Below are 57,022 nucleotides of genomic sequence, written 5' to 3' on the forward strand. Positions count from 1 at the left end.
CTTTTTTGTAACGTCTGAAAGCTGTTCGCAGCTAACCGTTCAAAGTCACGTTACAAAATAATGTTCATCAAGAACATTGCACCTAACGCATTCAATACCGAAATCGCGATCATCACCGGGATGTAGCGACCTTCAGTACCAATTGGTCCCATAATACGGCCCATGTATTGCACCTGAGAGCCCATCAAGTAGATAGCTGGCGCCAAGATAGCTATATGGTTGCCGTTCAGAATACCTTGGTCAAACAGCGTGATAACCACGCCCACCGCGCCACCCATCGACATCCACGCACCGATCAATACCGCTGCCGCTTCGCCAGGTAAACCAAATACCGCCATAATTGGAGCAAATACACTGCCCATCAAATCCAGCGCACCCGTTATCTGCAATGCCTTGATGATCACAAACGCCATCAGAACATTCGGTACCGTAGAGGTAGTCGCAATAACCCAGCCTTTCTTAGCACCTTCAACGAAAATATCAGTAACCAATGGTTTCTTTGCTTTAACTTCGCTCATTATGCTACTTCCTCTTCCTCTTCCAGTTTTTGTTCTTTGTCTGATTTTGGTTTGTCTTCTTTGCCTTCAGTAATGTTGAGGTAAATACGGAACAGATTCGCGCCGACAAACTTAAAGATAAACATCACAGCGACAGCCAAACCAATTGACGATGTCACCGCTAAAGAGCCGTCCATCGCGGTTAGAGTGAACAGCACCGCACCTGAAGAGAAAAAGTTAACGATCGCCGCACCCGCCGTAAACTGGAACATGGTGAACACATCGGTTTCACGCTTAGTCAGATGTCCTTCGTCTTTCAGCTGACGTGTCATCGCTGCGCCAGCATCGGTACTTTGCAAAGAAGCGATCAGTGCCAAGCCTGAGTTACCCGGAATACCCATCAGAGGGCGAAGCAGAGGTGTCAGTAGTTTACGAGCCGCATCCAGTGCACCGTAGTGCTCAAGTACGTTGATCATACCCAGTGCAAACATCACGGTCGGAATAAGTGTCAAAGCAAAAATGAAACCGTCGCGAGCACCACTACCGCCTTTACCACGCAGTGACGTCGTTGCCGCTTGAATACCATCGGCCGTTTCACTCACATCGTAAGCGACCTTACCGAATGAACCGTTGAGCGTTGTAAAATCGAACACTCCATACCATTCATTGGACTGCATTAAGCCTGAAAAGAACACAATCGCGAACGCGAGTGCGATATAGCTGCCGATCGTGACTTTACGATCGGTTTTGGTTGGATTAGTCATAAGGACCTCTATACATCTCGTTTATGTGGAACAGAACACGTATAGATAGTGCAAACTAATGAGCGAAAGGTTAATGACCAAAATCAAATAGCGTATCGGTTTAAATAAAAGAAGCACAGCAACATATAAAACTGTGATTTGGATTTAAAAGCAGGACCATACGCTAAATAAATTAGAATATTTCACATACAAAACTAAAAAATCTTGCTTCAACAGCGCAACCAAAAACGCACACAATCGCCACACAAGTCTGGCTTCTAGTGAGAAGTTTTTACCTAGTGCGATCTCTGATAATGCTGTAAGAGATCTCTTACATTGTTTTTCTGGTCAATTTTAATTCGATTATAATACAGAGACTTAAAAAGTGATTTTGCTTCCAGAACGCAACCGTTTTCCCTTAGTTGATTGAGTTTTGAGCCAAGCGCAAACAGTGAGCCATTTTATAAAGAATTTGAGCTTAATTCGAAATTTCAGCCCTCAGAGGTGCTATAGACTTCGCGCAGCCAATATAGAAGGAGAACGGTGATGACTATGGAAATGAGAACGCTTAAATATCAAGTAATGGGCAAAGGCATGTGGATCACTGCAACAGTATCTCGCGTAGTAGCGGACAAACTTGCGCTTGAATACCAATCCTATGGCTGGCCTGTTGAAGTATGTGCAGCAGAACAAACACTGACGTTTGATCTCAATGCTGCATAATGTTGGCAATTTCGAATAAGCTCTATCGGCACTGAGTCCGGTAGGGCTTTTTCTTTGGTCTTTAGTCTTTAGTCTTTAACTTAAGTGTGGAAGACAGTAATTTTGAGTATGTAAGACCGTATTCCGTTCACATCACAGTCTATTCCTTTCATTATAATCTATTGAATTATTAAGATATCTATCACACTGCACATGGTTATTTAGGTCTACTCTTTTACCCGTGTTAATAACTTATTAACTTCGGAGCGTAATCCATGTTAGGTATCCAGCTTTCTGCTGTTCTCTCTTTGTTACTCTTTTCTTCGGTAGCAGGTGCTGCCACTTCTCAGTTGGGAGAACCACTCAAGCTCACCAACTCATTCGCTGGCTACCTATCCCTGACCATTTTCGTTGTCGCCTACATCGTGGTGATGATGGAAGAGTACCTAAAGCTCCGAAAATCTAAGCCAGTGTTACTTGCAGCAGGACTGATCTGGATAATCATTGGTTTTATCTACCAAGAACACAACCTTGTTGAAGTCGCTAAGCAAGCACTCGAACACAACTTACTGGAATACGCTGAGCTGTTACTTTTCCTACTCGTCGCCATGACCTACATCAGCGCCATGGAAGAGAGAAGACTGTTTGATGCGCTGCAAGCGTGGATGGTGGGCAAAGGCTTTAATTTCCGCTCTCTGTTCTGGCTAACCGGTATTCTGGCCTTCTTTATCTCACCGATCGCCGACAACCTCACCACAGCTCTATTGATGTGCGCCGTGGTTCTGAAAGTCGCAGGATCTAACCCTAAATTCGTTAACCTAGCCTGTGTGAATATCGTGATAGCCGCTAACGCTGGCGGCGCGTTCAGCCCATTCGGTGACATCACAACGTTGATGGTGTGGCAGGCTGGTTATGTGAGCTTCAGTGAATTCATTCCCTTATTTATTCCTTCAGTGATGAATTACCTCGTCCCTGCAATGATCATGTCTTACTTTGTTCCCACAACCCAACCCGACACGGTGCATCAGCACGTTGAATTAAAACGCGGTGCAAGACGCATCGTGTTGTTGTTCATCATGACCATCAGCACTGCGGTTGCTTTCCATGCCGTACTCCACTTCCCTCCAGTAATGGGCATGATGATGGGGCTGGCGTATCTACAGTTCTTTGGTTATTTCTTGCGTAAGACCTTACCAAATTCACTGGCGAAGAAAAAAGCGGTGGCGATTGCCAACAATGATGGGGGGGCATTGAAGCGACTCGGTTCAGTCGTGCCCTTTGATGTATTTCGAAGAGTGTCCCATGCCGAATGGGACACTCTGCTGTTCTTCTACGGCGTGGTAATGTGTGTAGGTGGCTTGAGTCTACTGGGATACTTGGAGCTTGCCTCTGGCGTGATGTATAGCCAATGGGATCCAATTTGGGCCAACATCATGGTGGGGATCTTATCTGCGATTGTCGATAACATTCCGGTGATGTTTGCCGTGTTATCGATGGAACCTCAAATGTCGATGGGTAACTGGCTACTGATCACCTTAACCGCAGGCGTTGGCGGCAGCTTGTTATCTATTGGTAGTGCGGCAGGTGTGGCGTTAATGGGCGCGGCGCATGGCAAATACACCTTCTTTGGCCACTTGAAATGGATGCCAGTGATCATGATTGGCTATGCCGTCAGTATCGCTGCACACCTATGGCTTAATGGCGATCTTTTCTAATTCGGAGATCTTTTCTAGTTCGAACTGTCTTTCACAGGCTTATCTACAAGTGTCCAGACGTTACTCAATTGTATCGCTGGACATTGGTTGCAAGTTAGCATCTCGCCCTTCTGTTGAATGCGCATCACTAGTCTAGAGTCAGTTCGGCTGCTTCCAGAATTGAATTCAATGGTGATCAAGTCATCATCAACACGATAGGTTCGAGTCACGGAATTATCCGTTGTTTGATAAGTCACTTGCCCGGATTCAAAAAGTAGATAACTGTCATTATCTGCGTTCTCATACATACCTTTGAACAGAGCAAGCTGTGGAACCTCGAAAGGTCGGCTGGTATCAGTTAAACAACCTGTCAGCAATAATGCAGAGCTGCAGCCAGATATTAGTAAGGGGAATCTATTCATTTGGGCATCCTTGCCTAGAGAACATAGTCAAAGAATATGCAACCAAATCGATATTTCCCAGAAAGCGTTGATTTTAATGCAAAGTCATATTTTAAGAACCACTCGCCTTCACCATTAAGTAGTACGAGATATTCAGCCAGCATCTCGACAGGCTCATGGCTAAATCGCTTGCTAGTCTTGCTCTCTTCCCTCTATCACCAATAAGTGCTGTTTACGTTCTACGCCACCTGCATAACCCGTCAGTTTGCCGTTTTTACCAATCACACGGTGACACGGCACAATCACTGAAACCGGATTTTTGCCATTCGCCAAACCCACAGCACGAACGGCTTTCGGATTGCCTATCGCATCGGCCAGTTGTGCATAGCTCCAAGTCTCTCCATAAGGAATGGTCGTCAGCGCCTGCCAAACCGACTGCTGAAATGGCGTGCCCTTGGCTGCAATCGGCACAGAAAACTGAATAGCTTCGCCCGAGAAATAGCGATTAAGCTGCTCGATAGCCAATGCAAAGATCGGAAAGCTATCATCTTGAACACCCAACGGTTCCGGCTTGGTGGTATGTGTCTCGAACCAAAGGCCGAGCAAGCCTTCATCGTTCGCCTGTAACGTCACGGTTCCCAATGGGCTCTCATAGTAAGTAAAACGGTTGTCCATGATATCTCCTAGCTTAGTATTCCGATTAAGACTGATTCCAACAGTGGAACGTGGCGTAACTACCCCAAGGCGAAACACTCTCCGTGTTGATGGCGGGGCGATGCTCAATAAACTTCTTCACCACCAAGTCACCAACCAACAGATGATTAGGTTCGCTTAACCCGCGAAGCAGTGCATATTGAATAGTCCAAGGCCCAATCCCTTTTAGCTCAATCCATTTGGAAGGATGCTCAGCTTCATTGTCGACCATGTATTCGGCAAAACGCTTTAGGGTCTCTTTGCGGCTTCCCGGCATTCTCAAGAAGCTAACATCAGCGTCCGCTATCTGTTTTGGTGTTGGGAAGCTGGCTTTCTCATGTTCATCAGAAAGCTCTTTGACCAATAAGTTAAGCTGACCAATCGCCGCGGTTACCGAAACTTGCTGTCCTAGAATCGCTCTCACGCCTGCCTCCCAAGCACTCCACACGCCAGGAATACGGATACCACTCTTAGCCACCAAGTTAGGATCGATAGTCGTAAAGAACGTCTCAACCTTGGCAATATCGACATCAAGATCAAACATACGGCGGATATTCGCAATCAAGCTTCTTAATTGGCTTATATCATCCAACTCGAATTCAATATCCAAGCGGTTATCTTTGGCTAAAGTCGCCTTGAACCAACCCTTTGACCCGTTCACATTTACCGTGCGCTTATAATAATCTTCGCCAACGCCTTCTAAGCCCTCAATCATTCTTCGTCGATAAAACCTCAACAAGTGGTTCCAATCTAAGGGTCCATGAAAACCAAGCTGAATATGATTACTCTGAGTGTCACTTGGCTTCGCTCGCCTAATTTGGCTTGGCGAAAGCTGCAGCTCTTTTTGAAAGGCATCATTAAAACGGCGCGTACTATTGAAGCCACTAGCAAAGCCGACATCAGTAATGCTCATGCTACTGGTGTGCAGCAACTGCTTGGCAAACATCAATTGACTGTACAGACTATATTGCTTGGGTGACACGCCGATGTAATTGTCGAATAAGGTTCGTAAATAACGATCTGAAATACCTAACCGCGTTGCAAGGTCGACGATAGATCCTGAATTCAGAGCGCCATTATCAATCAACTGCATCGCACGTAAGAAAGTGGTTTCGACGCCCTTCCAAGCCGGCGAAAAAGGTGCGCTGTCTGGTCGACAACGTAAACAAGGACGATATCCCGCTTTCAATGCTTGAGCTTGATGGGAAAAATATTCGACGTTTTCTTCTTTGGGTGGTGTGGCTGGGCAAATCGGGCGACAAAAAATTCCTGTCGTTTTCACCGCTGTAAAAAACATCCCATCAAAGCGAGCATCTCGTGCATATCGAGCCAAATGGCACTGCTCACTGGTTAAGCTGCTGTTGTGATTGATCTTTTTCGACATGCCGTACTCTTCCCACTTACCATAGCGTTTGATCCGATACCTAAAAGTTTACCGTGAACCACCATTGTCGCTAGCCACTTTCGGAAGCGAAGGTCAGATAAATCACAAAAAAGGGTTTTAATTTTATTCAATTCGACTAAATTTAACCTAGAGAGGGCATTCTTCTCACAACGTCAACGATCGGTACTTAGCACGCCAAGATGCAGAGACCTATCGAATATAAAAAGGAAAAGGCTATGGTTCTACACACATGTCGTATTGTTTTATCAAATCAACAGGTTCTCACCAGTCAATCAGTCGAGCAGTCTCTAAGCTTTCTTGAAGACAAAGCGGACAACGGGATTTCTATGATCGAGATTGACGCAACGGATGGCAATCAAATCCATTCGTACATGTCACACTCTCTTGAAGAGTCTATTGAGAATCTAATGAACCTATAGGGCTTTTAATAAAGGCTACACATACCAGGCCTAAACGATATTTATGGAATTAGAAACGATCTCTAGTTCCGAAAAGAAGTACATTTCTGGTTTAAAACAAAAATGGCTCCCAACTATACAATTAGTTGGGAGCCATTTTTTATTGAATCTAATCAGCAAAGCCACTGCTTACCGCGAATGCCGTTACTCAGGTGCTTGTTCAGCGGCTTGCTGCAATGTGTAAGCCGTCGATGGGTCAATCTCATTAACCAACTTCTCAACCTGCATGATCGCATCAACCGAGGTACTGCTTTTACGGTAGCTCAGATAAATTGGGAGATACCAGTCTTCAACCCCTTTCACCTTGTGCAGCTGACCCGAATCGATAAAAGGTTCGACTAGAGACACCGGAAGATACGCACTGCCGCCTTTCTCTAAAATGAAATCGAGGGCGATACGGGCTGTAGAGGTACGTAGGTACGGTGCTGGCACTTTAGGGTGACGTTCTGCGTGTTCAGAACCAAAGCGCGTTCCCCAATCCACATAAACATACTTATGTTGAAATACAGATTCCAGATCATCTTGCTGCGTTGATACCAACACCAAAACCAAGTCAGCGACTTTTTTACAGTTCAGCTCTTCTGCTTTGATCTGATCGAACGCGAAAGCCATATCTAAGGTTCGTTCTAACAAATTACGGTTCAGTTGCTCGCGCCCCATCACCTCTGCCATAAAGCCGTAACCACCAAAAGAGTCGGTTACCACACTTAAACAGTTTTGCAGATACGCATCCCAAATATTCGGCGTGCCGCCCAGCGTTAACTGCAAGGCTTTACCACTCTCTAACGACAGCTCAAATTTGGCTTGTTGTAGGGTGGACACCATCACTTCGGCATAACCAATCAAACGTTCACCGGAAGATGTGAGTTTGATGTTATTGCGGTCACGAATGAAGAGCTGAGTATCAAAATAGCCTTCAAGCTGTTTGATCCGCGCACTCACCGCCGCTTGTGTTAAATACAAGTTTTCAGCTGCACGCCCAAAATGGCGCACCCTTGCAACCTCAAGAAAGGTTCTAAATACTTTCACATCCATCAAATACATCTCTGTAATAAATCTGCTAACTAGCCGATCTAGGATTGTTTATCGTAAAGGCAAAAACATTTTGTTTCCTATTTTAGCCTTTTAACAATATTTTCGCGTGAGCAATAAACACTAATTTCTATCTAACCACATTACTGAGGCTGATATGTCTGAGACCGAATTCCGACACGGAAAAAAACGTTTTTATGACACCATTAAATTCCCGAGAGGGTTCGCTAAGTCGGGTGATTTTACTCTTTCAGAAGAGGAAATCCTAACCTTGTTTGGTGACACTATGCTTGCACTTGAAACTGGTGAACTAGCACCAATCAATGCAGAAGAAAAACACTTCATTAAAGTGTTGTCTCACCCTCATAAGGCAAAGTCCAAGTTAGAGCGTGTTTGGTTGAAGTACATTCAACTGGCTCGTGGACGCCGTCGCTTTCACACCCTAAACGGCTGCAAACGCGGCGACGTATCTAGGGAAGAATACGAAAGTGAGTTAGTGTTAGAAGATTAGTAAAATCGCTCAAAGTGATACCTCATCACTTTGGGCTTTTTTTTGCCTTCAAACACACATCTTCTTTGTAATTGGTAAGTTTAGCCAACCTATCCATTCTTACCAATATTTATATACAATTCATAGCGATAGCGTGACTAAAACACAGCTCTCGTTCAATCTTATGGGTATTCATCCCACTGAGATTCATCGTTCTTCATCCTGCCCCTGTCTTTTATCACGATAGCGCTCCATTGCCATCATTATTTTTCTAGTTTCAACTATACGCTCAACGCTTGTTTATACTCGAAACACGTTAATGCACCAAAATTCGTCAATGGTTCGAGCGATGCCATTATTGCAATAATCGTATCAAGGCATAGAAACACACCAACCCTTTCAGGTGCTGAATTAGATCAACATTGCTGTATATGACAAACGTATTAATCTTGTTTAACGCCACCAAATATCCATACAATAATTGTGCAATTTTGAGAGTTCCAGTCACAGTTACGACGAAAAAAGCAAAAACTTGACCTAAAACAATAGCGGAACTGGATAACTTATTTTATAATGCGAATTAATGTTTCAGAACACTATAAAATTTTATTTCTAGGGGCAAAATCAATGAGACTTATTCCATTAAGCAACAAAGCTAAAGTAGGTAAATGGGCTGCTCGTCATATCGCAGATTCAATCAACAAGTTCGCTCCAACGGCTGAGCGTCCATTTGTACTAGGTCTTCCTACTGGTAGCACACCTCTAACTACTTACGCTGAGCTAATTGAACTTTACAAAGCTGGCGAAGTTAGCTTCAAGCACGTTGTAACATTCAACATGGATGAGTACGTTGGCATCGACCCTAACCACCCAGAGTCTTACCGCACATTCATGCACGAGAACTTCTTCAACCACGTTGATATCCAAGCAGAAAACATCAACCTGCTAGACGGCAAAGCTGAAGATATCGATGCTCACTGTGCAGCATACGAAGAGACAATCCGTTCATACGGCAAAATCAACCTGTTCATGGGCGGCGTAGGCATCGACGGTCACATCGCATTCAACGAACCAGGTTCTTCTCTATCTTCACGCACTCGTATCAAAACGTTGACTGAAGACACTCGTATCGCGAACTCTCGTTTCTTCGATGGCGACATCAACCAAGTTCCTAAATACGCACTAACTATCGGTGTTGCGACTCTTCTAGATGCAGAAGAAGTGATGATCCTTTCTCTAGGCCACAACAAAGCTCAAGCGCTTCAAATGGCTATCGAAGGTTCTGTAAACCACATGTGGACTGTTACAGCTCTACAGATGCACCGTAAAGCTATCATCGTTGCTGATGAGCCAGCTCAACAAGAGCTAAAAGTTAAGACTCTACGCTACTTCCAAGAGCTAGAAGCTGAGAACATCCAAGACCTATAATTCCTATAGTCTTGAATAGCAGGGCGTTTTTATAAAGAGAGCGTCTTGAATAGAAAAAGCCACTGAATGTGGCTTTTTTTGTGCCTGCTGCTTTTGTATTTAATGGGAAGATATTTCGGATATTTTTTAGAAGCACAAAAACAACAAAGCGATTTCTCCAACGAGAGAAACCGCCATCATTTTAATCTTTGTATTGAAACGAACGAACAGCTACAAGTTATGTAGGATGTGAAACAAGATAAGCAGAGCTGCAAACTAGAGCTAAGAGCTCAGCGCGTTATCTCGGCATAGGGTAGTGATAATGTCAGTGATAGCTAATACGATCGTCGACTTCACCTTTTGATTATGTCGCCCCAAGAACATTTCAAGCATTGGGCCAGACATCGTTTCCACCATCTCCGCGTCATATTCGATAGGCATAATACGCTGAATCGCGTGCACCTTGTTGAGCTCAAATATCACATCAACTTCTGTAAAGCTGGTGTCTTCACCCTGTATTTTCGCCCACTCTTTCAAGGTAACGAAAACCTCTAGATCGTCGTAGAGTTCTTTACTGATCACGCCAAGTCCGAGTAGCAACTTAGCACGAATCATGATCTCGCCTAACGGCCCACCACTGTTGAGAAGTGGCTCGACAACGAACTTAATTGCAGTGTCGTCTTTCTTAAAGATGTTTTTTAATACGGCATCTACCGTGTCGTCCAATGCATCATAAGCAGCCATTAGGCAGGCGCTAGCACTCTCAGCTTCCGAAAGGGCTTCGAGTAATTCAGTTTCATGGCTTGTTTGTATTGGCATAACGGCTCGACAATAAGAAAGTGCCACTGGTGTGGCACTTTGATGGTTTATCATTTCAATGCTAGATAAGCTTCTTCCGCTAGTTTAACAACTTCTGAGTCACTATTCAGCTCAGAATAATGCGCTAATGTCTCAGCAAAGCCTTTTTCTGCGAACATTGCTTGAAGTTCAACCGCTTGTGGGTCGTCTTCGTTCTTGTAATGGAACGCAGCAGCGATTGCTTTTACTAGGTGAGCATTCGGTAGGCCGTACTCTAATGTACCGTTTAGAGGCTTAACTAGGCGGTCTTGCGGGCTCAGTTTACGAATTGGCTGACGACCAACGCGGTCTACTTCATCACGTAGGAACGGGTTAGCAAAACGACCTAGAATCTTTTGGATGTAAGCAGCGTGTGCTTCTGGATCAAAGCCGTAACGCTTAATCAGAACCGCACCACTCTCTTCCATCGTCGCTGTTACTTCAGCGCGGATTACGTCATCTTCGATAGAGTCTTTAATAGTCTCATGACCTGCAAGCACACCAAGGTATGCCGTTACCAAGTGACCTGTGTTTAGCGTGAACAGTTTACGCTCAACGAAAGCCATTAGGTTATCAGTGCATTCCATTCCTGGGATGTTTGGAATCTCACCTTTGAATTGTGTTTGATCTACGATCCACTCGCTGAACGTTTCAACCGTTACCGCTAGAGGATCTGTTTCGCCCGCTTCTGCCGGTGGAACAATACGGTCAACCGCAGAATCAACAAAGCCAATGTGCTCTTCAGTGAACGCTTTCATTTCATCAGAAAGGTGCTCTAACACGGCTGCTTTTAATTGGCTAGTACCGCGAACCATGTTCTCTGCCGCGATGATGTTCATTGGTGCAGTGTTGTTTGCTGCTGCACGCTTTTCAATGCCTTGAGCGATAGACTTAGAGATGATTTTAAGAACCGTAGGGCCCACTGCAGTCGTCACAAGATCAGACTCAGCAATGCAATCTACTACTGCGCTTGTCGCTGAGTTTACTGCTGTCACGTTCTTAACAACTTCGACAACACACTCTTCGCCAACAATCTTAACTGGGTATTCTTGGCGTTCAATTAACGCATTTACAACCGTTTCATTTACGTCAGCAAACGTAACCTTCATACCAGCATCAGAAAGAAGCTTACCAATGAAACCACGACCGATATTACCTGCACCAAAATGTAACGCTTTCATAATTTTGACCTTATAAATATTTGAATCTAGATAGCTAACTGCTCAACAACATGCCTTGACGATGTGCCCTAGGCATTAAGCAGTAAGCTATTCAGACTGAATCTTGTTAGAAAGATTAAGACCGAAAATGAGGCCAGTAGGGGGATACCGGCCTCCTTCACTCAGGAGCTTGACTAGAGCTTTTTAGTTTCCGTTGAGAATACGTAGAACATCAGCAGGGTTTGTTGTGTTCTGTAGGCATTCCACAGCTTCTTCATCATCGAGTGAATTGGTAATAGCCATCAGCACCATGTTGTGCTCATCGCCTTGTGCGGCAATACCGATAACCATCTTCGCGATATCATCTTCATCTTCGCCCCACTGAATACCTTCAGGGTACTGACAGAAAACGATGCCGGTTTTTTGTACGTACTGTTTCGCTTCGATTGTGCCGTGTGGTACTGCGATAGACTCACCTAGGTAAGTAGACACAAGCTCTTCACGAGCAAACATGCCATCTACATATTCTGGTGATACGTTGCCAAGTTTTACTAATTGTTCGCCAGCAAACTTGATTGCGTCTTCTTTTTGAGTCGCTTTAAGGCCAAGGAAGATGCTGTCGTCAGTGAGTGCAAGCTTGTTGCTTTCTTGCGCTGGAGCTGCTGCAGGTGCCGGAGCTTCTACTTTCGCTTCACCACTTTGAGCATCGACAAGCTCAGCAACTAGTTGGTCGTATACGCCGCCGTCTAGGAAGTTGCTTAGAGACATATGCATCGCACCTGGCACAGTGCTACGAGCACGGTCTGTTAGGTCTTTATGCGTAATAACGATTTGCGAATCAGCCGGTAGGTTGTTGATTGCGTAGTTGGTTACTTCAATGTCTAGGCCAGCTGTTGCTACTTTCTTACGTAGTAGACCTGCACCCATTGCACTTGAACCCATACCCGCATCACACGCTACATAAACTGCTTTTACATCCGCTAGGTTTACGTTTGCTTCTGCTGCTGCACCTTTAGAAGACGCTTTCATGTCTTTCATTTGTGCAGAAGCTTTCTCTAGTGAATCTTCCTCATCATCTTGCGCTGATGTTTTAAGAAGGATTGACGCTACAACAAACGATACTGCCGTTGCTGCGATAACAGATAGAATCACGCCGATGTAAGAGCCTTTTGGCGTCATCAGTAAGACTGCGAAGATAGAACCTGGAGATGCTGGAGAGATAAGGCCAGAATCGAACATTACGTTAGTGAATACACCCGCCATACCACCTGCGATTACCGCAAGAATTAGACGTGGGTTCATTAGAACGTAAGGGAAGTAAATTTCGTGGATACCCCCTAGGAAGTGGATGATAGATGCACCAGCAGCAGATTGCTTCGCGCTACCTTTACCAAACACCATGTAAGCAAGTAGAAGACCAAAACCAGGACCTGGGTTTGCTTCGATTAAGAAGAAGATTGAACGACCAATCTCTTCAGATTGCTGGATACCTAGTGGAGAGAAGATACCGTGGTTGATTGCGTTATTTAGGAATAGAATTTTCGCAGGTTCAACAAAAATAGATGCTAGAGGTAATGCACCTGCTTCTACCATTGCGTTTACGCCAGCAGCAAGTCCGCCAGATAGAATCTTAACCGCAGGACCAATCACGATGAACGCGATGATCGCACAGATCATGCCGATGATACCCGCAGAGAAGTTATTCACTAGCATTTCGAAACCACTCTTCACTTTACCGTGAACAGCTTCATCGAATTTTTTAATTGCGATACCACCTAGTGGACCCACAATCATTGCACCCATGAACATTGGGATATCAGTACCAACGATAACACCCATTGTCGTGATGGCACCTACTACCGCACCGCGGTCACCACCAACCATTTTACCACCGGTGTAACCAATCAATAGTGGCAATAGGTATGTAATCATAGGGCCAACCATTGATGCTAACGTTTCGTTAGGCCACCAACCGGTTGGGATGAATAGTGCAGTAATGAAACCCCACGCAATAAATGCGCCGATGTTTGGCATTACCATATTGGATAAGAAACGACCAAAGTTTTGAACCTTAATCTTTGCTTCTGGTGATAACATAGGTAGAACCCCGTAATGTATTGGTTGGTCAAATGACCGAAAGTGTGTACTCAAAAGTCGATTAAAATGTATCACAACATTTCTAAAATGCACCTTAGCCCAACTTTCGTGACAACCATCACACACGAAAAACACTTTAGGGTTAACAAGAGCACTTTAGATCACAAAAATACCATGAATTAAAATTACAAAGCCAAATTAATGAGAATAAATATCATTAACGCAAGATCTAGATCACGCTTTATCTTGTAATACTTAAAAATAAATAGTGATCAAAATCACACTTAATAAAATATAGCATCTAAGATCTATATAAACCGTATAAAAGAACATCGTGTCACGTATAGAAAATATGCACCCAGATGAGCAGAATCGCTAATCATGTAATTTAATTACAGAAAGAACCACATTTCCCACAAAATCAAAATCAGACATGACTTTCTACTAAAAACATAGACCAGTGAGCAGCAGTTGGCATTAGTAGATGTGATATGGTACTCGCCTGTGCTATCACATCATGTATCTCACCAAAACCCATCAGCGGATCACTCTGCTATTTGAGAAAAGACTATGTCAGACAAAATTTCCACATCCGCACTCGCTAAACAAAAAGGCATAGAAGCTAAAACTTTATTTAGCGATCTAAAAACAGCGGGTTATATCGTGCGCTCACAAGAGCGTTGGATTCTCACAGAACGGGGAGAAAGCTTTGGTGGGGAATATGTCGAACACAAGAAGTTTGGTGTCTTTATTGTCTGGCCAGAGAAACTGCTTATCGATTTGGACTCATTCTCAGGAAAAACACTCACCGCCACCCAGCTTGGCAGTGCCTTTCAACTCAGCGCAAAGAAAATCAACTTACTGCTCAACGAGCTTGGTTGGATAACAAAAGAAGAAGACGGTTGGCATGTCACCTCTACAGGCTTAAAAGCCGGAGGTGAACAAAGAGAAGACAAAGCGACTCAAAACTTATTCGTGGTATGGCACGACTCATTGGTTCGCAATAAACGTTTAAAGCAGTCTGTTGTTGAATTCCTAGGGCATGATGCTGAAAGCCACTCGACCGATGTGTCATTCTCCAGTTTTCGTCAGAAATTTGAGGCGAAGCACCGAAGCTTAGACGGGCATTATGTTCGATCAAAGGGAGAGCTGATCATTGATAACTGGCTTTATATGGCAGGAGTGGTCCATGCGTACGAGCGTCCGCTTCCGATATCAAAAGAAGTGATCAGCGATTTTTATCTACCAAGTGGCAAAGTATACATCCAGTTCTGGGGAACTGATTCTGCGCCAATCGCCGAAAATAAACGTGAAGCTACGAGAAAAATCTATGAAGAGCATGGTTTTGGTTTAATCGAAATCACGCCAGAAGATATCCCCAACCTAGACAGCGTACTTCCGCCATTATTGCGCCAATATGGTATCAAAGCGTACTAAGCTACTGAATCTAGAGATTCCACCTCCATTAAGATCACACTTATTGAATCATTATGGACATTACTAACCATAGTGATTTGATATGTTCGCTATTTTTCCCGAGTCATTCTTCTATTATCTTACACCCATCGACTTGAGCTACCGCAGATACTCGATTTATTGGGGCATGTTCGATAACTATTTAGACGTTCAATCTATTGAGATTCGTTTAAATTGGTTATCCGTTTATTGTTGACGTAACTGAACATAAAACCCTACAACATTTATTATTGATAGATATTAGGATTCAACATGACTCATCCAATCATTACTGATCTAAACACTCGTTACACAGCTAAAAAATACGATGCCGACAAACGCATCTCTGCGGAAGACATGGAAGTAATCAAAGAAGCACTTCGTTTATCAGCTTCTTCTATCAACTCTCAGCCTTGGAAATTCATCATCATTGAGAGCGACGCAGCAAAACAACGTTTCCACAATACTTTCGAGAACATGTTCCAGTTTAACCAACCACATGCGAAAGAAGCGTCACACACGATCCTGTTTGCTCACGATCCTAAATACACTAAAGAGAAATTCGCGAAGCGTGCTGATACAGAAGTAAGTTCTGGTCACCTACCTGCTGAAATGTACGAGCAATTCTTAGGTGCTTACGCATTCGCAGAAATGAACACAGACGAAACGGGTTTCAACGGTAACTGGACTAAGTCTCAAGTGTACATCGCACTAGGTAACACAATGCACACACTGGCTCGTCTTGGTATTGCATCAACACCAATGGAAGGCGTAGATGCCGCTATGATCGGCGAAGAGTTTGCTGACGAACTGGAAGGTCACGTTGTTGATGTAGCACTGGCTATCGGCTTCCACAAAGACGGCGAAGACTACAACCACGGTAAACCAAAAGCGCGTCTAGCGCTTGATGAAGTGGTTACAACACTTTAGGGCGTGTTGACCTTTCGTGGTTAAATTTTGTTCGGATGGGGACGCCTAGTCAAAAGCGTTTTAATCGCGGTGAGGGAGAAGTAGCCTAGTCATTCTAAGCAAACCTCCCTCAACAAAGAGTAAAACGCTTTTTGCGGGGGCGCCCAGCTCGAACCCTTCGGGCAGCGTTTGCTCGTCATTTCTACTGCGTTATCGGCTTCTCATGTAGGCTAGCTACACATCGATGCCTCTGCCTTGTATAAATACCCAGCAACTCACTGCAAAAATCAGCTCGAAAGATCAACACGCCCTAGTTATTGATGTGACAGAGCCCTAACCGCAGGGGTATCAGGCAAGAAAACCTCGATAAACAAGAACAAAAAAAGCCAGTCAACAGACTGGCTTTCTTGTATTCATCTTAGTGCGATAAGCACATTGCGTTTAAGTAAAGGCGAACATTAACCGATAAACGAGATGTAACCCTGAAGGATAATCAGGTTAACGATATCGATAAAGAAGGCACCAACAATTGGCACCACCATGAACGCCTGTGGTGAAGGACCAAAACGGTTCACCAAAGAGCCCATGTTCATTACCGCTGTTGGTGTTGCACCTAGGCCGAAACCACAGTGACCACCTGCCATAACCGCTGCGTCGTAGTTAGAACCCATTACTTTGAACGTCACAAAGTAAGAGAAGATACCTAACACAACCGCCTGAACCGCCAGGATAACCAAGAACGGAATCGCAAGGTCAAATATGTTCCAAAGCTTAAGGCTCATTAGCGCCATTGCTAGGAACAGTGACAATGACACCGTACCAAGAATATCGACCGTTTCGCTGTCAGTCTTATGCAGCTTAGTCACTTCAAACACGTTAGTGATGAACACACCGATAAACAACGCGTAAACGAAGTCAGGAATCATCAACCAAGAAATTTCAAAAGTCGCCACCCACTGCTCTAGGTACTTCGCACCCGTGATACAGATAAGAAGGATGAACAACACTTCAATCACCTTCTTCGCCGTCACTTTGTCTTCTTCATACTCGTTGTAAGTAACAAGTTCAGGGAAGCGTTCATGTGTTTGCGTGCCAGTGCCGTACTCAGATTCAAGCTGGTTTTTATCAATCAGCTTTTGCGCCACTGGGCTACCGATAATACCACCGATGATCAAACCAAAGGTCGCTGAAGCCATCGCGATTTCTAGCGTATTTGCAATGCCAAACGTGTCTGCAAAAGTTTGAGACCAAGCCGCGCCTGTGCCGTGACCGCCCGAAAGGGTGATAGAGCCAGCAATCAAACCCATCAAGGGTTCAAGGCCTAGTGCCGTAGCTAAGGTTACGCCTACACCGTTTTGGATAATGATGTAAACCGACGCTACCCCTAAGAATAGGAATACCTTAGCACCACCTTTTATCAGCTGCGTGTAGTTCGCCGCAAGACCGACCGTTGCAAAGAACATCAACATAAACGTGTTCTGCAGGGGCAAGGAAAACTCAAGATCAAGGCCGTTAAAGTGCAGGGCTGTAATAGCAAAAGCGACAATCAAGCCGCCGACAATGGGCTCTGGAATGTTGTACTTTTTGAGAATCGGAAGCTTTGCATTGACGAAATGACCTAGAAACAAAACACTAATCGCGATTAGGAAGGATTCTAGTGGTCCAATTGAAATTAATTGATTCATATAACCTCTATTTTTTTACGTTCTCATCTTCCCTAATGAGTCTAGTTTTATCTGTAATTATTTGTGCTGCTCTACCTATATTTATACAAACTGGAGAGAAAGTGTGGATTCGAAAAGCGAACACATTACTGCGATCGCTTAGTACCATGTTAGTAGCACGTTAACTTTTATAGGAGATAAAAGGATTTGTGACAACAATCACCTCCTAAAAGTTGAAAACGGCGTGAGTATCTATGCCGCTGACTCTGCTTTCTTAATACCTAAAAAAGCAAAAAGGAGCTATTTCTAGCTCCTCTTTCATCACCATCGCTGGTAATTAGAATTTTTTCGGTGCGTAACCAGTCATAACCTCAATGCGAAGTTCTTTACCGATCTTCGTCATTGGGTGAACAATTACGAGTCCTTTAACAGACTTTTTAAGTTTACCCATATCCGCTTGCTCAGCCTTAGTGATCTCACGGCTAAATGGCATATCAACCAGAGACTTACGCTCTTGGTTCACACCATAGCTTTCTTTGTGTTTAAGCTGGGCAATTTTCTTAGTTAGCTTCTTAATCTCTTCCTCGAACTGACGAACAACAGGACGATCATTACGAGTTTTAGCAGCATCTAACTTGTGGCGACACTTGTCTAGACGGTTGTTAATTTGTTGAAGTTCGTTTTTAACACTCATAATAATTTCCTAAGATTAAACAAGCCAATTCGGATTGGGGCGCGGAGTATAACACAAGGGTTGTGTTGAACCGAAATTTATCTGTTAATTACCAATAGAAACGAATCACATCGACACCGCTCATTCAGCTTACTTATTCTTTGTGGCGAATCTCTAAGCGGATTATTCATTGATAGGATAGCGCCTACTTCAAAAATTGCAGTCCTCGATGCATCAAAATTCCGTCTAAACTTATACTCTAACGAAATAACTAAATCAGGGTACACAGCTTGGAGTTGTTACCCCCAGCACGACTCTGAATCGCAACGTAATCACAAGGATAGCCGATGACATTATTGAAACGAACATTGACCTGCAGCCTAGCCCTGAGTGCAATGTTTGCCACAACTTATGCATCTAGTGAACAAGCCACCCAAAGTAACCTAATCGTCGAGTACTCTACACCGCAAAATACCGAAGAAGAGCAGCTCAAACGAGAGATTCAAAGCAGTGGCGTTAATGACACCGTGGTCGACCTATCAAACCAACTCTTCATGTTTGAGAAGCCATTAACCATTCAATATGGCGGGGAAAAAGGACCACTCTACGATCCACAAACCCATCAAGTACTGATCCCTTACAATTTTTACGCTGAGTCACTCAATTACTTTGAGAAGAACCAATACGAAAAAGAGTATGGGAAATCTGCGCAAACCGGCGCTATTGATACCTTGCTGCACACCCTGCTACACGAGACTGGGCATGCGTATATCGAAGATCAGAACATTGCCATATTGGGTAAAGAAGAAGATGCGGTTGATAACCTAGCAACCGTGCTACTGCTTAACTACGTAGAGCATGGGGCCGACGCTGCTATCAGCGCTGCAGACATGTTCGCTTTCGAGTCAGAAGACCGCCCAGAGTATTACGACTTGGGGGAATACATCGACGAGCACAGTTTCGATCTGCAGCGTTACTTCTCCACGTTATGCTTGGTGTATGGCAGCGATCCCGATGCCTATAAGAACTTGCTCGATGAAGTGGAAAACGACTATTTGAAAGACAGAAAAGAGTTCTGCGTTGAGCACTTTGACGTGATCAATGAAAATTGGCATCAGTATTTAAAAAAGAGTGACGATGCTTAGATGCTTAAAGGTTAGTGTCGAGAACTAGGAAAACGGCTTTGGCATCAAATTCCAAAGCCGTCACTCGATAGATTGGCTTAAGTCTTACGTGTTAAGAGTTAAGAGTTAAGAGTTAAGAGTTAAGAGCTTAAACCCTAGACGTTCACTTTGTACTTCAGATCTTGTGCTTCATCGCCCGTCATCCCTCGAAAACCCCAACAATGTGAAGGCTGCTCTTTAATGGTGATTTCAATATCAATCGGAGAGATAGCTAACTGCTTCTCTATCTCAGAAAATATCTTCTTAATTAAGCGCTTTTTGGTGTTTACCGCTCGACCTTCCATCATATTTATCTCAATGACGGTATAGGCTTCTGTTCTTCCTTCCGGGTAAAAGAAGTCATCTCGTTCCAATGGCACAAACCGATGTGCTCGCTTGTCATCGGGTAAACCCATTTCACTGTTCAAGCACTGCTGCAACACATTAGAGAGCTGCAACTTAATTGGATTTAAGCACTCTTTGATACCATAAATAACAATCATGACCATTCCTTTGATGCGATGTTAGGTATAGAAGAACGTCAGATAGAAGCATCGTCTGGCAACTACCCATTCGCTTACTATTTGTTCATATATTACCTAATGACGCGTATGAGAAAAGGTAAAAACAATGAATTTATGAACAGGTGCAACAAAATATCTATCCCTTTGCGAACATAAGCCGAAGCGAATTGATCGAACACCACCCTCCCCGCGTATATCTTCTCAAATCACATTTGAACTAAGGAGTGCTATGTGCCGAATTCACCTAGGAAGACCACGCGGACAGACGCCGAACCAGAAACACCCGTAGAGTCTTCTCTAAAGCTTGCTGTGTTTCCTCTCCCTATCTTTCTTTTACCGGGAGGCAGGCAAAGACTGCGCATTTTTGAGCCAAAGTATCTCGCGATGGTTGCTCACGCAGCGCAGGGCGATGGTTTCATTATCGCCACTCAAGACAACACTAACTCTGATCATCTCAGTTCTTGGGGAACAAAGGTGACCATCGTCGACTTCAATATGTCGGACGACCAGATATTAGAAATTGATGTCGAAGGCGAAAAGTTGGTGCAATTGCATGGGTCGTTTCGAGACGATGATGACCTGATTAAAAGTAAGTTCAGCTTGTTGCCTCACTGGCCTACCGATGAATATAAAGTGCCTAACGTGTTTACCGCTTTTTTGGTTCAGTTGTTTCGCGACCACGATTCGATAAGAACACTCTATCCCACTCCAGATTTCGAGAGCCCACAATGGATTTGCGCGCGACTACTCGAAATGATGCCTATCCCACTGGAAAAGAAAACCGAATTTACTGAACCAGCCAGTTTTCCGTCTCTAGTTCCTTTTTTGAATCAAATCATTACGGGGCAATAAGCACTTTTCTCCACTATAATTTTGTATAGTAGAAACTAATTTAAATTAAAGTGATCCCGACTTTCTCCTTTCACGTAGTGCCTATCAAATTCGCATGATGGTTAGTTACTATGCAAGTGGAAAGCAGAAGTTCAGGGAACGGCAAGGAGCATGTCATTATTCCCGATAACAAAGTACCTACAGACAACAAAGTACCGACAGAGCTATCGAGCTGGTTGATGTTGGTTGGTACAGACCGAGACAAGCAGGCGTTCACCTATTTGTTCAAGTTTTTCGCTCCTAAGATTAAGCGTTTTGGTATTAGTAAGTTGGGTGGCGAAGCGGCTGCAAACGAGCTAGTTCAAGACACGATGACTAATGTTTGGAAGAAAGCACATCTTTACAATGTAGACAAAGGCGCAGCGACCACTTGGGTTTACACCGTTATGCGTAATGCAGCGTTCGACATGTTGCGCAAAGTGAAAGCGAAAGCCGAACAAACGATAGCCGACGATATCTGGCCAATCGATGCGATGGTAGCCGAGTCTCAAAGCGAAGATTTGCCATTCGGTGACCATTTGATGAGCCGACACGTAATGACTCAAATAGAAAAGTTGCCTCTCGCTCAGAAAACCATCGTCAAAGGCGTTTACTTTCAAGAGCTCTCTCAAGAGCAACTCGCTCAGCAACTTGGCGTCCCACTTGGAACAGTGAAATCACGTCTGAGACTCGCTTTAGCCAAATTAAAAGTTCACATGGGGGAACAAGACCATGATTAAACATCACCCAAACGCGGCAATCTTGAAAGACTTCGTCGATGGCACGTTGGCTGATTCAGTTTCTTTGATTGTTTCTAGCCATGTAGAGCTGTGTGAACACTGCCAACAACAAGTCAAGCAGCTTACAGCTGTATCAGCGAATAATGCTTTTGACGCAGAGCCAGTATTCTCAAATGAAGATCTAGACAGCTTCTCAATGGACGACATGGACTTTGATTTTGACGCGATAGAGCAAATCACAGCTGATACTTCTCAGTCTGTTGAAGTGACTCCAGAGGTTCAGAAAGTAACTGTTGCTGACACGACATTCACAATCCCTCGCGCTCTAAACTCAGTAGCGAGAAAGGACTGGATGAACCTAGGCAAAATTTCACGAGCAAGACTCGATTTTGCTGACGAAGCACACCACACCAGCTTGTTGCACATCGACAAAGATGGACAAGTGCCTTGCCACACCCACAAAGGCTTCGAGATCACGCTTCTTCTAGAGGGCAGTTTCGAAGACGAAATGGGCGTTTACAACAAAGGTGACTTCATCTGGTTGGATGGCAATCACACTCATCAACCGGCAACAAAAGAAGGTTGTGTCTGTTTAACCGTTTCAAGTGATGCGCTTTACTTCACAAAAGGTGTGAGCCAACTATTCAATCCACTTGGAAAATATATCTATTAACCCAGTTGCAGGCTATAAATATACAGGATGGCATAAAGCTATCCTGTATATCGTCAATACATCTGAATAAAAACAACTACGGTGTCAAAGTAAAAACACACCCAGCTCTGTAAATACGATTAGCAATGTTGAACTATAAGAAAAAGCTCAGAGCAAGAGCAAAGGAGTTGGCCAATGGAAAAGAAAATCAAAATCGGTATCAGTGCATGTGTTGCTGGACATAAAGTACGTTTCGACACAGGTCATAAACGCTCTCGTTTTTGTACAGACGACCTAGCAGACTACGTGGAATTGGAACCTGTTTGCCCAGAGATGGCTGTTGGTCTTCCAACCCCTCGTCCAACCATTCGTCAAACAAGAATGCTAGATGACATCATCCATGTTTCTCGCCCTGATGGCTCAGGTGATGTGACCAACGAACTGATCGAGTTCGGTCAAAACTACTCAAAGAAAAACCAACACATTGCTGGCTTTATTGTGTGTCAAAAAAGCCCAACCTGCGGCATGGAGCGCGTGAAGGTGTACCACCACCATGGTCGCGGCTCTGAATCGACAGGCATAGGCATGTTCACCCAACAAATTATGGACGGCAACCCGTTACTTCCCGTTGAAGAAAACGGCCGCCTTAACGATCCCATTTTGCGTGAAAACTTCATGACTCGAGTGTTCACTTACCAAAAATGGCTCGATCTTGTGGATGAAGGTGTGACCAAGCACAAACTGATTCAGTTCCACAGCGCCCACAAATATCTAGTCATGTGTCACCACGTTGAGGGTTACAAAAGCTTAGGCAAACTGCTAGCGGGTAATGATTTAGATATCGACGAACTAGCGGCTCAATACATCGAAGGCTTGATGACGGCGTTGTCTCATCACGCGAATCGAGGCAGTCACGCCAATACGCTGCATCATTTGCAGGGTTACTTTAAAAAACAACTGAGTAGCGCTCACAAGCAAGAGCTGACCAACCAGATCGCATCATTCAGAGAGGGCGTTGTTCCACTGCTAGTGCCACTGACACTGATCAATCACTACCTGATGGAATACCCGAACGAATACCTAGAATCACAGGTTTACCTAAACCCGCACCCTCAAGAACTTAAACTGAGATACGGATATTGAGCGACATACTATGGATACGACGAGACCTGCGGATTCACGATAACCCAGCGCTCGTCGCGGCAGTTGAAAACGGCGTAACGACCGCCGTTTTCATTTCAACGCCTCAAACGTGGCGGCAACACCACCTTGCGCCGATCAAAGCTGATTTCATCTATCGTCATCTAAAACAACTCGATTCCCAGCTCGCTGAATTCGGGATAACGTTGCTTCACCTGAAAGCTAGCGACTTTGACGACCAATCCAAACAGCTCATCGATTTGTGCCAGCAGCTTGATGCCAAGTGCGTCTACGCTAACTCTGAACCAGAGGTCGATGAACAAGCTCGCGATAAAAAGCTGATTTCAAGCGGCCTAAACCTGAAGATCAGCGATTGTGACGTTATGCTGCCACTCGGTAGCGTTCTCAACAAACAAGGCGAGATGTTCAAAGTCTTTACGCCCTTTAAGAACGCTTGGTTAAAAGAAGTTCAGGTGAAAGGCATCATCTGCAGTCCAGCTCCTGTCGAGTCAGCTGAACGTTCACAAACACAGCTTCCTGACGACTTACAAGCCTTAACCATCTCTGCTGACTATGATTTCGATTTTCCGCGTGTTGATTCGAGTCGCTGGCCATTAAGCCAAGATGTATTGGGCAATGTGATCCCCAATTTCTTAGGCAATAAAGTCAACGACTACGCACGTCTGAGAGATATTCCCTCAGTTAAAGGAACATCGGGGCTATCACCTTATTTAGCGATTGGCGCCGTGAGCCCACGTTGGTTAGCGATTCAATTGATTCAGCAGCAACCCGATCTGTTATTTGATACGCAATTACCGGCCTTTTGTTGGCTCAATGAATTGATTTGGCGAGATTTTTATAAGCATTTGATGTTCCACCACCCTAAACTGGTCAAAGGTGCTAACTTTCAGCAAAAATACAATGGTTTAGATTGGTATCACGATCATCCTAGCTTCAAAGCTTGGTGCGAAGGAAAAACAGGATATCCATTGGTTGATGCCGCAATGCGTCAACTGGTTGAAACGGGCTGGATGCACAACAGACTAAGAATGGTGGTGGCAAGCTTCCTAACCAAGCACCTGCTTATTGACTGGCGTTGGGGCGAGCGTTTCTTTATGTCGCACCTTATCGACGGAGACTTTAGTGCCAACAATGGTGGCTGGCAGTGGGCTTCAAGTACTGGCTGTGATGCTCAACCTTACTTCCGAATTTTCAATCCAATCACTCAGAGTGAAAAGTTTGATCCAAAAGGAATTTTTATTCGTAAGTACATACCAGAGCTGCAAAATATCCCAGATAAGCATGTACATTTCCCACATGACTTTATCGCTAAAAACGGAATAGACAGCGAATACTGGCAACCCATCGTTGAGCACAAAGAAGCACGATTGAGAGCCTTAGCCTTCTTCAAATAATTAGAGTGAATATTATGGATAACTCTCTATGGCTTGATAACTTTCTCAACATGTATCGAGAACTCGGAACAGACAATTTCGACGTGCTGAAGACGGTTTATCACCCTGATATTGAATTCCAAGATCCGCTGCACCATGTCAGCGGTATTTCTGCGCTTACTCACTACTTCGAGAACCTCTACACCCAAGTGACGAGCTGTTACTTCCACATTGAACACACTTTCGAAGTGAACGATGAAGCTTCGGTTTACTGGACGATGCAATTTGCTCACAAGCAACTAAATGGGCAAAAGCCGATCGAAGTACAAGGACACAGCCACCTCAAGATGTTCGACGGTCAGGTGATTTACCACAGAGACTACCTCGACGTCGGTTCTATGTTGTATGAACACATTCCAGTACTGGGCTGCGCGATTAAATCCATCAAAAAGAGAGCGAGCCGATAATGCGTATTATGATTACAGGCGCGACCTCAGGTATCGGCCAATCCCTCGCTAAAGATTACGCTCAGCAAGGGCATCAGGTGATTGCTTGTGGCCGCAACCCAGACAAACTGCAGGCCTTAGTTGATTCTCACGATACAGACATCGCACATTCATCCATTTCACCGCTCTGTTTCGATCTGACCGATTACCACAACTTCCCAGAACTCGACCAAGACAAGCCGCTCGATCTGCTGATTCTAAATGCGGGTGATTGTGAATACATCGACGACCCTGTGAATTTTGATGCCGAGCTTTTCGAGCGCGTCATCAACATCAACCTAATTTCAATTGGCTACGCTCTTAAAGCTTGGTTAAAAAACATCAAGCCCGGTGGCCGTTTGGTTTTGGTAAGCTCCAGCGCCAGCTTTTTACCTTTACCTAGAGCAGAAGCTTATGGCGCTTCAAAGGCAGCCCTCACCTACTTAGGCAGAACACTTTCGGTTGATCTGGCAACGCACAACATTCATGTATCAATTGTGCACCCTGGCTTTGTTGAAACGCCATTAACCGAGCGAAATACGTTCGCTATGCCTATGATTATTAGTAGTGAGGCCGCAACTCAAAGAATCGTAAATGGTATTGCTCAAGGAAAGAGTGAAATCGATTTCCCAAGACGATTCATCATGTTGATGAAGCTACTAAGAATACTTCCAACTCCAGTTTGGCAAAAACTCGCTTCAAGGATGGTATAACAATGAAGAAAATCGCCATTATCGGGTCAGGTATCTCTGGACTCACTTGCGCACACATATTAGATAAGCACCACGACGTAACGGTATTCGAAAAGAATGATTATGTTGGGGGCCACACCGCGACCGTTGATATTGAACATCAAGGCTCGGCGTTTTCGATAGATACAGGTTTCATCGTATTCAACGATCGAACCTACCCGAATTTCAATCAGCTCCTGGAACAACTCGGTGTCGAAAGGCAACCTACAGAGATGAGCTTCAGCGTCCACAACACCACTACTAAGTTTGAGTACAACGGCCATAGCATTAACTCGTTATTCGCACAAAGGAGTAACATCTTCAAACCTCAGTTCTGGTCTTTAGTGTCTGACATTCTCAAGTTCAACAAACTGTGTAAGGCTCAGTTTGAAAGTAATGAATTCACACCAGACGTTACCCTTGGCAGTTTCCTACGCGATAATCAATTTTCAGATTTTTTCAGTCAGCACTACATTCTGCCGATGGGCGCGGCTATTTGGTCGACAAGCTTAGAGGAAATGGAAGAGTTTGAGCTGAAATTCTTTATTCAGTTTTTCTACAACCACGGATTGCTCGATATCGCGAACCGCCCTCAGTGGTATGTGATTCCAAAAGGTTCACGCTCTTACGTTGAAATTATCCTTTCACGCTTGAGTAAGCCTGTTGCACTGAATACATCGATTAAACAAGTCACTCGCCAAGAACCGGGCGTCACTGTTGAATTTGAAGATGGCAGCACGCAAAACTTCGACGAAGTAATCTTTGCCTGTCACTCAGACCAAGCCTTACGTCTGCTTGGTGATGCGACAGAACAAGAGCAACAGGTACTGGGCGAGATCCCTTACAGCCGCAATGAAGTGGTTCTGCACACCGATACACGCTTATTACCAGACAGAAAGCTGGCTTGGGCAAGTTGGAACTACATGTTAGATGGCGACAGTAAACGACCAGCCTGTGTGACTTACAACATGAACATCCTGCAAGGCATCGAAAGCCAAGACACCTTCTGTGTCACCTTGAATCAAAGCGAAAGCATCAACCCAGAGAAAATCATTCGCAGCTTTGTTTATCATCACCCGGTACTTAATTCGAACACGGTCGAAGCTCAGCACAAACGAGAGCAGATTTGTGGCAAAAACCAGACTCACTTTGCTGGTGCTTATTGGTATAACGGGTTCCATGAAGACGGTGTCCACAGTGCACTCGATGTGACCAAACGCTTCGGTTTGGATTTGAGTACGAGTTCAGCGCAATGAGCAGCCAAACCCTGACACCCGAGATGGGGATCGCATCCGAAAAAAGTGAAGAACTTAGCGGTATCTATTGGGGTAACGTCAGACATCGTCGCTTTGGCAACATCACACATGAGTTCAGCTATCAGCTGTATATGATGGGGCTCGATCTTGACGAACTGCCCCAAACCACATCGCGCAGTGCGCTGTTCGGCACTCGATGGTATAACCCGATTCGCTTTGTAGAATCGGATTATCTCGCTGAAAAAAAAGAAAATGTCACTACGTATGAACCAAAATCACTTAAGCAACGTATAGCTTCCAAAGTGCAACAACTTGGTGGTGTTTGGTCTGATTCAAACCGTGTGACGATGCTGGCTCAGTGCCGTTGTTTAGGCATCTATTTTAGCCCAATCAACTGTTTCTTCTGCTATGACGAAACTGGAGATTGTAAATACATGTTGGCAGAAGTGAGTAACACGCCTTGGCGAGAAAGACACTACTATCTGATCGACATGCACCAAGAGTTGAAGGTAAAAAAAGAGTTTCACGTTTCGCCGTTCATGGATTTGAACATGACTTATTTTTGGAAGATTAAGCCACCAGCGAAACGCACGTTAGTTCACATCGAAAGCCGCCGAGACAACAAGCTTTTCGATGCGACACTGGCCCTGACCAAACAGTCAGTAACCAAGACAAACATTAGACGAACGGTATTCAAGATTCCGGCTATGACCATAAAAGTCGTGATGGGAATTTATTATCAGGCTCTCAAATTATTCCTGAAAAAAGTACCGTTTGTGGCGCATCCAGACTCAACATCTTAAGCGCTTAAAACAGAAATCAATTCTAGCTTGGGTTCGCTCCAACCAAGGAGCAAAACTCAGCTTAGTTGGCACAAAATATTAGAATGAGTTATCAGCGAGGTTTACATGGAACAGCTTGCCAAACAAAACAACAATATTGAACAACAAGCTAAAGCCGTTGCTGTTTCAAGCAACTGTAAATATCGAGCTTTAATTTTCAAGGTATTAGAAAGCCTACAATTCGCGACGCTTGAGATCATTGAGCGCGACCAGCATTCAGTATTTGGTGATCGAGAAGCCGAACTGAAAGGTCGAATCGTGATTCATGATGCGACCTTTTTTAGAGATGTCGTTATCAACGGCAGCATTGGGGCATCTGAAGCCTATATCGATGGCAAATGGACCAGTCCAAATCTGACGCGTGTGATTCAAATCATGGCTCGTAACCAAGCCCAATTGGATGAACTTGATGACAAGACACAGTGGATTTCTCGCATCAAAAACCTCGTGCTGCGTCGTAAGAATGCCAACACCGAACAAGGCTCCAAGCGCAACATTCTCGCCCACTACGATATTGGCAACGAGCTGTATGAGCGCTTCTTAGATAGCTCGATGCAGTACTCTTCCGCTATCTACAGCGAAGACGCAGAAACCTTGTCGAAGGCTCAACAAAACAAAATGAAAACCATCTGTGAGCGACTAGAACTGTCTGAGAAAGATAGCGTGGTCGAGATAGGCACAGGTTGGGGCGGCTTAGCCATCTTTATGGCGCAGCACTACGGTTGTCATGTCACCACAACCACAATATCAGATGCCCAACACGCACTTGCAGAACAGAGAGTCAAAGCACTTGGTTTAACCGACAAAATCACCCTGCTTAAAGAGGATTATCGCAACCTTACAGGAGAGTATGACAAGTTGGTCTCTATCGAGATGATAGAAGCGGTCGGCCATGAATATCTACAAACCTTCTTTGAAAAATGTTCGTCGCTACTCAAGCCCTCAGGCAAGATGCTGATTCAAGCAATTACGATTGCTGACAGCCGTTACGATAAATACCGTAAGGGCGTTGACTTTATTCAGAAGTACATCTTCCCCGGCGGTTGTTTACCTTCGGTTTCAGTGATGACCCAACACCTTGCGACTAGTACAGATCTTGTGGTTCAAGAAATTGATGATATTGGCTTGCACTACGCTCGAACGCTTAACGACTGGAACATCGCCTTTGAGAATAGCTGGGAAGAACTTGAGTCTCTCGGCTATTCAGAAGAGTTTAAGCGCTTGTGGATCTTCTACTTCTGTTACTGTGAAGGTGCATTCAAAGAGCGAGTGATCAGCACTCACCATTTAGTCGCAAGAAAGCCTCGTTACTTTGGAGCAAAAGATGAAACGGTTTTGGATTATTAATCTCGTACTGTTTCAAGCGACCTGGGTTTGCAGTGCCTTCTTTACCGCGCAAGCCCCGTTCGTCACACCACTGATTGTAGTGGTTCACTTCCTCCTATCACCGACTCGCAGTAGCGATCTGAAGATACTCATCTTATTACCATTAGGGCTATTACTTGATAGCCTCTTCTTTCACTTCGGCGTGTTTGCCGTCGACTCTGAAATTGCTAATCAATCGTGGTTTCCAGTGTGGCTTGTTTGCCTATGGATCATGTTCTTAATCAGTTTTAACCACAGCCTAAATTGGCTTTTAAAATGCTCAAAAGTGATCTTGTTTGTCATAGGGTTCGTAGCAGGTACTAGTAGTTATTGGGGAGGCATCAAAGCAGGCGCCCTCCTGACTACTTGGCCAGATGCATCGGTAGTTGCTGCCCTTGCAATAAGTTGGGGGATTTTGTTGCCCTTACTGGTGGCCGCCTACTCCAACTTAGTACAACCTAAAATGGCAATATCGAGGTGACTTATGGCTTATCCACGCAATCCGACACAAACGTTCAAACCTGAGAGCGATATTGTTCGCGCTCATCAGCAAGCAAAAAACACACTTCTAAGCTTTATCACTCTCTCGTTAATTTTTGCTGCGCTGTTATTTTCCGCAAACACTAAAGCCTCTGCGGTCGATGACTTAAATAAACGTGGCCAAGGCGAAATGAGTTACCTATTTTGGACACTCTACTCTGCTGAATTTTATGCCACACCAACCAACTCAGAACGCGCACTGAAACTCGAGTATTACCGCGCTATCGACAGCAAAGACTTAGTCGATGCAACCGAAGATCAATGGAACAAGCTTGGTTACTCAAATAACAGTATTCAGCGTTGGTTGAAGCCGTTATACGCGATGTGGCCGAACGTAGAAGCAGGAAGCACTCTCACCATACGTGTCGCTGAAGATAATGTCAGCCGCTTCTACTTTGATGAGCAACCTATCGGAGTAATCCAAGACAAACAATTTGGCGAAGCATTTCTGGCGATTTGGTTATCTGAGAACACATCCGAACCCGGCCTACGCAAACAACTTTTAGGTTTAAACAAATGAATCCAAAAACAACAATAATAAAATTCGCTCTGGCACTTTTTTCACTCACTTGGCTGGCAGGTTGTGGTTCTGCAAGTTTAGAGGACCATGTCGACACTACGCCAGAGCTCAAGCTTGAAACCTTTTTTGATGGTGAGCTAATGGCTTACGGCATTGTTCTCGACCGTTCTGGTAACCTACTGCGCCGCTTCGATGCCAAACTTATAGCAACTTGGGACGGAGACAATGGAGAGATAAAAGAGTGGTTCTCTTTTGCTGATGGCGAGCGATCAACCCGCGTTTGGAACCTGATAAAAACTGGCGAAAACACCTATTCTGGGACTGCCAACGATGTCGTTGGAACCGCTTATGGGGAGACTCAAGGTTCTGCTCTATATTGGAAATACGACTTAGAAATAGAAGTCGACGGCAGCACTTATGAAGTCGTGTTAGATGACTGGATGTTCTTGATGGACGACAAACGCTTGTTCAACAAAACTGAGATGTCCAAGTTCGGCTTTAAAGTCGGAGAGGTCATCTTATACATCGAGAAGATTTGATGTAACTGCCGTTTCTGATTCTTAGTTTTAAAACGATGACTACATCTACAGTACGTAACAAAACAGCCCACAACGAAAATTGTGGGCTGTTTTGTTTGATCCCTCGAATAGCATACCTGCATGCTCAAGCCATTGTGCTAAGATGCGCCACCAGCATACAAATGGACTAGACTGACACTAAGCAGTCCCCATTTGTTTCGCTAAGCGTAGATTCCCTACCATGAATAATTGAAAAGGCTTTAAAGCATGAGCAAGTTGACCTCAGCGGAGCGTAAAGCTCGCGACAATGAACGTTTCTCACAACGCGTAAACGACCGCAGAGAAAAAGGTGAAGACGTAGTTGCTTACGCACTGACCAACAAAAAAGCTGTAAAATTCCTGACTAAGTCAGAGAAAAAACGTTTCAACGAAACGAGAGCGACTCTGCAAGAAGAGAAGCGAGTGAAAGAACAAGAAGAGCTTAACCGAATCGAAGACGCGTTCACGATCAAACAGTTCGACGACGAATAATCACTTATGATTACTCAAAAGCGCTGGCTCTATGCCGGCGCTTTTACTTGTTAGTTCGTTGTTTTTTAACGCTGTTATTTCTTGCTAAACCCGTCGATTCTTAACGGCTTTCCCCCACTCTCTTAGCTCAGCCTTACCGCTCGACCGATCACCCAAGCTATTAACCTATCAACCTATCAACCTATCAACCTATCAACCAGGCTATCGATCAACTTTAGCCATAGATCTCAGAAAATCTTAGCCTAGCCCCTTACTATCTCGAATCAACTCTACAAATTGAAGACAGTATGATTTTAATTACCGGATCAAGCAGCGGTTTAGGCGCAGCTCTCGCGAAACAATATGCTAACGCCGACGCTCAGCGCGTAGCCATTACAGGTCGCAATGCACAACGTTTAGCAGAAGTGGCGCAAGGCCTACCTGCGAATACCATTAGCCAAGCGTGTGATCTCTGTGACCCGCACTCAGTGAGCGAGTTATTGGATGCGTTACCTGAAATGCCGAAGCTGGTGATCCACAGCGCTGGCAGTGGGTACTTCGGTAAGATAGAACAGCAAGATCCAACCATCATCAGCGACATGCTGAAGAACAATATTGAGTCTTCGATCTTTTTGATTCGCGAGCTTGTACAGCGCTACAAAGATCAATCGGTCACCATCGCTGTGGTGATGTCGACGGCGGCACAAGGTGCTAAAGCGGAAGAGTCCACCTACTGCGCGGCAAAATGGGCCGTGAAAGGCTTTATCGAATCGGTGAGGTTGGAGCTAAAAGGTCACCCGATGAAAATCGTGGCGGTTTACCCTGGAGGAATGGCGACCGAGTTTTGGAATACAAGCGGTAAAGGCATGGATACCTCGAGCTTTATGACCGCGCAAGAAGCCGCTCAGATGCTACAACAGGCGTTGACCAGCACAGAGCATGGATTCGTGTCAGATATCACGATAAACCGCGGCTAGCAGGTAAACAGCTCGCTTAATCGGTAAATAGAGCGACACATTACCAAAGAAATGATTAGAGTAATTATTTGTGAGGGTGAGCATGAAAGTGTGCGACAATGCTCGGCGTAAATTCATATTCAAGGTTTATTATGAAACTTCTAGTTCGTAACCTATCGCGCTCTACCTCTGAGCAAGACATCCGTGTGCTATTTTCTGAGTTTGGCTCAGTAAAAGAGTGCAGCCTAGTTTTAGACCAAGAAACTGGCGACTCAAAAGGCTTCGCTTTTGTTGAAATGCCAGAGCAAGAAGAAGCTAAAGCGGCACTAAACAAGCTGAACTTGTCAAAGCTTGGCAAAAACACGATTCGTGTAAAAGTAGCGAACTCTTAATCGATTCAATGCTTCATAAGCCGCATGGCTTAGCTTAACAGCAGCACAGATGATAAAGCCCGTAACGATATGACGTTTTCCAGCGCAATATCGTTACGGGCTTTTTGCTGCTCGCAATTCTCTTTTCACACGATTTGAATACGCCTACAGACCTTCATGTTCATCAATAGCACGTCTTGCTTCGGCCATTGAACATCCAGATTCCATCACCAGCTGAGCCACAGTCATTGAAGGTGTAGCGGCCAACAGAGATGCCAAACACACCACGGGTTTAGGCAGCACTTTGTCGATTGCAATTGCTATCCAACCGTCTTTTTCATGGGTTAACATCGTTTTAAATTCAACGAGTTGATACTCTTGAGCGACCAACAGCCAATTACGCGAACGACGAACTCGTTTCAACTGACATCCACATTCCGCAGCATTCACCATCACTTGGCTTTTATCACTCACACGATGTACAAAACTATTCAATGGGACGCTAAACATAACTCTCCGCTAATCAATCTATTCCTACCATTCAAGAGCTCTCTACCTATCTCTCAAAACTTTCTAACTGTCACTCAATTAAAACCGTACGTAGGATTACACAGACACAAAAAAACCGCCAGTGATGCACTAAGCAACCTCGCGGTTTTTGGATGTTAACGTGTGTGGTTTACGCTTTAGTTTCTACCACAATGTCCGTTTTTACCGAGTTCGCGATAAAGCAGTTTTTGTGCGCCAAGTGGTGCAGTTTGTCGAGCTGCTTGGCGGTGGGCTTTTTGGTACCTAAAAACACAATTTTAGGGCGCAGAGTCACCTTAGTGACCGATGAGCGGCCGGATTCATCTTCTTCCAGCACACCTATCGCATCATCGACATAAGAGTCAATTACGTACTTCTGTTTTGCAGCAATGCCCAAAAATGTCAGCATATGGCAGCTAGAAAGTGCCGCGATAAACGCTTCTTCTGGATCAACATTCGCTTCCACCGAAAACGGCAGTGGCACAACATGTGGAGAGGACGAAGCAGGCACAGTGACACCACCATCGAACTCCCACGTATGACCTCGACTGTATTGATTGTCGCTAAAGACTTCATCTTCTGCTTTTTTCCAGCGAATGACCGCTCCATATTCAGACATAATTTCTTCCCTTTTTAAAGCTCAATAAATTAACGATCAGCTGGATGATTGACACCATCGTTGGTCACCACATCACCAATATCAAAAGGATTCACCCCTTCCAAACAGCCGATGTTAAAACCGTATTCGTTTGGGCTAGAACGGCGCTGATGATGGGTATAGATACCGCAGTTTGAGCAGAAGTAATGCTTCGCGGTATTGGTATTGAATTGGTAAAGCTTGAGATGCTCTGCACCTTTAAGGATCTTGATGCCATCCAGCGCAACAGAGCCCACAATCGCTCCCCTGCGACGACAGATCGAGCAATCACAGCGGCGTGGTTTTTCTATCCCGTTAGGTAACCTGAGCTCTAGTTCAACCGCACCGCAATGGCAGGTTGCCTTGTGAAAAGGTTGGATAACCGTATCTCCGACGACTTTCATTTTTCTCTCCAATCACATCCTTATGTTGGTCGTATCATAACCAGTTCAATGTTCTCTGTCCGTACCCGGGTGTTGAGTTCGAGAGATCTGTCATGCGCTGCTTCTCGGCTAATCTAACTAGACTTTTCAACCAAATCGCCAAACCGCTCAAACAAGAAATCAAGAAACAACCGGATACGCTTGGGCTGATATTTCTTGCTGATGTACACCACATTCAAATCGGCACTCGACACCGACATCGCGGTGTTGAAGTTCTTCATGTAGCCATTAAGCAGCGTCACAAGGCGCTGGTTATTGATGTCGCCTTGCACATCCAGTACCGATTTAAGAGCAATGCCCTCGCCTTTTAATGCCCAGTAGCGAATCACTTCGCCATCGTCTGAAAATCGCTTTGGAACAACAGTAATCGACTTCTTCATATCATGATCTTGGAAGTGCCATGTCTTGAGCTCTTCATTGCTGCGCAGCATGGCTAAACAATCGTGATCAACCAAATCTTGTGGTGTTAACGGTGTTCCATGCTTGGCAAGATATTCAGGAGAAGCACACAGCACACGTCGGCTTGGTGACAAGCGTCTGGATATCAAACTGCTGTCGACCAATTCACCATAACGGACCACGATATCCATGCCAGATTCAGCAATGTTCGAGAGGTTATCGTTCAAGTAGAGGTAAGGGATCACGTCGGGATATTGCTGACAGAACTCAGAGAGAATCGGAAGAATGTACTGCTTTCCGATGTCTTTCGGCGCGGCGATTTTGAGTGGACCTTTGACCTCTTTGACGCCATTTTGGATCAGGTTTTCGGCCTCACTGACATTATCCAATATCTCCAGACACGCCTTGTGATACAGCTCGCCAGAGTCGGTTAAAGACACATGGCGCGTACTTCGATTCAACAACTTCACACCATATCGCTCTTCCAGCGCTTGAAGCCTTGCTGTCATGGTCGCAGGTGATAAACCCAGTTCGCGCCCAGCCGCCGCTAACCCGTGATGCTTAACAATACTGACGAACATCGCCATATCTGAAAACTTATCCATACGATTCTCGCTTCCGTCTCTTCGTCTTACTTCTCGATCTTAATGCTCGATCTGAATACCCAGTCACACTATTCAGGTTAACCGAATAATGAATTTATATTTTAGACAATTATCAAACTTAGTCGAATACATATAATGACAAACATCAACAGAACAACGCAGGAATTCAGAGCATGACTAACGAATCGACTAATCAAGAGCAGCGCACTTTCGTCATCATTGGTGGCACATCAGGCATCGGTAAAGCACTCGCGATGAAATTGAGAAACGAAAACAACACAGTGCACATCGCTAGCCGACATACAGGACTTGATATCAGCAATGAAAAATCAATTTGTGAATACTTTGAATCGATTGGCATGTTTGACCACTTAATCGTAACGGCTGGCTCATCCGCTCCCGCAGGAAAAGTAACAGACGTAGCAACGGCAGACGCTAAGACAGCTTTTGACACTAAGTTTTGGGGCAGCTTAAACGTAGCAAAACATGCCTCACGCTACATGACGCCAAACGGCTCTATCACGCTCACGACAGGCATGTTGTCTCGCAAAGTAGTGGCTGGCACTTACGTAAAAACCGCCATCAACGCCGCGCTAGAAAGCGTAACCAAAATACTGGCGAAAGAGCTATCACCCATTCGCGTCAATGCCGTTAGCCCCGGCCTGACCATGACGGAAGCCTACAAAAACATGGACGACTCTGCTCGTGCAAGCATGTACGACAACGCCAAAAACAACCTACCTGCAGGCAAGGTTGGCGAGCCTTCAGAGGTGGCTATGGGTTACCTATTCGCGATTAACAACCCATACGTAACAGGGTCAATCATCGACATCGACGGCGGCGCTCTACTCGGCTAACACTCCGCAAAGAAGCAAAGAAGCAAAGACATAAAGAACAATCGTTAGGGCGTGTATCTCACGTCCTAACAAACAAGAATTAACACAGGTACTTCACTATGAAATCAGAAGCCATGACACAAGAAAAGATGCCATTCCAAGTTTGGATACTGACACTCGCAGCATTTGCAATTGGCACCGCTGAGTTTGTTATCGCAGGCATTCTTCCACAAATCGCCACATCACTTTCAATCACAGAAGGTCAAGCTGGCTACCTTATCAGTGCTTACGCGTTGGCTATCGTTATCGGCGGCCCGATCTTAACAATCTACCTTGCGCGCTTTAATAAGAAGATAGTGCTGATTGGCTTAATGGCACTGTTCATTATTGGCAACGTGTTATCCGCCTTAGCGCCAAGCTATCCACTTCTACTGGCAAGCCGTGTGATCGCAGGCTTAGTGCAAGGCCCTTTCTATGGCATCGGTGCGGTTGTCGCAACCAACTTAGTGTCTGAAAAAATGGCAGGTCGTGCCGTTGGCCAAATGTTCGCAGGCCTAACAGTCGCTAACGTTCTTGGCGTTCCAGCGGGAACTTGGGTTAGCTTGCAATTCGGCTGGCACACCACTTTCTTTACCGTGGCTGCACTTGGCACGATTGCGATGATTTCTATTCTAACGTCAATCAAATCGACTGGTCACAGTGAAGCAAAAGACATCAAAACTCAGCTGTTAGCGTTCAAAAACCCAATGCTGCTGATCAGCTTGGCAATCACTGCTTTTGCTTGGTCTGGCTTCATGACGCTTTACGGATACCTTGCGCCAATCGCTATGCACATCACCGGCTACGGTCAAGAATCTGTTACTTGGATCTTAGTGATTGTGGGTGTCGGCTTAATCATCGGTAACACCTTGGGCGGACGTTCTTCAGATAAAAACCTAGGCAAAGCTTCAATGTTTTGGGCTGTCGCAATGATCGTTTCATTGGTGGTGGTTGGCCTTGTGGTAGACAACAAAATCCTATTCGTTGCAGCGGCATTTGTCTTTGGTATTGCATCATTTGCGAACGTTCCAGCCATGCAACTTCGAGTGATGAACAACGGTGGCGAAGGCCAAGAGCTAGCAGCAACTGCGAATATCTCAGCGTTTAACTTGGCCAATGCCTTTGGTGGATTCCTTGGCGGCATGGTTCTCGACAGCCAACTAGGCGCAGGCATGATTCCATTCGCAGCCGTTGTTGTCCCAGTGATTGGTTTGCTGCTTATCGCCAAAGCCAACCGAGCGGGCAAGCCACAAAGCAACTCTATTTTCAGCCCAGCAGAAAGCAAATAACGCGATATAGCCCCATACAAAAAGAAAGATCACAGCATTAAAACAAGGTACACACCATGAACAAATTATTCGAAACATCAGAACTGAAAGGCCTAGCACTGCAAAACCGCGTGGTTATGGCACCTATGACACGCGCTCGTACTAGCCAACCAGGAAACGTGCCAAACGACATAATGGCGACTTATTACCAACAACGAGCAAGTGCAGGGCTTATCATCACTGAAGCCACACAAATTTCAGATGATTCCCAAGGTTACTCATTCACACCCGGCGTTTATACCGATGCGCAAATCGAAGGTTGGAAATCAGTCACCACAGCAGCAAAAGAGCAAGGTGCCGCGATCTTCTGCCAACTATGGCACGTAGGCCGAGTATCACACCCTACCTTTCAAAAAGGCGAGTTGCCGATTGCACCTTCAGCACTGGCACCCATAGAAACGCAGGTTTGGATCTCTGATGAGAATGGTAACGGCAACATGGTGGATTGCATCCAACCAAGAGAGATGACCCAAGCAGACATAGATCGTGTTGTTCAAGATTTTGCTAACTCAGCGAAAAAAGCAGTCGAGGCAGGGTTCAACGGAGTGGAAATACACGGTGGCAATGGCTACCTGATTGATCAGTTCCTAAGAACCAACTCAAACAAACGCACCGACAACTACGGCGGTAGCCGCGAGAACCGACTTCGCTTCCTAATCGAAGTGGTTGATGCTGTGATAGAAGAGATAGGTGCCGATAAAGTAGGTGTGCGCTTGGCGCCGTTCATCACCTTCAAAGACATGAACTGCCCAGATATCGTACCAACGATTTTAGAGGCATCGAAGGCACTTCAAGATCGAGACATCGCTTACCTGCACCTATCAGAAGCCGACTGGGATGATGCTCCAGTTATCCCTGAAAGCTTCCGTGTCGAACTAAGAGCCTTGTTCTCTAACACCATCATCGTTGCCGGCAGCTACACACCACAACGCGCCGAAGAAGTACTAAGCAAAGGCTACGCCGATCTCGTCGCATTTGGTCGCCCATTCGTTGCTAACCCAGATCTAGTTTCACGCCTACAAAACGGCAGCGAACTATCAGAACTTGATGGCGCCACTCTGTTCGGCGGCAACGAAAAAGGCTACATCGATTATCCAGTGTTGTAGTGAATCTTAAATTGATAGAACTGCCTTAGATTTTCCTTCAGGCAAAAGAAAGGCTCGCATGACTAGTGCGAGCCTAATGCAGTTTAGGGGGTAAACCACAATCTGATATTAATCTGGGACTAATTATTTAACTTATGAGCCATTATGCACTTGTGCGCATTGATATTCTATTTTTAAATGATTCACTGCAATTAATCAATCGATAAAAGTTAGCGTTTGGTCAATTTAAACCACATAGATAACAGTGGTTTAGTTAGTGATGTCTAGAAAACCATCATAAAACCCATAAAAATCAGATCTATAAGCTTCTCATTTGCCAGTAGCCTTCACCATTAGTGGCGAGTTGGCTGTGTAAATAATCGAGCGTATCTGCGACCGTTCCCGCAATGCCTTGGGGAGGATTGAACAACAGTAAACCACTGCCGATCAGGCGATCATCCCCCTTAGGATCACGAAGGCGAAGTTCCGACTTAATCGGGCTTGGCAGCAAACCATCTTTCACTGCAGTTATACAGTGGTTCAAAATCAGTGAGCTCTTGTCATCCGTGTAGAGCGGGTACCAAATTAGTGCAGATACCTTCTCAGATTGCTGATACGCCTTAACCAAGGCATCAATCACCGCGAGATATTCAGAATCGGTTTCATAGGGCGGGTCGATAACAATCAGGTGATGGTTGTCGTGTTTTGCTATGTCGTCAGGCAGTGCTTTCAAGCCATCGCCAGCGGTAATGGTGAGCTTACTTGAAACATCAAGATCGCGTTGCAGCTTCTCAATGTTGGTTTGTAATAAGTCGGCTTCATCTTGCTGAATGTCTGAAAAATAGAAGCTATCTTGGCTGCGGCCTTGTTGGTAGGTGATGGCTGCAGAACCCGGATAGAGAGAGATAAGTTGGTTCGGATTGTAGTATTCCAGCACCGACATAAAAGAAGCGAATGCCGGAGGAAGATAAGCCTTGTTTCGCCACAAGTACCCAACCCCTTCAGCAAACTCACCAGCATGATTACTTGGTGCAGTGTTGAGGTCATAACACCCTGTACCAGAGTGCGTGTCGATAACATTGAGGCGTGAATGTTGCTGCATTAATGACTGAACAAGTGCACTCAATACTGGATGCTTTAGCGCATCACCATGGTCGCCTACATGACATTGATGTCGATATTCCATTCCCTTGCCTCATTTCTACGAACGTCATCTAAACATACTTCATATCATGAGGGCTTGCCTGCTCAATCCATCGTTTTTTGAAATAGGCTCTCTTTTCTGTAACTGTTTGACTCTTATAAAAAATAAAGCCCCTCGTTTTACTATAAACGAAGGGCTTTGTTGACGTTACTGACTAAGTTGTACTGTTAACCAATAGATAACCTAAGGGTACTCACCCTCAACTTCTACTGGCGCTTTCACTTGGTAGTGACAAGGCTGTAGACCAAGTAGCTTAGGCAGTGTGATACCGACAGACACTGAAGACCACGTACCGCTGACAATACCGACAACCAATGCAATTGCGAAACCTTGCAGTGCCGCGCCACCAAGCAGCCAAAGCGCTGATACGGTGATTAGCGTTGTACCTGAAGTCACCATGGTGCGTGAGAAGGTCGCTTTAACCGATTCGTTAAGCAGGTTATCAGTATCACCGTTTGGATTGCCGCGCAGCATTTCACGAACACGGTCGGCAATGATGATCGAGTCATTCAATGAGTAACCCAAAATCGCTAACACCGCCGCCAATACGGTCAGGTTGAACTCAAACTGAGTAAAAGCGAACAGACCCAAGATGAGCGTCACGTCATAGATGATCGCGGCAAGCGCGCCGAGAGCCAAACGCCATTCAAAACGAACACTCAGGTACAGCATGATCATTAGGAAACACACCAATACCGCCAAGCCACCTTGGTCAACCATGTCTTGACCCACTTGAGGGCCAACCACGCTGCTGTTGAGCACTTTTACTTGGTCGCTTACAGAAGACAAAGCATCCACTAAGTTTGGCTGTGGAGCGTCTGTCAGTTGGCTATAACGGATTGTCCAGCGATCCTGTTCTGCCATACCAACCACTTGCACATCTTGTTGGAAGGCCGTATCAAGTTTTGTTTTTAACGCATCTTTGGTGACTTGATCAGAGAGCTGAACCTCAGCAACCACACCACCTGTGAAGTCCAAGCCCCAGTTAAAACCTTTCACCGCCACCAGCATCACAGAGCTCATGAACAGCACAATAGATATCGCAGACATCACCTTACGAAGGCGAGTCATATTCTTATCCGAAATATAGCTATTTGAAAAATAGCGGTCTGAAATAGTCATTTTTGAAGTACTCATGCTTAAATCCTTACATCGTGGCGTTGGTCACGCCCCCAAACCAAATTGATGATCGCTCGTGAAGCAAAAATGCCCGTGAACATACTGGTTAGAAGACCTAAGCCTAGAGTCAGAGCGAAGCCCTGAATCGGTCCATTACCAATGGTGTATAGAGCTACAGCAACGATCATGGTGGTGACGTTAGCATCGAAAATTGACGAGAATGCGCTATCGAAACCACGATCGATAGAGCTAGCAAAGCTGCGCCCTTCTTTCATCTTGTCTCGAATACGCTCGAAGATAAGCACGTTAGTGTCTACCGCCATACCGACGGTCAGTACCAAGCCCGCAATACCCGGCAGAGTTAACACCGCACCCGGTAGCAAGGCAATCAAACCAAACAACGTGGTCATGTTAACCACCAATGCACAGTTCGCGACCCAACCTAAGCGGCGGTACCATAGCGCCATAAACGTTAGCGTAAGGCCAAGACCAAGTGCCAAAGCAGCAAAGCCGTTGGTTACATTTTCAGCACCCAAAGATGGGCCAATAGTACGTTCTTCAATGATGGTCACAGGCGCAGTCAATGACCCCGCACGCAACAGTAACGCAAGCTCTTGTGCGTCTGCCAAACTGCCTGCGCCAGTGATTCTGAAGCGGCTACCCAGTTGAGATTGGATGTTTGCCACACTAATCACTTCACTGTCTTGCTTGCTGTTGCCCGCTCTATCGCGGCTATATTCGCTGTACACCGTTGCCATTGGCTTACCGATGTTATGACGTGAGAACTCAGACATTTTCTTACCACCAGAAGAATCCAGCGTAATGTTGACTTCTGCACTGCCCATCTCACCAATGCCACTGCGAGCATCAATAATGTGTTCGCCACTCAACACAGCCTTGCGGTCGACGACCACACGGTTGCCGTCTGAATCTTTCAGGGTTTGAGTACTGCGAGTGGCATTGTCGTACACCGAATAGAACGCCAATGATGCCGTTGCACCAATCACGTCTTTCGCTGCAGCAGGGTCTTGTACACCCGGCAACTCGATACGGATACGGCTTTCACCTTGGCGTTGAATCGATGCCTCCGTGATGCCTAGCTCTTCAATACGGCTGCGCATGATTTGCAGGTTTTGTTGAACCGTAAGGTTGCGTAGCGTTCTTTGCTCTTCTTCAGACTGAGTTAACGTTAGCGACTTGTCTGAGCGGTTACGTAGCCATTGTGGGAACTCTTGACGAATCAGCTTCTGGGCTTTTTCGAAATCGGCGTCGGTACGGAAATCAAACTGAACTTGGTTGTTCACCACTTTACCGCGGGCATAACGCACCTGACTGGTCACCTCCTCGACCATCGCTTGAGCTTGCGCGTGATAAACAGGCTCCATATCCACTTCTAACAGGAACTGCACACCACCACGTAAATCAAGGCCTAACTGAATCGGCGCAAAGCCCATGTCAGTTAGCCATTTAGGTGCTGCTGGTTCCATCGCTAGCGCAACCGTCGCGTTGTCCAATAGGCGCTCATTCAGCACCTCTTTAGCCTTCGCTTGTTGTTCTGCGTCTTCCAAGATTACGACTAAACGTTGGTCTTTTTGAAATGCCGATTTGGCTTGAATGCCTTCGCTCGCAAGGTATTGGGTAATTTGGCTAGCATCGATGGTCTGTTCAGAACGGTTGTTAATTTGAACCGACGCATTCTCGCCATACCAAGAAGGTAAAGCACTCAGAACCATGATGATGATAGTGGCGATAAGCACCACGTATTTCCACTTTGAGTAGTGGTTTATTTGTTTTCTTTGAATGCGTTTTTTCACAGTCAAGATCTCTTCTTTGAACTAATATTTTGCGAACACGAGCAATGGCTAATCGCAACCAGAACAAGCTGATTGAATGGTAGTGATGCTAAAGCTGATGTCGCTATGTTTGTCTTGGTTAACTGGCAAGTTCAATGGGCACTAGGCGACCATCGATACGACCAATTTAGGGTCAAACGATTAGCTAAGAAGTTCTCGGAAATGCGAGTATTGGATGTTGCCCTCTTTCCACCCCGAAAGCCGGGAAGACGGAGAACTCACAATACTGGTCCAGTGCAGCTTGGAATCCAACAACGGCGTGTTGAAGAGCAGGGAAGCCAGTATTGAGGGGGGAGAGAAGTCAATCAGTAGATGATAAGCAGGCTCAAGATCGGCCACGCTTTCTTGCTCGTTACTGAGCATACGTCTGAAGTTTGCTGCTTGAAGGCTTGATTCGGTGTCGTGATAGTTAGAACTGTCACCAGAAGGCACGGTGCCAAACTGAGTCTTATCGCACTCTAAGTAGCTCGACGGATTATCCGTATCAGCTTGTTTACAAAGATCATTCTGTGAAGATTGCTCTTGAGCCGAGTATATTTGAAATGGCTTAGAAGGAAACGAATAGCCGTTAGAATTCACTAAGCCAAAGCTCAGTAAAAACAACATTAAGACTAATCGGGTACCCAGTTTAAGCAATCTAATATCCAAACAACATTCTCGTAGATCGTCAATCTACAATACAAATGAAACGCTGTCTTGATTTAAAACATTTTTTTAGAAAATGATTCGATGCAACCGATTAAGCACCCTCGCAATTTAGATTTACATAGATCTAAAACGGCTTAACAACTGGTGATGGATAGATGTTATGAATAGTAGAAAAACAAGAAAGCCAAGCGGTGCTCGCTTGGCTTTCAGCTGTCTCTTTCTATTGGCTTCAAGCTTTAGGCTTTAGGCTTTAGGCTTTAGGCTTTAGGACGCATGATGTTCTTAACCTTACGGCTATCTTCACCAAAGATGCGTTGGACAAGTTGATTCATGTCTTCCGCAGTAATCGACCTCGCCACTCGCTCAACTTGAGACAAAGCTTCGATATCGTAACCATGAAGTAAATAACGAGACAGGTACCATGCTTGGTCAATAGAGCTCATCTCGAGAGGCGTGAAGTCCGCTTCAAACTGTTTCACGACTGCGTGCATTTCCTTTTCAGAGACGCCTTGTAAAAGGTCTGCAATCACTTTATCGATCGCCACTTCGACTTGGTCAACGTTCTCCGGCGCTACCATCGCCCCGATAACCCACTCACCACTCAGCTCACTATCTGCGGATGATGAATACGTATATGGCGAGTAATCTAAGCTCAACTCTTCACGAATATAAGCATCTAAACGAGCCGCCAGCAGTCGTTCTAGCAAGTTTTCCGTGAAGATATCTTTTGCCGTTACGCCTTGGTCGGTTTCGGCTTCAGGTTCAGAGATGACTCGTAAGATGTACTCTGCACTATTCACATTGTTGATCGCTAAATCAATGCGTGATTCAGATGGCTGCTTGTAAGCCACCTTAAATTCAGGAACCTCAGCTTTTTCTAATGGAATCGAAGCCAAGTATTGCTCAACCAAAGGCTTTAATTCACTTGGGTCGATGTCACCCACGATCACCAATTGGTTATGCCTCATTTGACCAAACAATTGCTGATGAAGATTAGCGACGTCTTCCACAGAAACCGCTTCAACACGTTCTTTATCAACAAAGAGGTGGCCACTGTCTTGACGATAGATATTCTGGTTTCTTGCGCGCTCAAACTGACCGACAGGGCTGCTCAAGAAAGATTCTTGACCTTGTACAAACTCCTGTTTCACTGCCTCTAACTGCTCGGGAACAATTTTAGGCGCAGTTATGAAGGTATAAAGCGCAGCAAACGTATCTTTGAGCCCATCTTTGTTAATACTAAATTCAACACCATGGCGAGTGTTGCCAATAAAGGAATCAGCTCTAATATCTTCACGATCAAAGTACGCTAAAAGCTCAGAACCCGTAAATTCACCCACACCACTTCGAGCGAAAGTAGGTAACGCAACCTCAACCGCTGGGTAAAGGCTCGGATCCAAAGCGGCTTTTCCGCCGAGGCTCATGTACATCACCCCAACATCATCACCCGCCACATAATCACGCAGATACCACATGTCGATACCATTGCTCAACGTCCACTTTTGGATATATGGGTCTACGGACATTTGTTCAGCAAGTACAACCTCGCCTTGCGAGCTAGGTACAGCAAAAGCACTGGCTGTTCCTATCGCAAGCGGCGGAATTCCCGCCTCGCTATACGTGGCTTTTAAGCTATCTAGAGAGTTGATGACCGCAGTTCTGTCTTCATTGTCATCCATCCCAATAACAATAAAGTAATCATCAGAAAGTAGATTCTTGATGTTGTCGTTAATCACTTCAAGGCTCAAGTTAGCGATGAAAGCTTCCAAGCTTGCTTGATAATCTTTCTGTGATTGGACTATTCGATCATTGACTAACGCACTCACTTTGTAATTCGCGTGTTCAACACTGTCCATTTTATCCCAGTTATGCTCGATGTTATCCAGCAAGTCTTGGTAGTAGTACAGTTCGCCAGCAATATCCGTTTCCGAAACACCAAAATCACGCAATGACGCCAATGTAGAAAGCAGATCTTGTTGGATAACTTCACGGTCTCCAGCCGGAAACCCAACACTTATTGACGAATAGTAAAAAGCGCCCATTCGATAACTATCAGATGCAATCCATTGAGTCGGGAACGCGGCATCATTGAACACCGCTTCTAATCGTCGTTGAATCAATTGCTGAGCGGTTTCATCTAACCTGCGTTGATTCTGCTGAGCATGATTTTCAACTATATTTGAACCGCGGTTAAACGTCAGAGTGATGCTTGGCGCTTCTCTTCCTGCGTACTCAACATAATCATCTTCATTGAACGAGGTCACTTTCTGTTTGTCTGGTCTCGGCGTGTCGCCACGCTCCCAGCTAGAAAACTTTTCTTCAATAAGTGGAATCACAGTTTTGATGTCCACATCACCAGAAACGACCAGCTCAACTATTTGAGGTTGATACCAAGTCTGATAAAAGTTGCTGATGCCTTGAGGAGTAGCATTCACGATCGACGATTTAGTCCCTAATGCATCTTGCGATTCGTACGGGCCGCCTTCAACGAAGTAATCATAATATATATCTCCGAATGACTTATCATCGAGGCGAGCCATACGGAACTCACCAAGAACCACGCCTTTTTCTTTTTCGACTTCTGAACTTGATAGATCCAGGCCATCACCAATGTCACGCATCCACGTCAGGGCAGACTGCAATTGGACGTTATCTGGCAAATCTAACTGGTAGACCGTCTCTTCATAAGAGGTGTAGGCATTAATATCAGCACCAAAGCTAGCGCCTGCATCTTCAAATAAGCGAATCACGTCATTTTCAGAGAAATTCTTGCTGCCATTGAATGCCATGTGCTCCAGAAAGTGAGCATAACCTTCTTGCTGATGAGTCTCTTGAATTGAACCCGCGTGCACGACTAAACGAACAGATACGGATTCTTCATGATCTGGATAAACATGGTAGGTAAGGCCATTTTCTAGCTGGCCTGAAGTCCATGCCGGATCCGGCTGGATTGGCGTTTCGGTGGTTTTTGATGTTGAGCTACAGCCAACCAAAGTTAGGCATAGTGCCGTCGCTAAATAATATGTTTTCATAACAACCTCTTAATGTCATTCATCGACAATATACAGATTGAGCTAACGATTATTATTTAATATTGAACCGGATGAGTATCTTTGTGACCTAGATCTTTATTTTATAAATCACTATACGTTATGTAAGATCGCCTGTGCTCGTTTAAAGCAGCGTTTTGATAGAGCCTAATACATCCATTTAAACTCGCTAACTACATCCATTTAAAATCAATGGCTACATACATTTAAGCTAGTTCGCTACATACCCTTAAAGAGCGCTTGCGAAGCGCGGCTGATCGGTAACTTCTCTCCTGACACATAAGCAGACATCTGGCCTGAGAGCCCTTTCTTCACTTTATCAATGGCCGACACTTTAACCACCACCGAGCGATGGATCTGCCAAAACTCATCCGGGTTAAGCTGCGAAATCAGCTCTTTTAATGATACGCGAAGAATAAATTCCTCTAGCAAACCGCCTTGGCCTTTTTTGAATATCGACACGTACTTGTCTTCCGCTTTGAAGTAAGCGACATCATCGACGGCGATTAGGTGAATGTCTTCTCCGACACTGGCTTTGAGCCATGTGAGATACTTTTTCTCCGATAGATAAGGAGGCTGCGTTTGCTGTGACGTCGACTGGGATAGTTGTTGAAGCTGAGCCATTAACACCGTGATATCGGGCTGTTCTGGCGTGGTACCTGTTTGTGTTTGATTGCTCGACAGACGCGCTTGCACTTTCTGACATGTGGCCAGTAAACGCTCTTCATTGATTGGCTTGAGTAGGTAGTCCATCGCATTGTGCTCAAAAGCTTTGACCGCGTATTCGTCATAAGCCGTGATAAACACAATCAATGGTGGCGAATCTAGCTTGTTGAGTTGTTTCGCCAGCGAGATTCCATCCAGCTCCGGCATACGAATATCGAGAAAAGCCACGTCGGGCTTAAGCTGCTGAATACTCTCCATCGCCTCCAAACCATTTTGTGCCTTGCTAACGATCTCTAGCTCCGGCCAAACCTCAGCAAGGCTCTTGTCTAAGTGGTGCCTTAACAGTGCTTCATCGTCTGCGATAATCGCCGTTACGCTCGGCTGTACTGCTGGGTTGTTCATGGTCAGTCCTTTAAATTCACACTGTAAATCATCTATTTTGCGTCACTGTTCGGTGTTTTCTGATCTGTAATTCTAGGCGGCTGCCTCAGTCAACGGTAACAAGATCGTCGAGACTACCCCGCCTTCAGCGTGTTCAGTAATCGTTAGGCTCGCCTTATCACCATACAGGGTTTCGATTCTTTGACGAATATTGCTTAACCCAACACCGTGACCCGTATTCGCAGAAGGCGTTTTCAACCCAGCGCCATTATCAGCCACTTCAATTTTTAGCTGCTGTGCTTGTTGAGTAATACGAATATTTACTTGGCCACCAGCGGCTTTGGGTTCAATACCGTGTGTGAGTGCATTCTCGACTAAAGGTTGAATCAAGAACGGTGGAATCACCTGCAAATCACTAATCTCGTGTGTTTCAATCGAAAACGCTAAGCGCTCACCCAAGCGTATCTTCTGAATATTAAGATAAGCGTCTAACAAGTCGACCTCTTGTGCGATGGTCGATTGCTCGGTGCGACTGTTTTTCAAAGTCACACGCAACAAGTCAGTCAATTTTTCGAGCATCAACTTGGCTTTCGCACTGTCACTCTCAATCAATACATTGATGGTCGCAAGCGTGTTGAACAAGAAGTGCGGTTCAATTTGGCTTTGCAGTTGCTTAAGCTGACTCAGTACCACCACCTTTTCTTGATCGGCCTGACGACGCTTGGCCACTTCCAATTCGTTATCGGCACGTAACTGCTGCTCTCGGGTATAGAAATAGTAATAGCAAACCGAACAGAAGATCACGCCCAATAGCACTACAGATTTAAGGTCCGAGATATTGGCTCCAAAATATCCGTTCAACCAATAGTGCGCGTTCAAGGTACCAAAGGTCATCGCGAACACCATTGAGATACCCACTTCAAGCGTTCGTGATGTCCTCTTGAACAACTTCACTAAGATGAAAGAAGAACCCACTGCGCTGTAACCAAAACCAAAACTGATCGCGAGGTTAACCACAAGGTCTCCGCCCCAAATCGTTTGAGTGGTGATAGCAATGACGAAACAAAACAGAGTGGTCAGCGTGAAGCTTTTTATCCATGAAAACTGACTGTTTGAAGAAGTGTTCATTAAAATCGTCCTTTGATATTTAAAAGAATCATATGACTATCGGGTAAGTTGGCGTAAGCAGAATCACTTTTACCGCCTAGAAAGCGTGCAGCAAGTTCCAAATCCAACGATGAATGGCCATTATCTAAAGCCTGATAGTTGAGCCACTGGGTAGCAATAAAGCCGCCGTCTTGAGGAGACAACATGACGTCGAATGTCGGCGTGATATCTTCGAGCCAGCCATGTGTCGAATCCAGAGACCAGTGAAACATGATGTTGTGTTGAACCAAATTAGCGTGTTGATAACCTTGCGCGTAAGAACCTGCCAACAATGCTGTCATCGGATTAACTGACAAAGACTCGGCACTTTCTATTGCGCTTTGCCATTCAGAGTTGCTCCACGCTCGGCTATCAAACCAATATTCCAGTACCACATTGTGCCCAGTGTCATTCGCCCATGTTAATCCTGCTAACGCTTGATAGGCCTCGCCCTGCTCTTCGAGATAAACAGGTTTAAGCATCGAGTTGGCCTGACTGTAGCCAAGGCTTTGTCGTTGATAGACCACCGAGCCATGAAACTCCCAAGCGAGGTTTAATACTGAAACCAAACTCGCTCCAAGCAAGCCATGGCGCACATCGTCGTAATAAGCGACCCACTGATACTCGTGATCACCTACAAGATTGTAACGACGTAAGCCAACCCCTTGTTGCTGATTCTGCTTTTCGAATTCATTCACGTCTTGCGAAGTCCATGATGAATCACTGTAAAGCAGTGTCCATTCTCCTGTCATATCGAACAGTGACGCAGAGGCCACACCCGCGCCTTCCTCTGCGACAATGCCTACTGGGTTTTGTCGATACGGCTTGATGATGTCTAACGGTCGATAGCCATAACCCACGCCCCAATCCAAACGAACCTTGCCAAGCGTGACATCGAGGTAATGGTCACCGATTACTGAATTCGACAGCTCGACACCACCTTGCCAAAACAACTCACGCACAATGAATTCAGACTCAAAACTCGCGTCTTGTTGTTGAGGGTTATTGCTTAGAATATCGTTGGCTTTCACTGCGAACAGACCAAGCCAATTGTTATATCCAATCTCTAGATCCAGCAAGCCATTTAAAGACTGACGATTATCAGACGCTAAAGGGCTGAATGGCGACTCTCTCGATTCAACGGCTTCTGCACTCAGTTGCCAGTCCCACGCCAAGCTCAGGTCATCCGCTTGAATCGTGTTACTCACACAAGACAAGGCAAGTAAAGTAGCGATTGAAGACTTGATGTGGAATCGGCAATTGGAAGCTTTCATGACGTCCACCTACAGCCCAGACACGCTGTTACGCGATAAATAAGCAGGGTTGTAGTATTTGTCTTCCAAGCTTTGTTCAATCACTTCGCGGTACTCAATCACAGTTTTCTTACTCGGCTGAATCTTATCGAGCAAGGTCATCGACACTACTGTTGGTAATCCATCTCGCACGCCTTCAGTAAACCACGCTTGTTTCGCCAGTTTTCCTGAACGCAGATACAGATCCGCTTTAACTGGAAACGCTCGGTCTGCTGTTAACCACAGATCAATCGACTGATAACTCGCACCCTTGGTTTTCGCCGCGAGCTTTAAGTGATGGGTATCGAGTGTCTCGCCAGTCGGCATCTCAACCTGTTGCTCAGCAACCCACTCACCTTGGTAATCTTCGCTCCAAGTGAGCGTCGATATATCTCCGACCGAAGCTTCACCAAGCAGTTTTTGCATCGGTGTGATACGAATTGGGCGACGAGATTTCGGCATCAACAACCAATAGTTATCCTCAATCATCAGCATCTTTTGACCAGCCTCGACCGCCGACTTGAACACCACTAAAGACTCTCGATTTGGTCTTGTATAGACGTTGTATTCACGGGTTTTGTCCAGTTGCTCGTCTTGATATAACGCCACCAAAGACACTACCTTAGACGCTTGTGCGCTGTTCAAACGGTAGCTGTCTGCCTTAGCAATCATCTCAGTGACTTGTTGTGAATCAACCGCCCAGCTTGGCGCCGATGCTAGAAGCGAAGCCAAAACAGAGCCCAACGCGAAAGCCAAACCCAAGGTATTGAATGAACGAGTTAATCTAGACATAAACCAGTGCCTCCGTGATTGGCTTATTCACGCCTTTGCAAGCAGAGAAATAAGCAGCTAGCAAACATATCGTCAGCACACCTAAAGTGGCGTAACCAACCAATTCCAATGAGAAGTAAATGTTGAGTGGGTAACCTTCGGTTCGACCCGGAGGTGGTGGCATTTGTATATCAACCACCAGTAATAACAGCGACACTAAACCACTCACTAACGCGCCGATCGCGCTGCCAATCAGTGCCAGCAATCCCGCCTCTTTTAAGAAGCCTGCCACGATTTCAGAAGGGTAACTGCCGAGTGCCGACAAGGTTCCAATTTCACGAGTGCGTTCCGTCACCGACATGGTCATAGTATTAAACAGCGACACAAACACCACCAACGCCATCACTGCGCCCATGATGCCGAAGATCCGGTCGTAAAGATCTTTAACCTTGGTGTAGAAAAACGCGCGATCTTGCCATGGGGTGATCTCGATCTCTGTGCCTTGATCGTTTTGGCTAGCGCTATTTCGATCTAAAGCAGTTTGGATACGCTGTTGAACGGTCGAGGTCTTGCTTGTTTCAAATAGAAACACCGACAAGGTACTGACTTTGTCTGACGCTAAAAGCTCTTGGGCAGTGGTGATGTGTACGTATAACTGACGCTTATCCAGCTCAGGCACTCCTGTCGAGTAAATACCCTGCACCTTAAAATCAAAAGCGTTCAATGCGCCGTCACTGGTAGTCGCGAGCAGTGTCACCCAATCGCCAACGGCAACTTTGAGATTACGAGCAAGGTCAGTTCCCAGCATCACTTGTGGCTCTTGGCTGTCGTATCTTGGCGATTTCACATCCGAGAGGGTCTGACCGCTGCGCACATCTAAGAAAGGACCTTTCATGTCGAACTCACGCTCATTGACACCCGTTCCCATAAAAATGGTCGATTTGCTGCCGTTAGAAACCAAGCCGCTAAAATAGACCCTAGGCTGCACACCACGCACGTCGCTGTCGCCAATAATGCTCTTGGTTAGGGCTTGAACATTGTCTAGACCATTACTCAGCGGCATGTCTTCATCTTGCTCAAAATATCCCGGCGTACTCAAAGTAAGATGACCAGTATCGCGCGCGGTCGATTCACGCAGAGATTCATAGGTATAAAGCCCATAACCTCCAGCCGAGGTCAGCGCAAATACGGCAATTGCGATGATCAATACCGAAAGCAGACTACGGCGACCGTTTCTCAATAAATTAAGCCACGCCAAACGCACCGAGGTAGGAAGCAAAAAAGTGCTCATTCTTTGTGTTAACTTGCCCATGAGATTGCCTCCATTGCTGTGGCTTGTAGTGCCAGTTGACCATCGATAAGTTCAATGACTCGGTCACAACGCTGCGCCATTCTTGGGTCATGCGTTGCGACAATAAAGGTGGTGCCCATTTCATGGCCGAGCTCTTTCATAATGTCGATCACAAGGTTGGCGGTGTGACTGTCTAAGCTAGCGGTCGGCTCATCGGCAATGACTAAGCTTGGGTTGTGGATTAGCGCTCTGGCTATCGCGACACGTTGCTGCTGGCCGCCTGAAAGATTGTCTGGGCGATGATGTACATATTCGCCTAGCCCAACACGCTCCAACATCTCTTGTGCTCTGGTCTGCTGTTCTTGTTTCGAACATTGGTTCAACATCAATGGGTAGGCCACGTTCTCAAGTGCCGTCATCACTGGAACCAGATTGAAGCGCTGAAACACAAAACCCAGCGACTGACGACGAAAACGCGCAGCGGCGATTTGCTCAGTCGGATACGGTTGGCCATCAATATTGATCTGTCCTCGATAGTCCATATCCAACAAACCCAAAATATTCAAAAGTGTGCTTTTCCCTGAACCAGACGGGCCACACAACGCCACCATTTCACCGCGCCGGATATGTCCATCGACCCCGCTTAATGCATCAACACGTTGACCGCCCGTGACATATGCTTTGCAGATATCTTTAAATTCAATCATTCCTTTGTCCTCCGCTGACCCATAATTTTTAAGCGTTCGCAGTTGTTAATGAGCTTTAGTAAACCGCTATTTGGCTTTCGCTATTAGGGCTTTCGCCGTCATTGTCTCGATGTTGCCAGCATCGGTGTTTTCCATCTTTTCAAGCCACACCTGTGCTTGCTCGAAGTCCTCAGCACGAATCGATGCAGTAATGGCGTAACGGTAAATCCACGATGTCGCAGCGAAATGTTGCTGTTGGAAATCATCTTCCGCGAGTAACGCGAGGAACAGGTCATAACCACGATCAAAATGGTTAAACATGTCTGGTAGCGAGGTGTAAGTCACCGCGGCCATTGCGCGAGTTAAGTAAGAATCTGGCAGCCCTTGAACACGAGGTTGCTCATGAATCGGTTGGTCTTCGTCTTTTAGCAGCACCAGTGATTTATCAATGGTTGATAAGCCTTTCTCCACATACTTCATCTTGTTCCAAGGTAAGAACGCATCACGCCCCATCAGGGTTTCTGTGCTTCCGAGGTAAACCAAGGTCAGTGGTGTCGCTCCGTCTTGTTGTAAGGTTTCGTTAAGGCGTTCATACGCCACCTCAACCAAATCTTCATTGCCTTGCGCGGCTTGGTTATAGATATCGAGCACGTCTGAACTCGGGTTGGCCTGCACCAAAGTGGGTGCGAATGAAACAAGTGCAATCAGTAATGAACGCTTAAGCAGAGAAGCGGTAGAGCCTGAATTAAATGAGTGTGAAGTAGTCATAATTTCTAATCCCTTTCAAATGTTGACGTTGAAAGGTTAACTAGAATTTGTCGCGCAGTTTTACCAATGCGACGAATGGTAATAATGAGGAGTGAATGGTTGAGAGGCGGTGTGAGTGGGGTCTCAACCTTATAGGAACTAGACGAACACTATTCGCATAATTAGCCATAGTTACCTCCCCCTCTAACTCCCCCTCAATCTGGGTTCATCAATATCTCTAGATCTTTAGCAGAGGGGGAGAACTTTCTTTAGCACTGAACATATATCGACACTTTTAACGATCGATGTTCTATTCCTCCCCTCTCCACGATCAGCAAGGGATCTACATATGAATCAAGGGGAGGCTAGGAGGGGATTTATTTTGGATTAACGCACTCGGCAGAGCTCAAACCAAAAAATAGCCGCTAATCCGCGGCTATTTTTAGTTATCTAAACGAAGTTCCTATTACTTCGATCTTTCTACTTCTTTGTCTCTTCAACCACGGCTTTCATCAATACTGATGTATCCATGCGGCCTTGTCCTTCGGCAGACAGTGCCTTGTAGGCGTTGTTGGTCTTTTCAGTCAGTGGAAGCTGGATGCCTTGGCGCTCAGCTTCATCTAGACAGAAACCTAAGTCTTTGATCATCCAATCAATTGCAAAGCCAAAATCGAACTTGTCTTGTGCCATTGTGGTAGCACGGTTTTCCATCTGCCATGAGCCAGCAGCGCCGTTTTTAAGGCAATCAACCAGAGTTGGGATATCCAAACCTGATTTTTCAGCAAGCACTAAGCCTTCAGATAAGCCATTCAACACTCCTGCAATGCAGATCTGGTTAACCATTTTCGCGCGTTGGCCTTGGCCGACTTTACCCATAAGAACTGACGACTTACCGTAAGCCTCGAACACAGGTTGAAGGTCGTTGAAAAGCGCTTGTTCGCCACCACACATGATGGTTAGCACGCCATTTTCTGCGCCCGCTTGGCCACCAGATACAGGTGCATCCATAAAGCGAATACCGGCTTGCTTCGCTGCCACTTCAAGCTCTTCAGACAGAACTGCAGACGTTGTAGTGTGATCGACAAGAATCGCGTTTGGCTTCATCGCTGCCAATGCGCCTGTTTCGCTGGTTGTCATGCTGCGTACGTCGTCATCGTTGCCCACACAAACCAATACCACGTCAGCTTCCGCTACACATTCAGCCACAGATTCTGCCGCTTTACCTTGGTGTTTATCAGCCCAGTCTAGCGCTTTACTGTGAGTGCGGTTAAATACCGTTACTTCAAAACCGGCTTTGACTAGATGGCCTGCCATTGGGAAACCCATAACGCCTAGCCCGATAAAACTTACTTTCATTTCTTTCTCCTTTTATTTGACCAAACCATCGCTATGAAAAGATCGAACACTCTCAATCAATGCATCAATAAGCAGGGTCAAAGCCTTTGGCTGATATTTTCTTTCTTTGTACACTAAATACGCTTGGCGATCACCCCGATGGTACTCAGGGAGCACTTGAATCAGATTCATGTCGGGATAAGACGAACAATATAATGAAGTTCAGCGATAAATCGCGACCAGAGAACGCTTTGTCAGCCGTACATTATGGAACGATGATCAAGGCTTGATCAATACTCAAAGCATAAAAAAACCGAGCACTAGGCTCGGTTTTTTTATAACTGTTGTTACTGTAAAGATTACAGCTCAGCGTTGTGGTAAACCTGCTGAACGTCATCACAGTCGTCAAGCATGTCTAAGAACTTCTGGAACTTCTCAGAATCTTCTTCAGCTACTGGCGTAGTTGTTTGAGGAACGAAAGTGATTTCCTCAACGTCTAGCGTTAGCTCTGGGAACGCAGTGTTTAGTGCAGTCTTCGTTTTGAAGAACTCAGTCGTTGGAGCGAATACAGTGATAACACCGTCTTCTAGCTCAACGTCAGTCACATCTACGTCTTCCATCATTAGCGTTTCTAGGATGATCTCGTCGTCTTCGCCTTTGAACTGGAATACAGCTTGGTGAGCGAACATGTGAGAAACAGTACCTTCAACACCGATCTTCGCGCCAGTTTTAACGAAACATTGGCGAACGTCTTGGAAAGTACGGTTGCCGTTGTCAGTTAGACAGTCAACGATTACGCTTGTGCCACCTGGGCCAAAACCTTCGTAACGAGCTGGTTGGAAGTCTTCACCGCCGCCGCCGTTCGCTTTATCGATCGCTTTGTCGATAACGTGAGCTGGTACTTGGTCTTTCTTCGCTTTAGCAATCAGGTGCTTAAGAGGTAGGTTCATGTCTGGGTCAGAGCTGCCGTTCTTAGCCAGTACGTAAATCTCTTTACCGTATTTAGAATAAACTTTAATTTTTGCGCCTGCAGTTTTCGCCATTGAGGCCTTGCGCACTTCAAAACTTCTTCCCATCGGGATCTTCTCTCTGATTCAATTAACGGTGCAAATTCTAGCAAATTACTGTGTCATTTCAATTCTACAGCACTGCTGGGCAAGGTTTGTCTGCGTTTATGCGACACCCATTACCCGTTTGTATTTTTCTACAGACTGATCAAACCAAGCCTTTTCTTCTGGGTCACCTAGCTTCATTGCTTCTTCAACAATGGCTTCAGGGCCACATTTCGCTTGCTTCAGTTTCCATACAAGAAACGATGCTTGCTTATCCAGTTCGATTTTATTTTTCTCGCTGGGTGGAAGGAGTGAAAGGTTGATAGACATTATTAGCCTTCGTCTGTAATACACTTGGCCGAGAAATATATCATAGAGCAGCCTCATAAAACCAATACTATGAGTAACAGAAAGGGTTTATGAGACAAGAAACCAAGCAAGTCGCTGATGCAGGTCAAGCTAGTTTGGGAAAGTGCGTTTGGTGAAGAGCAACTAAAAAGTGAAAAGCAGAGTTTTGAAAGTTAGCTTGCTAAACAACAAAAAGGCGTTAAGGATCGATCGATAATGATTGATAGAATAAAATTGGACCCTTAGATATCTTCTGATTTAGTTCAATAGCTCTTTTTATATCTAACCGCTTTCCATAAGCTAGCACTTCTCTTGTAGCCTCAACATACCCTTCTAATAACTCTAACGATGCTTCCATTCCGAGAATATGGAGATTCATTCTAGCCTTACGCAAAGTTAGATTACTATTGAATGAATTTAGGTAAGCTGTTTTCAAAGAGCCGTCATCGACTTGATCTCTTAGATAATTCGCTAATGTAGTCGTATAAATCGCCATTAAATGCTCAAATTCTGCTACATCATTTGCAGTTTTCATTAACAGATCATTCCGCAGCTTTTGAGCGTCTTTCTTTTCGTCATTGTCGTTATTCAACTTTGTTAAAAGATAAGTTGATGCTGCACCAACTAAACCACCACATA

59 protein-coding genes and 1 pseudogene (1 of these 60 cut by a window edge) are annotated in these 57,022 nt (G+C 45.3%); 27 read left to right on the forward strand and 33 right to left on the reverse strand.

The window, feature by feature from the left end:
- Positions 1-50: 50 nt before the first annotated feature.
- Positions 51-518, reverse strand: coding sequence for a YjiG family protein (locus AB4482_RS19975; RefSeq protein WP_372181494.1), 468 nt, complete (start codon positions 516-518; stop codon positions 51-53).
- Positions 518-1,261 carry a nucleoside recognition domain-containing protein gene (locus AB4482_RS19980; RefSeq protein WP_372181495.1) on the reverse strand — a complete coding sequence of 248 codons (744 nt, stop codon included), beginning with the start codon at positions 1,259-1,261 and terminating at the stop codon, positions 518-520. The genes AB4482_RS19975 and AB4482_RS19980 overlap by 1 nt, the downstream gene beginning before the upstream one ends.
- A 525-nt stretch (positions 1,262-1,786) precedes the next feature.
- On the opposite strand from AB4482_RS19980, the gene AB4482_RS19985 reads away from it, so the two are divergent.
- Both AB4482_RS19985 and nhaD read left to right on the forward strand, forming a co-directional pair.
- Positions 1,787-1,963, forward strand: a complete 177-nt coding sequence (locus AB4482_RS19985; protein WP_017061524.1) for a hypothetical protein — start codon at positions 1,787-1,789, stop codon at positions 1,961-1,963.
- A gap of 254 nt (positions 1,964-2,217) precedes the next feature.
- Positions 2,218-3,657 carry a sodium:proton antiporter NhaD gene (gene nhaD, locus AB4482_RS19990; RefSeq protein WP_372181496.1) on the forward strand — a complete coding sequence of 480 codons (1,440 nt, stop codon included), beginning with the start codon at positions 2,218-2,220 and terminating at the stop codon, positions 3,655-3,657.
- Between the two features lie 14 nt (positions 3,658-3,671).
- Here the strand turns inward: nhaD and AB4482_RS19995 are convergent, their stop codons facing one another.
- The 3 genes from AB4482_RS19995 to AB4482_RS20005 all read right to left on the reverse strand — a co-directional run bounded on the left by AB4482_RS19995 (position 3,672) and on the right by AB4482_RS20005 (position 6,114).
- Positions 3,672-4,058 (reverse strand): hypothetical protein, encoded by a 387-nt coding sequence (locus AB4482_RS19995; RefSeq protein WP_017061522.1) that lies wholly within the window; start codon positions 4,056-4,058, stop codon positions 3,672-3,674.
- Between the two features lie 171 nt (positions 4,059-4,229).
- Positions 4,230-4,712 carry a methylated-DNA--[protein]-cysteine S-methyltransferase gene (locus tag AB4482_RS20000; protein ID WP_017061521.1) on the reverse strand — a complete coding sequence of 161 codons (483 nt, stop codon included), beginning with the start codon at positions 4,710-4,712 and terminating at the stop codon, positions 4,230-4,232.
- A gap of 25 nt (positions 4,713-4,737) precedes the next feature.
- A complete protein-coding gene (locus tag AB4482_RS20005; protein ID WP_017061520.1) occupies positions 4,738-6,114 on the reverse strand; it encodes an AlkA N-terminal domain-containing protein in 1,377 nt (458 codons plus the stop codon).
- A gap of 236 nt (positions 6,115-6,350) precedes the next feature.
- Between AB4482_RS20005 and AB4482_RS20010 the strand changes: the two genes are divergently transcribed.
- Entirely contained in the window at positions 6,351-6,554 is a 204-nt protein-coding gene (locus AB4482_RS20010; RefSeq protein WP_017061519.1) for a hypothetical protein, read from the forward strand.
- 183 nt (positions 6,555-6,737) lie between these two features.
- Here AB4482_RS20010 and AB4482_RS20015 read toward each other — a convergent pair whose 3' ends face one another.
- Positions 6,738-7,628: a LysR family transcriptional regulator gene (locus AB4482_RS20015; protein ID WP_017061518.1), complete on the reverse strand. Its 891-nt coding sequence runs from the start codon at positions 7,626-7,628 to the stop codon at positions 6,738-6,740.
- A 154-nt stretch (positions 7,629-7,782) separates the two neighbouring features.
- Between AB4482_RS20015 and AB4482_RS20020 the strand changes: the two genes are divergently transcribed.
- Together AB4482_RS20020 and nagB are read left to right on the forward strand one after the other, a co-directional pair.
- Entirely contained in the window at positions 7,783-8,136 is a 354-nt protein-coding gene (locus tag AB4482_RS20020; protein ID WP_017061517.1) for a DUF413 domain-containing protein, read from the forward strand.
- A 606-nt stretch (positions 8,137-8,742) separates the two neighbouring features.
- A complete protein-coding gene (gene nagB, locus AB4482_RS20025) occupies positions 8,743-9,543 on the forward strand; it encodes a glucosamine-6-phosphate deaminase (RefSeq protein ID WP_372181498.1) in 801 nt (266 codons plus the stop codon).
- Positions 9,544-9,804: 261 nt separating this feature from the next.
- On the opposite strand, the gene AB4482_RS20030 is transcribed toward nagB, so the two are convergent.
- The 3 genes from AB4482_RS20030 to AB4482_RS20040 form a co-directional block, all read right to left on the reverse strand.
- Positions 9,805-10,341 (reverse strand): MltR family transcriptional regulator, encoded by a 537-nt coding sequence (locus AB4482_RS20030; protein ID WP_198592367.1) that lies wholly within the window; start codon positions 10,339-10,341, stop codon positions 9,805-9,807.
- A gap of 50 nt (positions 10,342-10,391) precedes the next feature.
- Positions 10,392-11,540 (reverse strand): mannitol-1-phosphate 5-dehydrogenase, encoded by a 1,149-nt coding sequence (locus tag AB4482_RS20035; RefSeq protein WP_009846102.1) that lies wholly within the window; start codon positions 11,538-11,540, stop codon positions 10,392-10,394.
- A gap of 183 nt (positions 11,541-11,723) precedes the next feature.
- Complete coding sequence (locus AB4482_RS20040; protein WP_372181500.1) at positions 11,724-13,616, reverse strand: PTS mannitol transporter subunit IICBA; 1,893 nt, start codon at positions 13,614-13,616, stop codon at positions 11,724-11,726.
- 570 nt (positions 13,617-14,186) lie between these two features.
- Here AB4482_RS20040 and AB4482_RS20045 point away from each other — a divergent pair.
- Positions 14,187-15,053 carry a hypothetical protein gene (locus tag AB4482_RS20045; RefSeq protein ID WP_017061512.1) on the forward strand — a complete coding sequence of 289 codons (867 nt, stop codon included), beginning with the start codon at positions 14,187-14,189 and terminating at the stop codon, positions 15,051-15,053.
- A 291-nt stretch (positions 15,054-15,344) separates the two neighbouring features.
- Positions 15,345-16,001, forward strand: a complete 657-nt coding sequence (locus tag AB4482_RS20050) for an NAD(P)H-dependent oxidoreductase (protein WP_017077057.1) — start codon at positions 15,345-15,347, stop codon at positions 15,999-16,001.
- Between the two features lie 437 nt (positions 16,002-16,438).
- Here the strand turns inward: AB4482_RS20050 and gltS are convergent, their stop codons facing one another.
- Both gltS and AB4482_RS20060 read right to left on the reverse strand, forming a co-directional pair.
- Complete coding sequence (gltS, locus tag AB4482_RS20055) at positions 16,439-17,665, reverse strand: sodium/glutamate symporter (protein ID WP_017060972.1); 1,227 nt, start codon at positions 17,663-17,665, stop codon at positions 16,439-16,441.
- A 316-nt stretch (positions 17,666-17,981) separates the two neighbouring features.
- Complete coding sequence (locus AB4482_RS20060) at positions 17,982-18,338, reverse strand: YibL family ribosome-associated protein (protein WP_372181502.1); 357 nt, start codon at positions 18,336-18,338, stop codon at positions 17,982-17,984.
- A gap of 326 nt (positions 18,339-18,664) precedes the next feature.
- On the opposite strand from AB4482_RS20060, the gene AB4482_RS20065 reads away from it, so the two are divergent.
- Complete coding sequence (locus AB4482_RS20065) at positions 18,665-19,462, forward strand: DUF4344 domain-containing metallopeptidase (protein ID WP_372181504.1); 798 nt, start codon at positions 18,665-18,667, stop codon at positions 19,460-19,462.
- 134 nt (positions 19,463-19,596) lie between these two features.
- On the opposite strand, the gene AB4482_RS20070 is transcribed toward AB4482_RS20065, so the two are convergent.
- Complete coding sequence (locus tag AB4482_RS20070; RefSeq protein ID WP_102320407.1) at positions 19,597-19,983, reverse strand: tautomerase family protein; 387 nt, start codon at positions 19,981-19,983, stop codon at positions 19,597-19,599.
- Between the two features lie 252 nt (positions 19,984-20,235).
- Here AB4482_RS20070 and AB4482_RS20075 point away from each other — a divergent pair, with 252 nt between their 5' ends.
- The 16 genes from AB4482_RS20075 to AB4482_RS20150 all read left to right on the forward strand — a co-directional run bounded on the left by AB4482_RS20075 (position 20,236) and on the right by AB4482_RS20150 (position 32,915).
- On the forward strand, positions 20,236-20,856 hold the full coding sequence (locus AB4482_RS20075) for an LON peptidase substrate-binding domain-containing protein (protein ID WP_372181505.1): 621 nt from the start codon (positions 20,236-20,238) through the stop codon (positions 20,854-20,856).
- 110 nt (positions 20,857-20,966) lie between these two features.
- Positions 20,967-21,614 (forward strand): sigma-70 family RNA polymerase sigma factor, encoded by a 648-nt coding sequence (locus AB4482_RS20080; RefSeq protein WP_372129570.1) that lies wholly within the window; start codon positions 20,967-20,969, stop codon positions 21,612-21,614.
- Entirely contained in the window at positions 21,607-22,287 is a 681-nt protein-coding gene (locus tag AB4482_RS20085; protein ID WP_372181507.1) for a ChrR family anti-sigma-E factor, read from the forward strand. The genes AB4482_RS20080 and AB4482_RS20085 overlap by 8 nt, the downstream gene beginning before the upstream one ends.
- Before the next feature lie 174 nt (positions 22,288-22,461).
- Positions 22,462-23,409, forward strand: a complete 948-nt coding sequence (locus AB4482_RS20090; RefSeq protein WP_017060965.1) for a DUF523 and DUF1722 domain-containing protein — start codon at positions 22,462-22,464, stop codon at positions 23,407-23,409.
- Positions 23,406-24,821 (forward strand): deoxyribodipyrimidine photo-lyase, encoded by a 1,416-nt coding sequence (phrB, locus tag AB4482_RS20095; protein WP_065583940.1) that lies wholly within the window; start codon positions 23,406-23,408, stop codon positions 24,819-24,821. Before AB4482_RS20090 ends, phrB begins: the two co-directional genes overlap by 4 nt.
- Positions 24,822-24,835: 14 nt before the next feature.
- Positions 24,836-25,267: a nuclear transport factor 2 family protein gene (locus tag AB4482_RS20100; RefSeq protein ID WP_048660595.1), complete on the forward strand. Its 432-nt coding sequence runs from the start codon at positions 24,836-24,838 to the stop codon at positions 25,265-25,267.
- The gene (locus tag AB4482_RS20105) at positions 25,267-25,998 is read left to right on the forward strand and encodes an SDR family NAD(P)-dependent oxidoreductase (protein ID WP_107898598.1); all 732 of its coding nucleotides are present in this window, start codon (positions 25,267-25,269) and stop codon (positions 25,996-25,998) included. Before AB4482_RS20100 ends, AB4482_RS20105 begins: the two co-directional genes overlap by 1 nt.
- A 2-nt stretch (positions 25,999-26,000) precedes the next feature.
- The gene (locus AB4482_RS20110) at positions 26,001-27,272 is read left to right on the forward strand and encodes an NAD(P)/FAD-dependent oxidoreductase (protein ID WP_102480348.1); all 1,272 of its coding nucleotides are present in this window, start codon (positions 26,001-26,003) and stop codon (positions 27,270-27,272) included.
- Positions 27,269-28,075: a DUF1365 domain-containing protein gene (locus AB4482_RS20115; protein WP_102432128.1), complete on the forward strand. Its 807-nt coding sequence runs from the start codon at positions 27,269-27,271 to the stop codon at positions 28,073-28,075. Before AB4482_RS20110 ends, AB4482_RS20115 begins: the two co-directional genes overlap by 4 nt.
- Positions 28,076-28,180: 105 nt before the next feature.
- A complete protein-coding gene (locus AB4482_RS20120; RefSeq protein ID WP_136984027.1) occupies positions 28,181-29,461 on the forward strand; it encodes a cyclopropane-fatty-acyl-phospholipid synthase family protein in 1,281 nt (426 codons plus the stop codon).
- Positions 29,439-29,960, forward strand: coding sequence for a DUF2878 domain-containing protein (locus AB4482_RS20125; RefSeq protein WP_060980873.1), 522 nt, complete (start codon positions 29,439-29,441; stop codon positions 29,958-29,960). Before AB4482_RS20120 ends, AB4482_RS20125 begins: the two co-directional genes overlap by 23 nt.
- A 3-nt stretch (positions 29,961-29,963) precedes the next feature.
- Positions 29,964-30,539 (forward strand): chalcone isomerase family protein, encoded by a 576-nt coding sequence (locus AB4482_RS20130; protein WP_107898594.1) that lies wholly within the window; start codon positions 29,964-29,966, stop codon positions 30,537-30,539.
- Positions 30,536-31,078, forward strand: a complete 543-nt coding sequence (locus tag AB4482_RS20135) for a DUF3833 domain-containing protein (RefSeq protein ID WP_372181509.1) — start codon at positions 30,536-30,538, stop codon at positions 31,076-31,078. Before AB4482_RS20130 ends, AB4482_RS20135 begins: the two co-directional genes overlap by 4 nt.
- A gap of 246 nt (positions 31,079-31,324) precedes the next feature.
- Positions 31,325-31,588 carry a hypothetical protein gene (locus tag AB4482_RS20140; RefSeq protein WP_017061275.1) on the forward strand — a complete coding sequence of 88 codons (264 nt, stop codon included), beginning with the start codon at positions 31,325-31,327 and terminating at the stop codon, positions 31,586-31,588.
- 287 nt (positions 31,589-31,875) lie between these two features.
- A complete protein-coding gene (locus tag AB4482_RS20145; protein ID WP_017065090.1) occupies positions 31,876-32,544 on the forward strand; it encodes an SDR family NAD(P)-dependent oxidoreductase in 669 nt (222 codons plus the stop codon).
- Between the two features lie 131 nt (positions 32,545-32,675).
- Positions 32,676-32,915, forward strand: coding sequence for an RNA-binding protein (locus AB4482_RS20150; RefSeq protein WP_017061273.1), 240 nt, complete (start codon positions 32,676-32,678; stop codon positions 32,913-32,915).
- 144 nt (positions 32,916-33,059) lie between these two features.
- Here the strand turns inward: AB4482_RS20150 and AB4482_RS20155 are convergent, their stop codons facing one another.
- The 4 genes from AB4482_RS20155 to AB4482_RS20170 all read right to left on the reverse strand — a co-directional run bounded on the left by AB4482_RS20155 (position 33,060) and on the right by AB4482_RS20170 (position 35,506).
- Entirely contained in the window at positions 33,060-33,404 is a 345-nt protein-coding gene (locus AB4482_RS20155) for a ribosome recycling factor family protein (protein WP_017061272.1), read from the reverse strand.
- A 169-nt stretch (positions 33,405-33,573) separates the two neighbouring features.
- Positions 33,574-34,041, reverse strand: a complete 468-nt coding sequence (locus tag AB4482_RS20160) for an OsmC family protein (RefSeq protein ID WP_065583947.1) — start codon at positions 34,039-34,041, stop codon at positions 33,574-33,576.
- 29 nt (positions 34,042-34,070) lie between these two features.
- A complete protein-coding gene (locus AB4482_RS20165; RefSeq protein ID WP_372126979.1) occupies positions 34,071-34,463 on the reverse strand; it encodes a GFA family protein in 393 nt (130 codons plus the stop codon).
- A 113-nt stretch (positions 34,464-34,576) separates the two neighbouring features.
- Positions 34,577-35,506 (reverse strand): LysR family transcriptional regulator, encoded by a 930-nt coding sequence (locus AB4482_RS20170; RefSeq protein WP_102320399.1) that lies wholly within the window; start codon positions 35,504-35,506, stop codon positions 34,577-34,579.
- Between the two features lie 173 nt (positions 35,507-35,679).
- On the opposite strand from AB4482_RS20170, the gene AB4482_RS20175 reads away from it, so the two are divergent.
- The 3 genes from AB4482_RS20175 to AB4482_RS20185 all read left to right on the forward strand — a co-directional run bounded on the left by AB4482_RS20175 (position 35,680) and on the right by AB4482_RS20185 (position 38,815).
- Positions 35,680-36,363 carry an SDR family oxidoreductase gene (locus AB4482_RS20175; protein WP_372181511.1) on the forward strand — a complete coding sequence of 228 codons (684 nt, stop codon included), beginning with the start codon at positions 35,680-35,682 and terminating at the stop codon, positions 36,361-36,363.
- 98 nt (positions 36,364-36,461) lie between these two features.
- Positions 36,462-37,670: an MFS transporter gene (locus tag AB4482_RS20180; protein ID WP_372181513.1), complete on the forward strand. Its 1,209-nt coding sequence runs from the start codon at positions 36,462-36,464 to the stop codon at positions 37,668-37,670.
- 56 nt (positions 37,671-37,726) lie between these two features.
- On the forward strand, positions 37,727-38,815 hold the full coding sequence (locus AB4482_RS20185) for an alkene reductase (protein ID WP_372181515.1): 1,089 nt from the start codon (positions 37,727-37,729) through the stop codon (positions 38,813-38,815).
- Between the two features lie 298 nt (positions 38,816-39,113).
- On the opposite strand, the gene rlmJ is transcribed toward AB4482_RS20185, so the two are convergent.
- From rlmJ to AB4482_RS20270, 17 genes and pseudogenes are all read right to left on the reverse strand, one after another.
- A complete protein-coding gene (gene rlmJ, locus AB4482_RS20190; protein ID WP_017065096.1) occupies positions 39,114-39,980 on the reverse strand; it encodes a 23S rRNA (adenine(2030)-N(6))-methyltransferase RlmJ in 867 nt (288 codons plus the stop codon).
- A gap of 201 nt (positions 39,981-40,181) precedes the next feature.
- On the reverse strand, positions 40,182-41,135 hold the full coding sequence (gene secF, locus AB4482_RS20195) for a protein translocase subunit SecF (protein ID WP_017061264.1): 954 nt from the start codon (positions 41,133-41,135) through the stop codon (positions 40,182-40,184).
- A 2-nt stretch (positions 41,136-41,137) separates the two neighbouring features.
- Positions 41,138-42,937 carry a protein translocase subunit SecD gene (secD, locus tag AB4482_RS20200; RefSeq protein ID WP_102320393.1) on the reverse strand — a complete coding sequence of 600 codons (1,800 nt, stop codon included), beginning with the start codon at positions 42,935-42,937 and terminating at the stop codon, positions 41,138-41,140.
- A gap of 174 nt (positions 42,938-43,111) precedes the next feature.
- Complete coding sequence (locus AB4482_RS20205; RefSeq protein ID WP_102320392.1) at positions 43,112-43,576, reverse strand: hypothetical protein; 465 nt, start codon at positions 43,574-43,576, stop codon at positions 43,112-43,114.
- A gap of 299 nt (positions 43,577-43,875) precedes the next feature.
- Positions 43,876-46,650, reverse strand: coding sequence for a M16 family metallopeptidase (locus AB4482_RS20210; RefSeq protein ID WP_372181517.1), 2,775 nt, complete (start codon positions 46,648-46,650; stop codon positions 43,876-43,878).
- Positions 46,651-46,887: 237 nt separating this feature from the next.
- Positions 46,888-47,736, reverse strand: a complete 849-nt coding sequence (locus tag AB4482_RS20215; protein ID WP_104216089.1) for a LytTR family DNA-binding domain-containing protein — start codon at positions 47,734-47,736, stop codon at positions 46,888-46,890.
- Between the two features lie 72 nt (positions 47,737-47,808).
- Positions 47,809-48,843 (reverse strand): sensor histidine kinase, encoded by a 1,035-nt coding sequence (locus AB4482_RS20220; protein WP_372181519.1) that lies wholly within the window; start codon positions 48,841-48,843, stop codon positions 47,809-47,811.
- Positions 48,843-50,135, reverse strand: a complete 1,293-nt coding sequence (locus AB4482_RS20225; RefSeq protein WP_372181521.1) for a hypothetical protein — start codon at positions 50,133-50,135, stop codon at positions 48,843-48,845. Before AB4482_RS20225 ends, AB4482_RS20220 begins: the two co-directional genes overlap by 1 nt.
- Positions 50,136-50,144: 9 nt before the next feature.
- A complete protein-coding gene (locus AB4482_RS20230; protein ID WP_102480245.1) occupies positions 50,145-50,945 on the reverse strand; it encodes an outer membrane lipoprotein-sorting protein in 801 nt (266 codons plus the stop codon).
- Positions 50,938-52,236, reverse strand: coding sequence for an ABC transporter permease (locus AB4482_RS20235; protein ID WP_372181523.1), 1,299 nt, complete (start codon positions 52,234-52,236; stop codon positions 50,938-50,940). Before AB4482_RS20235 ends, AB4482_RS20230 begins: the two co-directional genes overlap by 8 nt.
- The gene (locus AB4482_RS20240) at positions 52,224-52,922 is read right to left on the reverse strand and encodes an ABC transporter ATP-binding protein (protein ID WP_372073623.1); all 699 of its coding nucleotides are present in this window, start codon (positions 52,920-52,922) and stop codon (positions 52,224-52,226) included. Before AB4482_RS20240 ends, AB4482_RS20235 begins: the two co-directional genes overlap by 13 nt.
- A gap of 66 nt (positions 52,923-52,988) precedes the next feature.
- On the reverse strand, positions 52,989-53,669 hold the full coding sequence (locus tag AB4482_RS20245; protein WP_102320952.1) for a hypothetical protein: 681 nt from the start codon (positions 53,667-53,669) through the stop codon (positions 52,989-52,991).
- Between the two features lie 459 nt (positions 53,670-54,128).
- The gene (locus tag AB4482_RS20250; RefSeq protein WP_017070192.1) at positions 54,129-55,004 is read right to left on the reverse strand and encodes an NAD(P)-dependent oxidoreductase; all 876 of its coding nucleotides are present in this window, start codon (positions 55,002-55,004) and stop codon (positions 54,129-54,131) included.
- Positions 55,005-55,016: 12 nt separating this feature from the next.
- Positions 55,017-55,181: pseudogene (locus AB4482_RS20255) on the reverse strand (LysR family transcriptional regulator); the annotation flags it as partial.
- 161 nt (positions 55,182-55,342) lie between these two features.
- Entirely contained in the window at positions 55,343-56,059 is a 717-nt protein-coding gene (locus tag AB4482_RS20260; protein WP_017057670.1) for a YebC/PmpR family DNA-binding transcriptional regulator, read from the reverse strand.
- A 96-nt stretch (positions 56,060-56,155) separates the two neighbouring features.
- Positions 56,156-56,365, reverse strand: a complete 210-nt coding sequence (locus tag AB4482_RS20265) for a DUF3283 family protein (protein WP_004732615.1) — start codon at positions 56,363-56,365, stop codon at positions 56,156-56,158.
- A gap of 217 nt (positions 56,366-56,582) precedes the next feature.
- Positions 56,583-57,022 carry the 3' portion of a hypothetical protein gene (locus AB4482_RS20270; RefSeq protein ID WP_017066729.1) on the reverse strand. The gene runs 67 nt beyond the window's last position, so the window shows 440 of its 507 coding nt (coding positions 68-507); its start codon lies off the right edge, out of view — the gene reads right to left on this strand; it ends in the stop codon at positions 56,583-56,585.

This window comes from Vibrio sp. 10N.222.55.C7 (assembly GCF_041473335.1).
In the GTDB taxonomy this organism is placed as follows: domain Bacteria; phylum Pseudomonadota; class Gammaproteobacteria; order Enterobacterales; family Vibrionaceae; genus Vibrio; species Vibrio crassostreae_C.

Bases quoted from the DNA above. Each gene is read 5' to 3' on its own strand.
- AB4482_RS19975 (WP_372181494.1), bottom strand. From the start codon at position 518: ATGAGCGAAGTTAAAGCAAAGAAACCATTGGTTACTGATATTTTCGTT.
- AB4482_RS19980 (WP_372181495.1), bottom strand. From the start codon at position 1,261: ATGACTAATCCAACCAAAACCGATCGTAAAGTCACGATCGGCAGCTAT.
- AB4482_RS19985 (WP_017061524.1), top strand. From the start codon at position 1,787: ATGACTATGGAAATGAGAACGCTTAAATATCAAGTAATGGGCAAAGGC.
- nhaD (WP_372181496.1), top strand. From the start codon at position 2,218: ATGTTAGGTATCCAGCTTTCTGCTGTTCTCTCTTTGTTACTCTTTTCT.
- AB4482_RS19995 (WP_017061522.1), bottom strand. From the start codon at position 4,058: ATGAATAGATTCCCCTTACTAATATCTGGCTGCAGCTCTGCATTATTG.
- AB4482_RS20000 (WP_017061521.1), bottom strand. From the start codon at position 4,712: ATGGACAACCGTTTTACTTACTATGAGAGCCCATTGGGAACCGTGACG.
- AB4482_RS20005 (WP_017061520.1), bottom strand. From the start codon at position 6,114: ATGTCGAAAAAGATCAATCACAACAGCAGCTTAACCAGTGAGCAGTGC.
- AB4482_RS20010 (WP_017061519.1), top strand. From the start codon at position 6,351: ATGGTTCTACACACATGTCGTATTGTTTTATCAAATCAACAGGTTCTC.
- AB4482_RS20015 (WP_017061518.1), bottom strand. From the start codon at position 7,628: ATGGATGTGAAAGTATTTAGAACCTTTCTTGAGGTTGCAAGGGTGCGC.
- AB4482_RS20020 (WP_017061517.1), top strand. From the start codon at position 7,783: ATGTCTGAGACCGAATTCCGACACGGAAAAAAACGTTTTTATGACACC.
- nagB (WP_372181498.1), top strand. From the start codon at position 8,743: ATGAGACTTATTCCATTAAGCAACAAAGCTAAAGTAGGTAAATGGGCT.
- AB4482_RS20030 (WP_198592367.1), bottom strand. From the start codon at position 10,341: ATGCCAATACAAACAAGCCATGAAACTGAATTACTCGAAGCCCTTTCG.
- AB4482_RS20035 (WP_009846102.1), bottom strand. From the start codon at position 11,540: ATGAAAGCGTTACATTTTGGTGCAGGTAATATCGGTCGTGGTTTCATT.
- AB4482_RS20040 (WP_372181500.1), bottom strand. From the start codon at position 13,616: ATGTTATCACCAGAAGCAAAGATTAAGGTTCAAAACTTTGGTCGTTTC.
- AB4482_RS20045 (WP_017061512.1), top strand. From the start codon at position 14,187: ATGTCAGACAAAATTTCCACATCCGCACTCGCTAAACAAAAAGGCATA.
- AB4482_RS20050 (WP_017077057.1), top strand. From the start codon at position 15,345: ATGACTCATCCAATCATTACTGATCTAAACACTCGTTACACAGCTAAA.
- gltS (WP_017060972.1), bottom strand. From the start codon at position 17,665: ATGAATCAATTAATTTCAATTGGACCACTAGAATCCTTCCTAATCGCG.
- AB4482_RS20060 (WP_372181502.1), bottom strand. From the start codon at position 18,338: ATGAGTGTTAAAAACGAACTTCAACAAATTAACAACCGTCTAGACAAG.
- AB4482_RS20065 (WP_372181504.1), top strand. From the start codon at position 18,665: ATGACATTATTGAAACGAACATTGACCTGCAGCCTAGCCCTGAGTGCA.
- AB4482_RS20070 (WP_102320407.1), bottom strand. From the start codon at position 19,983: ATGATTGTTATTTATGGTATCAAAGAGTGCTTAAATCCAATTAAGTTG.
- AB4482_RS20080 (WP_372129570.1), top strand. From the start codon at position 20,967: ATGCAAGTGGAAAGCAGAAGTTCAGGGAACGGCAAGGAGCATGTCATT.
- AB4482_RS20085 (WP_372181507.1), top strand. From the start codon at position 21,607: ATGATTAAACATCACCCAAACGCGGCAATCTTGAAAGACTTCGTCGAT.
- AB4482_RS20090 (WP_017060965.1), top strand. From the start codon at position 22,462: ATGGAAAAGAAAATCAAAATCGGTATCAGTGCATGTGTTGCTGGACAT.
- AB4482_RS20100 (WP_048660595.1), top strand. From the start codon at position 24,836: ATGGATAACTCTCTATGGCTTGATAACTTTCTCAACATGTATCGAGAA.
- AB4482_RS20105 (WP_107898598.1), top strand. From the start codon at position 25,267: ATGCGTATTATGATTACAGGCGCGACCTCAGGTATCGGCCAATCCCTC.
- AB4482_RS20110 (WP_102480348.1), top strand. From the start codon at position 26,001: ATGAAGAAAATCGCCATTATCGGGTCAGGTATCTCTGGACTCACTTGC.
- AB4482_RS20115 (WP_102432128.1), top strand. From the start codon at position 27,269: ATGAGCAGCCAAACCCTGACACCCGAGATGGGGATCGCATCCGAAAAA.
- AB4482_RS20120 (WP_136984027.1), top strand. From the start codon at position 28,181: ATGGAACAGCTTGCCAAACAAAACAACAATATTGAACAACAAGCTAAA.
- AB4482_RS20125 (WP_060980873.1), top strand. From the start codon at position 29,439: ATGAAACGGTTTTGGATTATTAATCTCGTACTGTTTCAAGCGACCTGG.
- AB4482_RS20130 (WP_107898594.1), top strand. From the start codon at position 29,964: ATGGCTTATCCACGCAATCCGACACAAACGTTCAAACCTGAGAGCGAT.
- AB4482_RS20135 (WP_372181509.1), top strand. From the start codon at position 30,536: ATGAATCCAAAAACAACAATAATAAAATTCGCTCTGGCACTTTTTTCA.
- AB4482_RS20140 (WP_017061275.1), top strand. From the start codon at position 31,325: ATGAGCAAGTTGACCTCAGCGGAGCGTAAAGCTCGCGACAATGAACGT.
- AB4482_RS20145 (WP_017065090.1), top strand. From the start codon at position 31,876: ATGATTTTAATTACCGGATCAAGCAGCGGTTTAGGCGCAGCTCTCGCG.
- AB4482_RS20150 (WP_017061273.1), top strand. From the start codon at position 32,676: ATGAAACTTCTAGTTCGTAACCTATCGCGCTCTACCTCTGAGCAAGAC.
- AB4482_RS20155 (WP_017061272.1), bottom strand. From the start codon at position 33,404: ATGTTTAGCGTCCCATTGAATAGTTTTGTACATCGTGTGAGTGATAAA.
- AB4482_RS20160 (WP_065583947.1), bottom strand. From the start codon at position 34,041: ATGTCTGAATATGGAGCGGTCATTCGCTGGAAAAAAGCAGAAGATGAA.
- AB4482_RS20165 (WP_372126979.1), bottom strand. From the start codon at position 34,463: ATGAAAGTCGTCGGAGATACGGTTATCCAACCTTTTCACAAGGCAACC.
- AB4482_RS20170 (WP_102320399.1), bottom strand. From the start codon at position 35,506: ATGGATAAGTTTTCAGATATGGCGATGTTCGTCAGTATTGTTAAGCAT.
- AB4482_RS20175 (WP_372181511.1), top strand. From the start codon at position 35,680: ATGACTAACGAATCGACTAATCAAGAGCAGCGCACTTTCGTCATCATT.
- AB4482_RS20180 (WP_372181513.1), top strand. From the start codon at position 36,462: ATGAAATCAGAAGCCATGACACAAGAAAAGATGCCATTCCAAGTTTGG.
- AB4482_RS20185 (WP_372181515.1), top strand. From the start codon at position 37,727: ATGAACAAATTATTCGAAACATCAGAACTGAAAGGCCTAGCACTGCAA.
- rlmJ (WP_017065096.1), bottom strand. From the start codon at position 39,980: ATGGAATATCGACATCAATGTCATGTAGGCGACCATGGTGATGCGCTA.
- secF (WP_017061264.1), bottom strand. From the start codon at position 41,135: ATGAGTACTTCAAAAATGACTATTTCAGACCGCTATTTTTCAAATAGC.
- AB4482_RS20205 (WP_102320392.1), bottom strand. From the start codon at position 43,576: ATGTTGTTTTTACTGAGCTTTGGCTTAGTGAATTCTAACGGCTATTCG.
- AB4482_RS20210 (WP_372181517.1), bottom strand. From the start codon at position 46,650: ATGAAAACATATTATTTAGCGACGGCACTATGCCTAACTTTGGTTGGC.
- AB4482_RS20215 (WP_104216089.1), bottom strand. From the start codon at position 47,736: ATGAACAACCCAGCAGTACAGCCGAGCGTAACGGCGATTATCGCAGAC.
- AB4482_RS20220 (WP_372181519.1), bottom strand. From the start codon at position 48,843: ATGAACACTTCTTCAAACAGTCAGTTTTCATGGATAAAAAGCTTCACG.
- AB4482_RS20225 (WP_372181521.1), bottom strand. From the start codon at position 50,135: ATGAAAGCTTCCAATTGCCGATTCCACATCAAGTCTTCAATCGCTACT.
- AB4482_RS20230 (WP_102480245.1), bottom strand. From the start codon at position 50,945: ATGTCTAGATTAACTCGTTCATTCAATACCTTGGGTTTGGCTTTCGCG.
- AB4482_RS20235 (WP_372181523.1), bottom strand. From the start codon at position 52,236: ATGGGCAAGTTAACACAAAGAATGAGCACTTTTTTGCTTCCTACCTCG.
- AB4482_RS20240 (WP_372073623.1), bottom strand. From the start codon at position 52,922: ATGATTGAATTTAAAGATATCTGCAAAGCATATGTCACGGGCGGTCAA.
- AB4482_RS20245 (WP_102320952.1), bottom strand. From the start codon at position 53,669: ATGACTACTTCACACTCATTTAATTCAGGCTCTACCGCTTCTCTGCTT.
- AB4482_RS20250 (WP_017070192.1), bottom strand. From the start codon at position 55,004: ATGAAAGTAAGTTTTATCGGGCTAGGCGTTATGGGTTTCCCAATGGCA.
- AB4482_RS20260 (WP_017057670.1), bottom strand. From the start codon at position 56,059: ATGGGAAGAAGTTTTGAAGTGCGCAAGGCCTCAATGGCGAAAACTGCA.
- AB4482_RS20265 (WP_004732615.1), bottom strand. From the start codon at position 56,365: ATGTCTATCAACCTTTCACTCCTTCCACCCAGCGAGAAAAATAAAATC.